Annotated in this window: 68 protein-coding genes (2 of these 68 only partly in view); 32 read left to right on the plus strand and 36 right to left on the minus strand. The window is 67.3% G+C overall.

The window, feature by feature from the left end; genetic code table 11:
• From ACXJJ3_RS02995 to ACXJJ3_RS03025, 7 genes are all read left to right on the plus strand, one after another.
• Window positions 1–878, plus strand: partial view of an ABC transporter ATP-binding protein gene (locus ACXJJ3_RS02995; RefSeq protein WP_458168329.1) — the 3' portion only. 106 nt of this gene lie to the left of the window's left edge; the window shows 878 of its 984 coding nt (coding positions 107–984); its start codon lies off the left edge, out of view; it ends in the stop codon at window positions 876–878.
• Window positions 875–1,876 (plus strand): ABC transporter ATP-binding protein, encoded by a 1,002-nt coding sequence (locus tag ACXJJ3_RS03000; protein ID WP_458168330.1) that lies wholly within the window; start codon window positions 875–877, stop codon window positions 1,874–1,876. Before ACXJJ3_RS02995 ends, ACXJJ3_RS03000 begins: the two co-directional genes overlap by 4 nt.
• An 88-nt stretch (window positions 1,877–1,964) precedes the next feature.
• Window positions 1,965–3,572: an ABC transporter substrate-binding protein gene (locus ACXJJ3_RS03005; protein WP_458168332.1), complete on the plus strand. Its 1,608-nt coding sequence runs from the start codon at window positions 1,965–1,967 to the stop codon at window positions 3,570–3,572.
• 26 nt (window positions 3,573–3,598) lie between these two features.
• Entirely contained in the window at window positions 3,599–3,793 is a 195-nt protein-coding gene (locus ACXJJ3_RS03010) for a hypothetical protein (protein WP_458168333.1), read from the plus strand.
• A 7-nt stretch (window positions 3,794–3,800) separates the two neighbouring features.
• Window positions 3,801–5,228 carry an amidase gene (locus ACXJJ3_RS03015; protein WP_458168334.1) on the plus strand — a complete coding sequence of 476 codons (1,428 nt, stop codon included), beginning with the start codon at window positions 3,801–3,803 and terminating at the stop codon, window positions 5,226–5,228.
• Window positions 5,225–6,652 carry an amidase gene (locus tag ACXJJ3_RS03020; protein ID WP_458168335.1) on the plus strand — a complete coding sequence of 476 codons (1,428 nt, stop codon included), beginning with the start codon at window positions 5,225–5,227 and terminating at the stop codon, window positions 6,650–6,652. The genes ACXJJ3_RS03015 and ACXJJ3_RS03020 overlap by 4 nt, the downstream gene beginning before the upstream one ends.
• Window positions 6,653–6,669: 17 nt before the next feature.
• A complete protein-coding gene (locus tag ACXJJ3_RS03025; protein ID WP_458168337.1) occupies window positions 6,670–7,263 on the plus strand; it encodes a cysteine hydrolase family protein in 594 nt (197 codons plus the stop codon).
• A 150-nt stretch (window positions 7,264–7,413) separates the two neighbouring features.
• On the opposite strand, the gene ACXJJ3_RS03030 is transcribed toward ACXJJ3_RS03025, so the two are convergent.
• From ACXJJ3_RS03030 to ACXJJ3_RS03050, 5 genes are read right to left on the minus strand one after another with little or no spacing between them, the layout of a single operon-like run.
• Complete coding sequence (locus ACXJJ3_RS03030) at window positions 7,414–11,214, minus strand: polysaccharide lyase family 8 super-sandwich domain-containing protein (RefSeq protein ID WP_458168338.1); 3,801 nt, start codon at window positions 11,212–11,214, stop codon at window positions 7,414–7,416.
• The gene (locus tag ACXJJ3_RS03035; RefSeq protein WP_458168339.1) at window positions 11,211–12,302 is read right to left on the minus strand and encodes a glycoside hydrolase family 130 protein; all 1,092 of its coding nucleotides are present in this window, start codon (window positions 12,300–12,302) and stop codon (window positions 11,211–11,213) included. The genes ACXJJ3_RS03030 and ACXJJ3_RS03035 overlap by 4 nt, the downstream gene beginning before the upstream one ends.
• Before the next feature lie 20 nt (window positions 12,303–12,322).
• Window positions 12,323–13,171, minus strand: coding sequence for a carbohydrate ABC transporter permease (locus tag ACXJJ3_RS03040; protein WP_458168340.1), 849 nt, complete (start codon window positions 13,169–13,171; stop codon window positions 12,323–12,325).
• A gap of 1 nt (window position 13,172) precedes the next feature.
• Entirely contained in the window at window positions 13,173–14,093 is a 921-nt protein-coding gene (locus ACXJJ3_RS03045; protein WP_458168342.1) for a carbohydrate ABC transporter permease, read from the minus strand.
• On the minus strand, window positions 14,083–15,375 hold the full coding sequence (locus tag ACXJJ3_RS03050) for an ABC transporter substrate-binding protein (RefSeq protein WP_458168343.1): 1,293 nt from the start codon (window positions 15,373–15,375) through the stop codon (window positions 14,083–14,085). Before ACXJJ3_RS03050 ends, ACXJJ3_RS03045 begins: the two co-directional genes overlap by 11 nt.
• A 143-nt stretch (window positions 15,376–15,518) precedes the next feature.
• Between ACXJJ3_RS03050 and ACXJJ3_RS03055 the strand changes: the two genes are divergently transcribed.
• A complete protein-coding gene (locus ACXJJ3_RS03055) occupies window positions 15,519–16,553 on the plus strand; it encodes a LacI family DNA-binding transcriptional regulator (RefSeq protein ID WP_458168344.1) in 1,035 nt (344 codons plus the stop codon).
• 207 nt (window positions 16,554–16,760) lie between these two features.
• Here the strand turns inward: ACXJJ3_RS03055 and ACXJJ3_RS03060 are convergent, their stop codons facing one another.
• The 5 genes from ACXJJ3_RS03060 to ACXJJ3_RS03080 form a co-directional block, all read right to left on the minus strand.
• The gene (locus ACXJJ3_RS03060; RefSeq protein ID WP_458168345.1) at window positions 16,761–17,060 is read right to left on the minus strand and encodes a hypothetical protein; all 300 of its coding nucleotides are present in this window, start codon (window positions 17,058–17,060) and stop codon (window positions 16,761–16,763) included.
• A complete protein-coding gene (locus ACXJJ3_RS03065) occupies window positions 17,047–17,442 on the minus strand; it encodes a J domain-containing protein (RefSeq protein ID WP_458168347.1) in 396 nt (131 codons plus the stop codon). The genes ACXJJ3_RS03060 and ACXJJ3_RS03065 overlap by 14 nt, the downstream gene beginning before the upstream one ends.
• Complete coding sequence (locus ACXJJ3_RS03070) at window positions 17,439–17,825, minus strand: hypothetical protein (protein ID WP_458168349.1); 387 nt, start codon at window positions 17,823–17,825, stop codon at window positions 17,439–17,441. The genes ACXJJ3_RS03065 and ACXJJ3_RS03070 overlap by 4 nt, the downstream gene beginning before the upstream one ends.
• A gap of 304 nt (window positions 17,826–18,129) precedes the next feature.
• Window positions 18,130–18,417 carry a hypothetical protein gene (locus tag ACXJJ3_RS03075; protein ID WP_458168351.1) on the minus strand — a complete coding sequence of 96 codons (288 nt, stop codon included), beginning with the start codon at window positions 18,415–18,417 and terminating at the stop codon, window positions 18,130–18,132.
• A 75-nt stretch (window positions 18,418–18,492) separates the two neighbouring features.
• Complete coding sequence (locus ACXJJ3_RS03080) at window positions 18,493–18,909, minus strand: Hsp20/alpha crystallin family protein (RefSeq protein WP_458168353.1); 417 nt, start codon at window positions 18,907–18,909, stop codon at window positions 18,493–18,495.
• A 168-nt stretch (window positions 18,910–19,077) separates the two neighbouring features.
• Between ACXJJ3_RS03080 and ACXJJ3_RS03085 the strand changes: the two genes are divergently transcribed.
• Window positions 19,078–19,749, plus strand: a complete 672-nt coding sequence (locus ACXJJ3_RS03085) for a hypothetical protein (RefSeq protein ID WP_458168354.1) — start codon at window positions 19,078–19,080, stop codon at window positions 19,747–19,749.
• 324 nt (window positions 19,750–20,073) lie between these two features.
• Here the strand turns inward: ACXJJ3_RS03085 and ACXJJ3_RS03090 are convergent, their stop codons facing one another.
• Complete coding sequence (locus tag ACXJJ3_RS03090) at window positions 20,074–20,253, minus strand: hypothetical protein (RefSeq protein ID WP_458168355.1); 180 nt, start codon at window positions 20,251–20,253, stop codon at window positions 20,074–20,076.
• A 193-nt stretch (window positions 20,254–20,446) separates the two neighbouring features.
• On the opposite strand from ACXJJ3_RS03090, the gene ACXJJ3_RS03095 reads away from it, so the two are divergent.
• Window positions 20,447–21,004 carry a GAF domain-containing protein gene (locus ACXJJ3_RS03095; protein ID WP_458168356.1) on the plus strand — a complete coding sequence of 186 codons (558 nt, stop codon included), beginning with the start codon at window positions 20,447–20,449 and terminating at the stop codon, window positions 21,002–21,004.
• Between the two features lie 65 nt (window positions 21,005–21,069).
• Here ACXJJ3_RS03095 and ACXJJ3_RS03100 read toward each other — a convergent pair whose 3' ends face one another.
• The 5 genes from ACXJJ3_RS03100 to ACXJJ3_RS03120 all read right to left on the minus strand — a co-directional run bounded on the left by ACXJJ3_RS03100 (window position 21,070) and on the right by ACXJJ3_RS03120 (window position 23,648).
• Window positions 21,070–21,675, minus strand: coding sequence for a GAF and ANTAR domain-containing protein (locus ACXJJ3_RS03100; protein WP_458168357.1), 606 nt, complete (start codon window positions 21,673–21,675; stop codon window positions 21,070–21,072).
• A 265-nt stretch (window positions 21,676–21,940) separates the two neighbouring features.
• On the minus strand, window positions 21,941–22,375 hold the full coding sequence (locus ACXJJ3_RS03105; protein ID WP_458168358.1) for an SRPBCC family protein: 435 nt from the start codon (window positions 22,373–22,375) through the stop codon (window positions 21,941–21,943).
• Between the two features lie 3 nt (window positions 22,376–22,378).
• Window positions 22,379–22,981, minus strand: a complete 603-nt coding sequence (locus ACXJJ3_RS03110) for a flavodoxin family protein (RefSeq protein WP_458168359.1) — start codon at window positions 22,979–22,981, stop codon at window positions 22,379–22,381.
• A gap of 81 nt (window positions 22,982–23,062) precedes the next feature.
• Window positions 23,063–23,464, minus strand: a complete 402-nt coding sequence (locus ACXJJ3_RS03115) for a maleylpyruvate isomerase N-terminal domain-containing protein (protein WP_458168360.1) — start codon at window positions 23,462–23,464, stop codon at window positions 23,063–23,065.
• On the minus strand, window positions 23,415–23,648 hold the full coding sequence (locus ACXJJ3_RS03120; protein ID WP_458168361.1) for a hypothetical protein: 234 nt from the start codon (window positions 23,646–23,648) through the stop codon (window positions 23,415–23,417). The genes ACXJJ3_RS03115 and ACXJJ3_RS03120 overlap by 50 nt, the downstream gene beginning before the upstream one ends.
• A gap of 111 nt (window positions 23,649–23,759) precedes the next feature.
• Between ACXJJ3_RS03120 and ACXJJ3_RS03125 the strand changes: the two genes are divergently transcribed.
• The 6 genes from ACXJJ3_RS03125 (at window position 23,760) to ACXJJ3_RS03150 (ending at window position 26,753) form a co-directional block, all read left to right on the plus strand.
• Complete coding sequence (locus tag ACXJJ3_RS03125) at window positions 23,760–23,999, plus strand: hypothetical protein (RefSeq protein WP_458168363.1); 240 nt, start codon at window positions 23,760–23,762, stop codon at window positions 23,997–23,999.
• A gap of 228 nt (window positions 24,000–24,227) precedes the next feature.
• Window positions 24,228–24,497 carry a sigma factor gene (locus ACXJJ3_RS03130; protein ID WP_458168364.1) on the plus strand — a complete coding sequence of 90 codons (270 nt, stop codon included), beginning with the start codon at window positions 24,228–24,230 and terminating at the stop codon, window positions 24,495–24,497.
• A gap of 20 nt (window positions 24,498–24,517) precedes the next feature.
• On the plus strand, window positions 24,518–25,198 hold the full coding sequence (locus ACXJJ3_RS03135; RefSeq protein ID WP_458168366.1) for an ANTAR domain-containing protein: 681 nt from the start codon (window positions 24,518–24,520) through the stop codon (window positions 25,196–25,198).
• Between the two features lie 86 nt (window positions 25,199–25,284).
• Window positions 25,285–26,028, plus strand: coding sequence for a GAF and ANTAR domain-containing protein (locus ACXJJ3_RS03140; RefSeq protein ID WP_458168367.1), 744 nt, complete (start codon window positions 25,285–25,287; stop codon window positions 26,026–26,028).
• Window positions 26,029–26,091: 63 nt separating this feature from the next.
• Window positions 26,092–26,340 (plus strand): hypothetical protein, encoded by a 249-nt coding sequence (locus tag ACXJJ3_RS03145; protein ID WP_458168368.1) that lies wholly within the window; start codon window positions 26,092–26,094, stop codon window positions 26,338–26,340.
• A gap of 236 nt (window positions 26,341–26,576) precedes the next feature.
• A complete protein-coding gene (locus tag ACXJJ3_RS03150) occupies window positions 26,577–26,753 on the plus strand; it encodes a hypothetical protein (RefSeq protein ID WP_458168369.1) in 177 nt (58 codons plus the stop codon).
• Window positions 26,754–26,769: 16 nt separating this feature from the next.
• On the opposite strand, the gene ACXJJ3_RS03155 is transcribed toward ACXJJ3_RS03150, so the two are convergent.
• The 11 genes from ACXJJ3_RS03155 to ACXJJ3_RS03205 form a co-directional block, all read right to left on the minus strand.
• The gene (locus ACXJJ3_RS03155) at window positions 26,770–27,321 is read right to left on the minus strand and encodes a type 1 glutamine amidotransferase domain-containing protein (protein WP_458168370.1); all 552 of its coding nucleotides are present in this window, start codon (window positions 27,319–27,321) and stop codon (window positions 26,770–26,772) included.
• Between the two features lie 106 nt (window positions 27,322–27,427).
• The gene (locus ACXJJ3_RS03160; protein WP_458168371.1) at window positions 27,428–27,844 is read right to left on the minus strand and encodes an endonuclease/exonuclease/phosphatase family protein; all 417 of its coding nucleotides are present in this window, start codon (window positions 27,842–27,844) and stop codon (window positions 27,428–27,430) included.
• On the minus strand, window positions 27,742–28,155 hold the full coding sequence (locus ACXJJ3_RS03165) for an endonuclease/exonuclease/phosphatase family protein (protein WP_458168372.1): 414 nt from the start codon (window positions 28,153–28,155) through the stop codon (window positions 27,742–27,744). Before ACXJJ3_RS03165 ends, ACXJJ3_RS03160 begins: the two co-directional genes overlap by 103 nt.
• A gap of 85 nt (window positions 28,156–28,240) precedes the next feature.
• The gene (locus ACXJJ3_RS03170; RefSeq protein WP_458168374.1) at window positions 28,241–29,986 is read right to left on the minus strand and encodes a complex I subunit 5 family protein; all 1,746 of its coding nucleotides are present in this window, start codon (window positions 29,984–29,986) and stop codon (window positions 28,241–28,243) included.
• The gene (locus ACXJJ3_RS03175; protein ID WP_458168375.1) at window positions 29,983–30,351 is read right to left on the minus strand and encodes an NADH-quinone oxidoreductase subunit K; all 369 of its coding nucleotides are present in this window, start codon (window positions 30,349–30,351) and stop codon (window positions 29,983–29,985) included. The genes ACXJJ3_RS03170 and ACXJJ3_RS03175 overlap by 4 nt, the downstream gene beginning before the upstream one ends.
• Window positions 30,348–31,244, minus strand: a complete 897-nt coding sequence (locus tag ACXJJ3_RS03180; protein WP_458168377.1) for an MnhB domain-containing protein — start codon at window positions 31,242–31,244, stop codon at window positions 30,348–30,350. Before ACXJJ3_RS03180 ends, ACXJJ3_RS03175 begins: the two co-directional genes overlap by 4 nt.
• Window positions 31,241–31,531, minus strand: coding sequence for a Na(+)/H(+) antiporter subunit B (locus ACXJJ3_RS03185; protein WP_458168378.1), 291 nt, complete (start codon window positions 31,529–31,531; stop codon window positions 31,241–31,243). Before ACXJJ3_RS03185 ends, ACXJJ3_RS03180 begins: the two co-directional genes overlap by 4 nt.
• Window positions 31,531–31,869: a monovalent cation/H(+) antiporter subunit G gene (gene mnhG, locus ACXJJ3_RS03190; RefSeq protein WP_458168379.1), complete on the minus strand. Its 339-nt coding sequence runs from the start codon at window positions 31,867–31,869 to the stop codon at window positions 31,531–31,533. Before mnhG ends, ACXJJ3_RS03185 begins: the two co-directional genes overlap by 1 nt.
• Complete coding sequence (locus tag ACXJJ3_RS03195) at window positions 31,866–32,126, minus strand: monovalent cation/H+ antiporter complex subunit F (protein WP_458168380.1); 261 nt, start codon at window positions 32,124–32,126, stop codon at window positions 31,866–31,868. The genes mnhG and ACXJJ3_RS03195 overlap by 4 nt, the downstream gene beginning before the upstream one ends.
• On the minus strand, window positions 32,119–32,634 hold the full coding sequence (locus ACXJJ3_RS03200) for a Na+/H+ antiporter subunit E (protein ID WP_458168381.1): 516 nt from the start codon (window positions 32,632–32,634) through the stop codon (window positions 32,119–32,121). Before ACXJJ3_RS03200 ends, ACXJJ3_RS03195 begins: the two co-directional genes overlap by 8 nt.
• Window positions 32,635–32,674: 40 nt before the next feature.
• Window positions 32,675–32,998, minus strand: coding sequence for a plasmid stabilization protein (locus tag ACXJJ3_RS03205; RefSeq protein WP_458168382.1), 324 nt, complete (start codon window positions 32,996–32,998; stop codon window positions 32,675–32,677).
• A gap of 93 nt (window positions 32,999–33,091) precedes the next feature.
• Here ACXJJ3_RS03205 and ACXJJ3_RS03210 point away from each other — a divergent pair, with 93 nt between their 5' ends.
• The 14 genes from ACXJJ3_RS03210 (at window position 33,092) to ACXJJ3_RS03275 (ending at window position 42,285) form a co-directional block, all read left to right on the plus strand.
• Complete coding sequence (locus ACXJJ3_RS03210; RefSeq protein WP_458168383.1) at window positions 33,092–34,402, plus strand: cytochrome P450; 1,311 nt, start codon at window positions 33,092–33,094, stop codon at window positions 34,400–34,402.
• 159 nt (window positions 34,403–34,561) lie between these two features.
• The gene (locus tag ACXJJ3_RS03215) at window positions 34,562–35,245 is read left to right on the plus strand and encodes a hypothetical protein (RefSeq protein ID WP_458168385.1); all 684 of its coding nucleotides are present in this window, start codon (window positions 34,562–34,564) and stop codon (window positions 35,243–35,245) included.
• A gap of 6 nt (window positions 35,246–35,251) precedes the next feature.
• The gene (locus tag ACXJJ3_RS03220; RefSeq protein WP_458168386.1) at window positions 35,252–36,349 is read left to right on the plus strand and encodes an SRPBCC family protein; all 1,098 of its coding nucleotides are present in this window, start codon (window positions 35,252–35,254) and stop codon (window positions 36,347–36,349) included.
• Window positions 36,350–36,385: 36 nt separating this feature from the next.
• Window positions 36,386–36,838 (plus strand): gas vesicle protein GvpJ, encoded by a 453-nt coding sequence (gvpJ, locus tag ACXJJ3_RS03225; protein ID WP_458168387.1) that lies wholly within the window; start codon window positions 36,386–36,388, stop codon window positions 36,836–36,838.
• Window positions 36,835–37,572: a GvpL/GvpF family gas vesicle protein gene (locus ACXJJ3_RS03230; RefSeq protein WP_458168388.1), complete on the plus strand. Its 738-nt coding sequence runs from the start codon at window positions 36,835–36,837 to the stop codon at window positions 37,570–37,572. Before gvpJ (ACXJJ3_RS03225) ends, ACXJJ3_RS03230 begins: the two co-directional genes overlap by 4 nt.
• A 2-nt stretch (window positions 37,573–37,574) precedes the next feature.
• Window positions 37,575–37,811, plus strand: a complete 237-nt coding sequence (locus tag ACXJJ3_RS03235) for a gas vesicle protein GvpG (protein WP_458168389.1) — start codon at window positions 37,575–37,577, stop codon at window positions 37,809–37,811.
• A gap of 6 nt (window positions 37,812–37,817) precedes the next feature.
• Entirely contained in the window at window positions 37,818–38,156 is a 339-nt protein-coding gene (gene gvpO / locus ACXJJ3_RS03240; protein WP_458168390.1) for a gas vesicle protein GvpO, read from the plus strand.
• A gap of 4 nt (window positions 38,157–38,160) precedes the next feature.
• On the plus strand, window positions 38,161–38,469 hold the full coding sequence (locus ACXJJ3_RS03245) for a gas vesicle protein (protein ID WP_458168391.1): 309 nt from the start codon (window positions 38,161–38,163) through the stop codon (window positions 38,467–38,469).
• Window positions 38,462–39,226, plus strand: a complete 765-nt coding sequence (locus ACXJJ3_RS03250) for a GvpL/GvpF family gas vesicle protein (protein ID WP_458168392.1) — start codon at window positions 38,462–38,464, stop codon at window positions 39,224–39,226. The genes ACXJJ3_RS03245 and ACXJJ3_RS03250 overlap by 8 nt, the downstream gene beginning before the upstream one ends.
• Window positions 39,223–39,378: a gas vesicle protein GvpJ gene (gene gvpJ, locus ACXJJ3_RS03255; protein ID WP_458168394.1), complete on the plus strand. Its 156-nt coding sequence runs from the start codon at window positions 39,223–39,225 to the stop codon at window positions 39,376–39,378. The genes ACXJJ3_RS03250 and gvpJ (ACXJJ3_RS03255) overlap by 4 nt, the downstream gene beginning before the upstream one ends.
• Complete coding sequence (locus ACXJJ3_RS03260) at window positions 39,375–39,647, plus strand: gas vesicle protein K (protein WP_458168395.1); 273 nt, start codon at window positions 39,375–39,377, stop codon at window positions 39,645–39,647. Before gvpJ (ACXJJ3_RS03255) ends, ACXJJ3_RS03260 begins: the two co-directional genes overlap by 4 nt.
• 57 nt (window positions 39,648–39,704) lie before the next feature.
• Entirely contained in the window at window positions 39,705–39,923 is a 219-nt protein-coding gene (locus ACXJJ3_RS03265) for a hypothetical protein (RefSeq protein WP_458168397.1), read from the plus strand.
• A gap of 1,019 nt (window positions 39,924–40,942) precedes the next feature.
• Entirely contained in the window at window positions 40,943–41,662 is a 720-nt protein-coding gene (locus ACXJJ3_RS03270; protein ID WP_458168399.1) for a hypothetical protein, read from the plus strand.
• A gap of 77 nt (window positions 41,663–41,739) precedes the next feature.
• The gene (locus ACXJJ3_RS03275) at window positions 41,740–42,285 is read left to right on the plus strand and encodes an MFS transporter (protein ID WP_458168400.1); all 546 of its coding nucleotides are present in this window, start codon (window positions 41,740–41,742) and stop codon (window positions 42,283–42,285) included.
• Here ACXJJ3_RS03275 and ACXJJ3_RS03280 read toward each other — a convergent pair.
• Complete coding sequence (locus ACXJJ3_RS03280; RefSeq protein WP_458168401.1) at window positions 42,261–43,730, minus strand: alpha-amylase family glycosyl hydrolase; 1,470 nt, start codon at window positions 43,728–43,730, stop codon at window positions 42,261–42,263. The genes ACXJJ3_RS03275 and ACXJJ3_RS03280 overlap by 25 nt on opposite strands.
• A gap of 96 nt (window positions 43,731–43,826) precedes the next feature.
• Here ACXJJ3_RS03280 and ACXJJ3_RS03285 point away from each other — a divergent pair, with 96 nt between their 5' ends.
• Both ACXJJ3_RS03285 and ACXJJ3_RS03290 read left to right on the plus strand, forming a co-directional pair.
• Window positions 43,827–44,804 carry a TIGR03557 family F420-dependent LLM class oxidoreductase gene (locus tag ACXJJ3_RS03285; RefSeq protein ID WP_458168402.1) on the plus strand — a complete coding sequence of 326 codons (978 nt, stop codon included), beginning with the start codon at window positions 43,827–43,829 and terminating at the stop codon, window positions 44,802–44,804.
• Entirely contained in the window at window positions 44,797–45,234 is a 438-nt protein-coding gene (locus tag ACXJJ3_RS03290; protein ID WP_458168403.1) for an SRPBCC family protein, read from the plus strand. Before ACXJJ3_RS03285 ends, ACXJJ3_RS03290 begins: the two co-directional genes overlap by 8 nt.
• Window positions 45,235–45,320: 86 nt before the next feature.
• On the opposite strand, the gene ACXJJ3_RS03295 is transcribed toward ACXJJ3_RS03290, so the two are convergent.
• From ACXJJ3_RS03295 to ACXJJ3_RS03330, 8 genes are all read right to left on the minus strand, one after another.
• Entirely contained in the window at window positions 45,321–45,563 is a 243-nt protein-coding gene (locus tag ACXJJ3_RS03295; protein ID WP_458168404.1) for a hypothetical protein, read from the minus strand.
• A gap of 381 nt (window positions 45,564–45,944) precedes the next feature.
• The gene (locus ACXJJ3_RS03300; protein WP_458172017.1) at window positions 45,945–46,034 is read right to left on the minus strand and encodes an acyl-CoA dehydrogenase family protein; all 90 of its coding nucleotides are present in this window, start codon (window positions 46,032–46,034) and stop codon (window positions 45,945–45,947) included.
• Window positions 46,035–46,340: 306 nt separating this feature from the next.
• Entirely contained in the window at window positions 46,341–47,417 is a 1,077-nt protein-coding gene (locus ACXJJ3_RS03305) for a caspase family protein (protein ID WP_458168405.1), read from the minus strand.
• A gap of 43 nt (window positions 47,418–47,460) precedes the next feature.
• Window positions 47,461–49,944: a GAP1-N1 domain-containing protein gene (locus ACXJJ3_RS03310; protein ID WP_458168407.1), complete on the minus strand. Its 2,484-nt coding sequence runs from the start codon at window positions 49,942–49,944 to the stop codon at window positions 47,461–47,463.
• Window positions 49,941–50,789, minus strand: coding sequence for a TRAFAC clade GTPase domain-containing protein (locus ACXJJ3_RS03315; RefSeq protein WP_458168408.1), 849 nt, complete (start codon window positions 50,787–50,789; stop codon window positions 49,941–49,943). Before ACXJJ3_RS03315 ends, ACXJJ3_RS03310 begins: the two co-directional genes overlap by 4 nt.
• Window positions 50,786–51,583 (minus strand): TRAFAC clade GTPase domain-containing protein, encoded by a 798-nt coding sequence (locus ACXJJ3_RS03320; RefSeq protein WP_458168409.1) that lies wholly within the window; start codon window positions 51,581–51,583, stop codon window positions 50,786–50,788. Before ACXJJ3_RS03320 ends, ACXJJ3_RS03315 begins: the two co-directional genes overlap by 4 nt.
• Before the next feature lie 166 nt (window positions 51,584–51,749).
• Complete coding sequence (locus tag ACXJJ3_RS03325) at window positions 51,750–53,066, minus strand: GTPase-associated system all-helical protein GASH (RefSeq protein ID WP_458168410.1); 1,317 nt, start codon at window positions 53,064–53,066, stop codon at window positions 51,750–51,752.
• A gap of 713 nt (window positions 53,067–53,779) precedes the next feature.
• Window positions 53,780–54,101, minus strand: the 3' portion of a protein-coding gene (locus ACXJJ3_RS03330) for an IS110 family transposase (protein ID WP_458168412.1). Its footprint extends 122 nt past the window's final position; the window shows 322 of its 444 coding nt (coding positions 123–444); its start codon lies beyond the right edge, outside the window; the stop codon is at window positions 53,780–53,782.

Raw genomic sequence — 54,101 nt, forward strand, 5'->3', positions numbered from 1 at the left:
CGTTCGTACTGCTGGGCGAGAGCGGCAGCGGCAAGTCCGTCACCGCTCGCTCGATCCTGCGCCTGTACGACGCCTCCGCCAGCATCGCGGGGAAGGTGCTGCTCGGCGACGACGAGCTGACCGCGATGCCGGAGCGGTCGATGCGCGCGGTCCGCGGAGCCCGCATCGGCATGGTCCCGCAGGATCCCACCGGTGCCCTCGACCCACTGCGCAGCGTCGGCTCGCAGATCGTCGAGGTGCTCCGGGCGCACGGACTCGTCGAGGACCGGCGTACCGGGAAGGCGCGAGCCATCGACCTGCTCGAGCGGGTCGGCATCGCCGATCCGGCCCGGGTGGCCGGCGCGCGCCCGCACCAGCTCTCCGGAGGTATGCGCCAGCGCGCGGTGATCGCGATCGCGATCGCGGGCCGGCCTGAGGTGCTGATCGCGGACGAGCCCACCACGGCGCTCGACGTCACCGTCCAGGCCGCGGTGATCGAGCTGTTCACCGAACTGCAGCGCGACCTGGGGATGTCCCTGCTGATGGTGACCCACGACGTCGGCGTGGCCGAGGAGCTCGGCGGCCGGGTCGGCGTGATGTACGCCGGAAGGCTGCTGGAGACCGGGCCGGTCCGCGACGTACTCACCGACCCGAAGCATCCCTACACGCGGGGCCTGCTCGCCTCTCTCCCCGTCCCAGGCGTGGAGCGCGGCAAGCTGCCGGCGATCCCCGGACGACCGCCGCTGACCGGCGAGGTCTCCGACGGCTGCGCCTTCGCGGCCCGGTGCCCGCTGGCGCGGGAATCCTGTGGATCCGCCGTCCCGGTCCTGGTCGACGTCGCCACCGGACGGCAGGCCGCCTGCCCGGTGGTGAACCCGAGCGAAAGGTTGAGCGCGTGAACGCCCTGGCGGTAGCCCCCGACTCCACCGACTCCACCGTCACCAGGCCGTTGATGGAGGTCGACGGGATCGGCAAAACCTTCAAGAACGGCGTCCGCGCCGTGTCCAACGTCAACCTGACCGTCACTGCGGGCGAGACCCTCGGCATCGTCGGGGAGTCGGGCTGCGGCAAGTCGACCACCGCGAAGATCATGCTGCACCTGCTCGCGCCCGACGAGGGCCGCGTCTTCTTCGACGGTGAGGACATCTCCCGGCTGCGCGGCGCGAAGCGCAAGTGGCTGCGCCGCCGGTTGCAGGTGGTGCCGCAGAACCCGCAGACCAGCCTCAACCCGCGGCTGTCGGTCGGCGACTCGATCGCCTTCAATATGCGGGTGCACGGGTACGGCGCCAAGCAGCGCACGGTGCGCATCCCCGAACTGCTCGACCGCGTCGGCCTCGACCCGTCGTACGCCGGCCGCTACCCGCACCAGCTGTCCGGCGGTCAGCTGCAGCGCGCCGCGATCGCCCGGGCGCTGGCCACCGAGCCGGAGGTCGTCGTCTGCGACGAGGCGGTCAGCGCGCTCGACAAGAGTGTCCAGGCGCAGGTACTCAATCTGCTCGCCGAGCTGCAGGCCAACCTCGGACTCGCCTACGTGTTCATCAGCCACGACCTTGCCGTCGTGGAACACATCTCCGACCGGGTGGCCGTGATGTACCTCGGCCGCGTCGTCGAGGAGGGCCCGGCCCGTGAACTGTGGGACGACCCGCGGCACCCGTACACCGCGACGCTGCTGTCCTCGGCGCCCGGTCTGGGGCAGGACCGGATCGTGCTCTCCGGCGAGCTGCCCAACCCCGCGAACCCGCCGAGCGGCTGCGGATTCCGGACCCGCTGCCCGGTCGCGGACGAGCGGTGCGCCACCGAATGGCCACTGCTCACCGTGCGTACGGCGAAGCATCACGCGTCCTGCGTACACGAAGATCCGGTGACGCTCCTGGAACACCCGGGCCTCACCCCATAGCCCGAATCCCGTAGCTCCCACACGGACCGACCGCGGCCGCCCGTTCGCGGTCGTGCGATCACCCCTGCCCGAAGGGACCCGACACCACATGAAGCTCCACCGCACCGCACCTCGAAGCGTGCGCCGAGGCCTGCTCGCCGCGCTCGTCCTTGCCCTGCTGGCTCCGCTCGCTGCCTGCACCAGCAGCGCCGGGGCGGCCGCAGGCGGCACTGCGGGAGTGCTGACCATCGGCATGACCGCCGGCGACATCCCGAACCTGGACACCGTCCTGGCCGGCGGCCAGGGCTACGAGGGGTACCGGTTCGTCGGCAACCAGCTGTACGACTCGCTGACCAAGTGGGACCTGAAGCAGGGCAACGAGACGCCGAAGATCGTCCCCGGCCTGGCCACCTCCTGGACCGTCGACGCGACCAGGACGAGATGGACCTTCACACTGCGCGAGGGCGTGAAGTTCTCGGACGGCACGCCGTTCGACGCGAACGCGGTGATCTTCAACCTCGACCGCTACAAGAATCCGAAGTCCCCCCAGTACGACGCCACGGTGGCCGCCCAGGCAGGACTGCTCGGCGCCGGCATCAAGTCGTACAAGAAGATCGACGCCGGCACCGTCGAGATCGACACCAACGGGGTCTGGTCGCACCTGCTGGAGGACATCGTGTTCCTCTACATGGCCAGCCCGACCGCGGTCACCAAGTACGGCAAGGACTACAACCAGCACCCGTCCGGGACCGGACCGTTCGCCTTCAAGTCGCTGACTCGCGGCCAGCAGGTCGTCTTCACCGCGAACAAGGACTACTGGGACGGCGCACCCAAGATCGACCAGCTGGTACTCAAGGCGATGCCGGACGTCTCCGCCCGCCTGGCCGCGCTCCGCTCCGGGGAGGTCAACTGGATCGAGGCGCCGAACCCCGACGACCTCAAGGGCCTGGAGTCGGCCGGATACCAGGTGCTGACGAACTCCTACGACCACATCTGGCCGTGGATCTTCGACCTCACCAAGAAGCCGCTGAACGACCCGCGCGTACGGCGGGCGCTGAACCTGGCGATCGACCGCCAGACGATGGCGAAGACGCTGCTGCAAGGAACCGCCGACCCGGCGTACCAGACGGCGCCGAAGGCCAGCGCGGCGTACGACGCGGCCAACGACACCTTCAGCGACAACCCGGCCGAGGCCAAGAAGCTGCTCGCCGCGGCAGGTATGCCGAACGGCTTCACGATGACGGTCTCGTATCCGACGTCAGGCTCCGGGAACATGCAGCCCGGGCCGATGAACCAGGAGCTGCAGAGCGACCTGGCCAAGATCGGGGTCAAGGTCGAGCTGAAGCCGATCGAATGGGCCGCGATGCTCACCGACTTCGGCGGCGGCAAGATCCCCGACGGCGCCGACGCGGTGAACATCTCACTGACGTTCATCCAGGAGTCGTTCTGGCGGCTCGCGTTCGGCACCGGCGGCGCCGTGAACGTCGGGCACTACTCGAACCCGAAGGTCGACGCGCTGCTGGCCCAGGCCCAGCAGGAGCTCGACCACACCAAGCGGTACGCGATCTACAGCCGGATCACCAAGCTCGTCGACGCCGACGCGCCCTGGCTCGACGTGGTCAACGACCGCAACCCGCGCGCGCTGGCGCCGGACGTGAAGGGCTTCGTGGAACCCAAGTCCTGGTTCGTCGACCTGACCACCGTGTCCGTCGGCTGACCTATCACCTCTTGAAAGGAAGACCCATGACCGAGAGCACCCCGACCGACGCAGAGATCGTCGAAGCCCTGCTCGCGATGAACGGGATCACGCCGACCGCCGAAGAGGTCGAGCAGCTGGTCACGGCCTACCCGGTCAGCCGGATGGGCGTCGAGTCCCTCTACACGATGCCCGGCGTCCGCTACGCCGAGCCCGCCGTCACCTTCGACCCCCGGATCTGAGGACACGATGACCACCACCCCCATCGAGAACGCTCTGACGATCACCGAGGCCGCTGCCGCGCTTCGGGCCGGTACCACCACCAGCGTCGAGCTGGTCGAGCAGTGCTACGCAACAGCGCACGCTTACGACGGCGAAGTCGGGATCTTCCTGGACCGCTACACCGAGTCCGCCCTGCAGGCGGCGGCTGCGGCCGACACCGACCTCGCGGCCGGCAAGGACGTCGGCCCACTGCACGGGATCCCGCTCGGGATCAAGGACATCATCACCACCCGGGAGGGCCCGACGACCGGACAGAGCCTGGTCCACGACCGGACCGCGATGAGCGGCGACGCCGTCGTGGTGGACCGGCTCCGGTCGGCCGGCGGCCTCGTGCTCGGCAAGCTGACCACGATGGAGTTCGCGATCGGCGCCCCCGACGACACCAAGCCGTTCCCGGTCCCGCGGAACCCGTGGAACCTGGAGCACTGGGCCGGCGGGTCGAGCTCGGGCTCGGGCAGCGCGGTGTCCTCAGGTGCGGTGCTCGGCGCGCTCGGCACCGACACCGGCGGCAGCATCCGGATCCCGGCCGCGTTCTGCGGGATCTCAGGCCTGATGCCGACGTTCGGCCGGGTGCCGAAGTCCGGCTGCATCCCGCTCGGCTACAGCCTCGACCACATCGGCCCGATGGCCCGCTCGGCCGCCGACTGCGCGCTGATGCTCGACGTCCTGGCCGGGTACGACGCCGGCGACCTGTGCGCGATCGACGTACCGGTCGACGAGTACAGCGGTGCCCTGACCGGTGACCTCACCGGCGTCCGGATCGGCGCCGACCGGCTCGCCCGGATCGGCGGCGAGAAGGAGGACCCGGCCGTCGCCGAGACCTTCGCCGCCGCACTGGCCGCGCTGGAGAGCCGGGGCGCGACGATCGTCGAGGTGGAACTGCCGTTCTACGCCGAGATGTCGACCGCGGACATGATCATCCTGGTCAGCGAGGCGTTCGCCTACCACCGGCCGGACCTGCAGGAGCGGTGGCTCGACTACGGCGCCGCGACCCGGCAGATCCTGGGGACGGCGATCTTCTACTCCGCGATGGACTTCGTGCAGGCCCAGCGAGCGCGGACGGTCGGGACACGGGCCTTGAGCGCCCTCTACACCGACGTCGACCTGATCGTCACGCCGACCTCAGGAGCGGGGGCGATCTCGTTCGAGGATCTGGCCGACGGTATCGCCAACATCATGACCCCGATCTACACGGGCTACTGGGACACCACCGGCAACCCGGTGCTGAGCGTCCCCATGGGCTTCACCGCTGCCGGTCTCCCGCTCGGCCTCCAGGTGGCCGGCCGGCCGTTCGAGGAGGGGCTGGTGCTGCGCGCGGGCGACGCCTTCCAGCGGGTCACCGACCATCACCTGCAAGTGCCGGCGGCCCCGGACACCGAGGAGGTGGCCGCATGAGCGTCGAGGCCCTCCCGAACCCCGACCTGCTCACCGTCACCGAGGCAGCGGCCGCGCTGCGGTCCGGTTCGGTCACCAGCCTGCAGCTGGCGCAGGAGTCGATCTCGCTCGCGGACCGGCTCGACCAGCAGGTCGGCATCTACATCAGCCGGTACGACGAATCCCTGCTCGCCGCCGCAACCGACGCCGACGCCGCGCTCGCGGCCGGCGACGAAGTCGGTCCGCTGCACGGCATCCCGCTGGGCATCAAGGACATCATCACCACCCGTGAGGGCCAGACCACGGCGCAGAGCCTGGTGCTCGACCGCGCCTGGGGGCAGGGTGACGCGGTCGTGGTGCAGCGGCTGCGCGACGCCGGAGGCCTGGTGACCGGCAAGCTCACCACGATGGAGTTCGCGATGGGCGCACCCGACCCGGACAAGCCGTTCCCGATTCCACGGAACCCGTGGAACCTCGACCACTGGGCGGGCGGATCCAGCTCGGGCACCGGGAGCGGTGTCTCGGCCGGCGTCTTCCGCGCCGGGCTGGGCACGGACACCGGTGGCAGCATCCGGATCCCCGCCGCCTTCTGCGGCGTCACCGGGTTGATGCCCACCTTCGGGCGGGTACCGAAGTCCGGCTGCGTCCCGCTCGGGTACAGCCTCGACCACATCGGCCCGCTGGCACGGTCGGCCGAAGACTGCGCGTTGCTGCTGGACGTATTGGCCGGGTACGACGCCGGCGACCGCTGCTCGATCGACGTACCCGTACCGGACCACACGGCCGCGCTGACCGGCGACCTGACCGGGCTGCGGATCGGCGTCGACCGGACCAGCGGCCGGACAACGGCGCCGTACGTCGACCCGCGGCTGGACCCACTGCTCGACGACGCGATCGCGGTCCTCGTCGCACGCGGCGCCGAGGTCGTCGACCTCACGCTGCCGTTCTTCGAGCAGACCATCGCCTGCCTGTGGCCCATCAACTCCGGCGAGAGCGGGGCCTACCACCTGCCCGACGCCCGGACCCGGCTCGCCGACTACGCGGCCTCCATCCGTACCGGCCTGCCCGGCGGAACCTTCTTCAGCGGTGCCGACTACGTCCAGGCCCAGCGGGTACGCCGGGTGGTCACCCAGGAGCTCGCGCGGACCTTCACCGGCCCGACGGCCGTCGACCTGGTGCTGACACCGTCGGCGTTCCAGGGTGCGCTGTCGTTCGAGGAGCTGCAGGGCGACACGAGCGCGTGGTTCCGGGCCGTGAACACGCCGTACTGGGACGTCACCGGAAACCCGGTGATCACCGTCCCGATCGGGTTCACCGACGCCGGCCTGCCGCTCGGCCTGCAGCTCGCCGGACGACCGTTCGACGAGGCGACGGTGCTCCGGGCGGCGCACGCGTACCAGCTCGACACCCCGTGGCACCGCGCCGTACCCGCACTGGCAGCCTGAGAGAAGGAGAACAGCACATGAGCACCGCAGTACTGGTCATCGACATGCAGAACGGGTTCGTCCACCCGGCCGGATCGCTGCCCACCAACGGGATGGGCTTGCCGCGCAGCGCCGAGGTCATCGCCGAGAACGCGGCCCTGATCGCGCAGGCCCGCTCGCTCGGCCTCCCGGTCGTCTATACCCGGCACGTGTACCGGCCCGACTTCGTCGAGCTGCCGCCGCGGATCGCCGCGGTGCTTCCGATGGACCCGCCGCCGCTGGTCCGCGGCACCTGGGACGCCGACGTGGTCGACGAGCTCACGCCCGAGGCAGGCGACAAAATCATCGACAAGAGCCGGTTCGACGCTTTCCTCTACACCGACCTGGAGACGGTGCTGCGCGCGATGGGGATCACCCGGCTGCTGGTGACCGGCGTCGTCACCAGCGTCTGCGTCGAGTCCACAGTCCGCTCCGGGCAGCAGCGCGACTTCGAGATCCTGGTCGCGTCCGACTGTTGCTCGGCACCCGCGGACCAGCACGAAGCGGCGTTGAACATCATGGCCGCCGTCTTCGCCGACGTCGCACCATGGCGTGAGCTGCTCGCCGACCACAGGTCGTCAGCTGCGGCATGAGCCATCCACCATGTCCACACCTGACGCGAACCCGGCTCCTCGGTCGCTCCGAAGTGGCCGCCGCCTGGCATCTGCGGGTGCCGATCGCGGCCACCCGCCAAGCGATTCGAGAGCCGGGCAGCCCCGGGGAAGGCTGCCCGGCCGCGTCTATCAGCGTTGTTTGATGAGGCCGGCCATCGCGCCGGTCAGGTTGGCTGCGGTGGTGTCGGCCTCTTTCTGTGTCGCATCGGTCGACCGAAGGACGGCCTTGGCAGCCTCCAACGCCGGCAGCAGTGGCTGCCAGCTGGAAGGCGTGTAAGACACGCTCTGCAGCGTGTTCGCGCGCTTGATCAGATGCTCCAGCTTCGACGTGTTCACTGTGAAGACCACTGGGCACAGGACGTACTCGTCTCCCTTGGAGTGGGTGACGAGCAGGGATGTTGATCCTGAACGACCCGTCGACAGGCTGACATCGAATCGGCCGTCTGCGCCGACACGCGGTGAGCCGACGACAGAGACCACGTTCTCGTCCAGCGAGGTGACGCTGATCCGGTCGTCAGGGTCACGCGGCGAGATGAGGCCTGTGGCAATCGCCTTGCGGTGCGGGTCGACCCTCAGGGGCGTCGAGTCGCAGCGCAGGGTGTACCCGCCGTACACCTCGAACTCGAAGACCGACAGCCCGTACTGCGTGGCCGGCAGACCGACGGCGCGTACGTAGCGGACTACCGACTGGCCGAGGTCGACGACGTTCCGCAACTCCGCCGACGTCTTCTGCACGTGCGCCAGCATCTTCCAGTCCTGACCGTTGACAGATCCCTCGATGCGATAGTCGTTCGAGGTCGCCGCTTCCCAGGTGACCACGACCTGGCTGACCGGTTGCTCCTTCTCGAGATCGACCTGGAGCCACCGCTCGGTGGTGTACGGCGCTGTCTGCCGTTGCGACGCCCAGCGCGTGGTCGGATTTCCGTCGTTCGCATTGGCCGCGCTCAGTGTGGCGTTGTAGGTCGAGTCGGCGCTGACCGGCCGGTGCAGCGCGAGGTTCTCCCGGCCGCCGGACGTGGGTGGTGCGTCGGTGATCCGGTCGTCGTCGAACACCTCCAGTTCCCACAGCGACACGCCGTACTGGCTGGTGCTGCGCTGACGCGACTGCATGCGGACGTACCGCGCGGTCTCGTCGACCTTGACGAGATCGGTCCCTCCGTCGGAGCCCGCACCGCTGGTGGCGAACGCGTCCCGCCAGGTCTGACCGTCGTCGGACACCTGGATCGCGTACTGCTTGGCGTACGACGCCTCCCACCACAGCCTGACGGTGCGGATCCGTTGCACCGAGCCGAGATCCACCTGTACCCATGCGGTGTCGGACGAGTTCGCACTCCACCGCGTGTCCATGCTTCCGTCGGCGACGCTTCCCGCGGTTCCGCCCGACGAACCAGACGCTTGGACGGGTCCGCCCAGTGCACGGTTGATGCTCGTCTCGGTCCCGAACTCCTTCACGGAGTACCCGCGGCCCCTCGTGCCGTCGATCATCAGCAACCGGACGTAGGTGGCCGGCGTCGGCGCCGTCGTCAGGTCGACTCGTCCCCCGCTGCCGTCGCGGACGAACCGGTGGTCGGTCCAGGTCTTGCCGTCCAGGGAGGTCTGGAGCAGGTAGCGCTTCGCGGCATCGTCACCCCACGAGATCGACACGCGGGTCAGGAACGACCCGGATGCGAGTTCCTTGCGCAGCCACGCCGACCCGTCTCCCGCCGAGTGCCAGGCCGTCGCTTCGTCCTGGTCGCCGGCCAGGGCGGCCTTGCCGTCGGCCGTCGACGTGCTCGCGGTGTAGTCGGAGTTGTCGCCCGGCACCAATGGTGCGGTGACGGTGCGGCCGAGATTCGCGCCGGAGCCGAGTGCGAAGCTGCCGTGCGCGTTCTGCTTCTTGTCGTGGAGAGTGACGTTGACGATGAGTCCTGGCCGGCTGGGATTCGCGACGCTGACCACCGGAGTGGCACCGGACTCGTCGAGGATCACGATGCTCGGCTGGCTCACCTCGAGGCTTCGCCCCGGCCCCAGGTCCAGCCGCCCTGGACGGTAGAACGTCGCCATGGTCCGCTGCAGCCCGGAATGCCGGACAGCCTGGACGTCGGTGTCGTTACGCAGCACCTTCACCGCCGGGTTGGCGGCGTACGCCTTCACCTGATCGGGCTTCTTCCCGGGCAGTACGACGTACTCGTAGCCGGCGCCCTGCGGTTTGACCCCGTGATCGACGTACAGCGTGAACGCGTCCCGGTTGACGGGGTCCTGGTCCAGCCAGCTGCCCGTTTGCGTCTTGTTCGCGACGTGCACACCCTGCTTGCCCGGGAACACGTACCCGACCTCGTCGTTGTAGGCCCAGGAAAGGTTCTCGACGGAGTCGGTCCCGGCCGGCACCGGCTTGCCGTCAGCCGAGGCGTTCCCCTTCGCGACGGCCTGGTTCACGGTCGTGTGGATCGGCGCGCCGGAGGTGGACGTGATGCCCGAGCCGAGTGCGACCATCTCGTCGTCGAAGTAGTAGTAGCTCTTGTTCCCCTTCGTGGCCGCGCGATCGAGGCTGTACACACTCGCGCCGTAGGTTCCGTCCGAGACTCCCCCGGTGAAGGATCCTCCGTTCCCCGTCGACCCCTGGGTCTGCTCCTTGACGTACGGCGCGGTCACGCCGGGATAGTGGAACCAGTCGAAGGCCGGTCCGAGGTCGGAGTACTCGTGGTTGTTGACCTGGATCGCGGTCGCGCCGGCGCTGTTCCAGACGATCTCGTTCCCGACCTCCGGACGGAACGCGGAGCGGTACTCGCTGCCGACGGTCCGGCTGGAGTTCAGCCGGGTGAAGATCCCGTAGCCGTCGCGCAGGTGGGACGAGAACTCCGAGCGCCAGAAGTACTTGTCGCCGACCAGCCCGTTCGACCGGGTCTTGCCGAGGATGCTGTCCAGCAGGCCGCGGTACGCGCTCGCGTACAACGGATCGGTGCGGACCATCTTGGTCAGCGGCTCGATGAACTCCGAGCTCTGGCTCGTCACGCCGCCGATGGTCTTCGGCGGCCGGTAGCCCAGGTACAGCATGCCGATCTCGCCGCGGATCATCCACCGCGTCCCGTTGACGATGTAGTTGGCGATCGTGTCCAGGTTGTCCCGGCTGAACGCGAACCCGGTGCCGCGAGCCGCGTCTGCCCAGAGCGCGACGTTGACGAACAGGATCATCCCGTAGCCCTCGCTGTACAGCTGGGCACCGTGGGCCCAGAAGCTGCCGTCGGGCTGCACCGCCTCGTGGACCGCGCCGGAGTTGTCGACGGTCACGGTCTGCACCATGGTGTCGAATCCGGCGCGGATGTTCGCGTCGTTGTGGGTGGCGAGTGCCTCGAAAAGGTAGTTGGTGGTCCGCCAGGCGCCGTTCGCGCCGACCGGATCCAGCTTGCCGGTGTTGTGCCGCAGCGTGACGTCCAGCGCCTCCGGGCTCAGCACGTCGCCGACGAAGATGGAGATCCGGCCCATCGCGATCGACTCGCCGATCTCGGTCTCCCACCAGTTCTTGTTCTTCGGGTCTGCGACGTCCCAGTACTTCAGCGCACGCTCCAGCGCGTCCAGGACCACGGGGCTCTGGTACCCGCTCGCCTTCGGGTCACGGTAGGCCTGGGCCATGGCGAGCATCCGGTACAGCGCGATGTACGCCGACCACACCGCGCCGTTCGCCGAGCTCGTCGTGTCGGTGTAGTCGACATCGGACCACGAGCCGTCCGCCGCCATGGACCCGGCGTACTGCAGGGCCTCGGACATCCGGCCGAGGTAGATCCCGTTGGCGATCCTGATCTCGTCGCCCTGGTCCAGGTAGTACTCCTGGAGGCGCGAGACGATCGTCGCGACATCGTTCTTGCCCGCCGCCGACGCCGGCACGGCCATCAGACCGCTACCCACGACCACGATGGTCAGTGTGATGGCAATCAGGAACCTCATGCGTCTCATGTCCAGCTCCCTTTCTGACAGTGTTCGAGCTCGGCGACGCCGATCCGGGAGTCGGCCATGCCGTAGAAGACGAAATGCCGATCCCCGATCTTCTCGACCGCTGTCGGGAAGACGACGTTGCCCAGCGTTCCCTGCAGTTCCTCGTCGGTCTCCGGTACCAGCAGCGGCTCCTGCGTCCGGGCCAGCACGCGCCGCGGGTCCGCGGGGTCCAGCAGCATCGCGCCTGCCGTGTACCGCGCGCCGTACGCGAGCTCGAAGCCCTTGACGTCCGCTCCGGTGACACCGTGGTGCAGAACGAGCCAGCCCTCGGGTACCCGCACGGGCGGCGGCCCGGCGCCGATCTTCGACGCCTCGAACGACATCTCGGGCGCGGCGAGCAGGTCCGACCCGTGCACCAGGGTCAGCATGGTCAGGTCGCGCGCCGCCCGGTCGAGGTCGACGTACCCGATCCAGATCGACGGTCTGGCGTCGTCGATCCCCGCCGGTGTCGGCGCGCCCGCGCCGGGACGCAGCCAGTCCAGGTCCCACATCGGCCGGTGCAGCAGGGCGAGCGCCGGCCGGCCGTCCGGTCCGGGGACCGCCTCGGGGAAGAACGTGATGTCCTTGTTCGCGAACAGGTTCAGGTCGGCGTCCAGTTCGGGCTGGTAGGCGAACCGGATCGGCCCGAGACGGTGCCAGTCGACGGTGTCCCGCGAGACGGCGAGCGCCGGGCGCGGCCCGAGCGGCCCGTAGGCGACGTACGTCATGACGTAGAACCCGAGCGGTGCGACGTAGGTGATCCGCGGGTCCTCGACGCCCGCGTTCAGCTGGCCGTGCTCCCAGCCCTGGTCCGGGGCCAGTACGACCCCGAGCCGCTCGACCCCCACAGGTACGCCGTCCGCGACGACGACCCGGGCCCGGCCGACGCGCGACACGTTGCCCTGCGCAACGAGGCGGGGATAGAGGTACAGCTCGCCGTCGCTCCCGCGCGCCGTTCCCGGGTTGAGGACACCCTCGGCCTCGAGCGGGTTCCCCGGCTCGGGGCGCATGATCGGGCCGATCCGGCGCAGCCGGTACGGCACCGTCGAGACATCGGAAATCTGGGTCATTACCTGGCTTTCGGTAGAGGTCAGCCTTTGACGGCCGAGCCGAGGTCGGCGGAGGTGAAGTGCCGCTGGAACAGCACGAACAGCACGACAGCCGGAATCGCGAGCACGCACGCCCCGGCGAGCACGGCGCCCATCGGATTGGCCTGGAACGTCGAGTTCGCCTGCGAGAAGTTCGCCAGGCTCACCGCGAGCGGCTGCATCGAGGCGTCCTTGGTGACCAGGAACGGCCACAGGAACTCGTTCCACGGGCCGATGAACGTCACCAGCATCGCGGTCAGAATCGCCGGCCGGACCAGCGGGACCGCGACCGAGATCAGGATCCGAACCTCGCCCGCCCCGTCGATGCGGGCCGCGTCGAACACGTCCGGCGGAATCTGGCGGAAGTACTGCCGGAAGATCAGCACCGCGACCGAGTTGACCGCGAACGGCAGGATCATGCCGAAGTAGCTGTCGGCGAGGCCGAAGTAGCGGACGACCATGACGTACAGCGGGATCATCAGCAGCTGGAAGGGAATCGCCTGGACCAGCAGGACCAGCGCGAAGACCAGACCCTGACCACGAAACGACAGCACGGCGAGCGCGTAGCCGGCGAGCAGACCGAACACGAGCGTGAGACCGACGACGCCGGCGGTCATGATCAGCGAGTTCAGCAACGACCGGACCAGGTTGATCGAGTCGTCGACACCGGCGAAGTTGTCCAGGGTCAGATTGCGCGGCAGCGGCAACAGTCCGAGGACGCCGGTGTCGCGCTTCTTCTGCAGCGCGCCGACGACCAGATAGTAGAACGGCACCAGCGCGAGCAACGCACCCAGCAGCAGGACAACGAAGCGCAGCACGGCCGACGGAACACTTCGGCGCCGGTTCAGCACGTCAGCGCCTCCCCTCGGTCACGCGCCGGGAGACCAGCGTCAGGATCATCACGCCGGTGACCAGCAGCATGCCGATCGCCGCCGCGATGTCGGGCTGCCCTTGCTGGATGCCCTTCTGATACATCAGCAGCGCCGGCGTCATCGACGCACCCTGCGGTCCGCCGCCGGTGAGCAGGTACGGCTCGGTGAAGATCTGCCCGGTGGTGATGATCGCGAGCAGAACGATCAACGACGTGACCGGCCGTACTCCGGGCAGCGTCACCGCGCGGAACCGCTGCCATCGGCCGGCGCCGTCCATCTCCGCTGCCTCGTGCAGCTCCGCCGGGACGTTCTGCAGCGCCGCAAGGTAGAGAAGCACGGCGAACCCGAGATTCTTCCAGGTCACATAAACCGCGATCAGCGGCATGATCAGGCCGCGGTTCGCAAGCCAGCTGGGATCCGGTGCGAGGTCGCCGAGCACCTTGTTCACCACGCCGTTGCTGTTGAACAGGAAGATCCACACAGCGAGCGTCGCGACCGACGCCGTGACGTACGGGACGTAGTACGAGACCCGGAAGAACGCCTTCCAGCGCGTGACGGCGTTGAGCCCGGTGGCCAGGAGCAACGCCAGTACGACGGTCAGGGGGACGTTGATCACCAGGAACAGCGACAGGTTGCCGAAGGCCTGCCGGACCGCGCGGTCGCCGAGCACCTGCCGGAAGTTGTCGAACCCCACGAAGGGATGCGGCACCTGGACTCCGGGCGCGGTGAAGAAGAAGTCGTGGAACGCCATCCAGACGCCGAACCCGAACGGGACCAGGAACACCGCGACGACGAACGCCGTGTACGGCGTGCTGAGGATCAGCCCGAGCGGATGTTCTCCGAGCAGGCGCTGCAGCCGGCGGCCGGGACTGCTTGCGGCGCGCAAGGTCCTAGAGCCCATCGATCGTGCCGGCCGTGTCCCCGAACGTCTTGGGCAGATCACCCTTGCCGGACTGGACGGCACTCGTCCACGTGTCCCGGAACGCCTGCATCCGCTCGGTGAGGGAGTCGACGTTCGGCACGTCGACCGAGCGCGGGACCGCGGCCGCGAACGGCTCGAAGAAGGCGTTCTTGGCGAGGAATCCGGCCGCGAGCTTCGGTACGTCGGTGCGAGTCGGGAATTGCCCGGTGGTCTCGAGGAGCGCTAGGTCGTTCTGATCGTTCGTCGCGAACTTCGTGAACTCCCACGCGGTCTTCTTGTTCTTACAGGCGGTGAACAGGCCGATGTTCTTCGAGTCCGCGAAGGTCGACGTCTCCGCAGCCGCCTTGCCGCCGGCGGTCGGGATCGGCACCACGCCGTACTTCACCTTGCCGTCGAACTGCGCCTTGCCCCACGGGCCGGCGATTCCCATGGCCGCGACGCCGTCAGCGAACGGTCCCGCCCACATGTCCCCGCTGTAGGCCTCCGCTGAGGCGTAGCCCTTCGCATACAGGGTCTGCCAGAACTTCAGCGTCTGCATGCCCTGCTCGCCGGTGAACGTGGCCTTCCCGTCCTTGATCAGCTGGGTCCCACCGGAGTTCGCCAGATAGAACGGGTAGAAGTCGAAGTTGACGTTCGTGTAGTCGGCCGTCGCGGGCGGGTAGATCGCGACCTGCGCCGCGCCCGAGTCCTTGACCGCCTTCGCCGCGGCGAGTACGTCGTCGTATGTCGCCAGCTTGGGGTGCTCCGGGTCCAGACCGGCCTTCCTGAAGACGTCCTTGTTGTAGTAGAGCATGAACGGGTTCGTCTTCCAGGGGACCTGGTACAGGCCGTGGTCCGGGCTGCGGAAGCCGTCGGCCGCGGCTCCGGAGCGGGTGGTGATGTACTTCTCGGCGTCGTCGAAGGTGCCCGAGAGATTCACCAGGCCGCCCTGCTTCTGGAACGCCGGGACGGCCGCGGGTGCGGTGTTGAAGACCAGGCACGGCGCGTTGCCTGCCGTGATCGACGCCCCGATGACGTCCTCGGACGACTTCCCGGCCGGGATCGCCTGCGCCTTGACCTTCTGGTCCGGATGCTGGTCGTTCCAGGCCTTCACGACATTCTTCGCCCAGGCGATCTCCTGCTCGTTGGTCGAGTACCAGATGTCGATCGGCCCACTGGTGAGCTCAGTAGGACCGGCCCCACCGGAACTCCCTGCCCCGCACGCCGACAGCGGCACCATCGCCATCGCCACTATCGCCGCCACTCGCGCCTTGTGCCTCATCGCAGCATCTCCTCGCCCTGGATCCTGACCTCAGCAACGGGGATTAAACCGGTTTGATTGGTGAGCGTCAAGAGCAGGCAAGACTGTCGAACAGGCGGCTGCGTTGTGCTATCAAACCAGTTCGCATGAGCTACCCTTGTGTGGTGAGCAAGCGGGTGACCATCGGTGATGTGGCAGCACGGGCCGGCGTCTCGAAGAGCACGGTGTCCTTCGTCTTCAACGGGCGGTCCGGTGTCAACGCGGCCACTCGGGAGCGAATCCTCCGAGCGGCCGAGGACCTCGGCTGGCAGCCGAACGCCCGCGCCCGGGCTCTGACGCGCAATCGAACCCAGGCAGTAGGTCTGGTCATTCGACGTGACCCCGAATTGCTCAGCACCGACCCGTTCTTCCCCCAGTTCATGGCCGGCATCGAGATCGGGCTCAGCGCGCAGGAGTACTCGCTGGTCCTGCAGGTGGTCGGCGACGAGCGGTCCGAGCGTGCCGCCTACCAACGGTTCGCGCGCGAGTCGCGGGCCGACGGCGTCTTCCTCACCGACCTGCGCGTTCAGGACCCCCGGCCGGACGAGGTCCGCGAACTCGGACTCAGCGCTGTAGTCGTCGCTCCGGCCGGCACCGATGTGGCGGGCGACATCACGATCGGGATGGACGACGACGCGGGCGTTCGGCGCGCCGTACATCACCTGCACTCGCTCGGGCACCAACACATCGCGCACGTCATGGGCACCGCAGGATACGTACACACCGAGGCGCGCCGCCGCGCCTGGCAGGATGCACTGGCAGAGCTCGGTCTACCCGCCGGAACCGTCGTCACCGCGGACTTCACCGGCGCGTCCGGCGCGCGAGCGACCCATGAGCTCCTCGACCTGCCCCAAGCACCGACAGCGATTGTCTACGGCAACGACCTGATGGCGATCGCCGGCATCTCGGCCGCAACCGACCGCGGCCTCCGGGTGCCGGACGACCTGTCCGTCGTCGGATTCGACGACATCCCGCTCGCACCGTACGCCGTGCCGCCGCTGACGACCGTCCGGCAGAACGTCGTCGCCTGGGGCACCGCGGCCGCGCAGACCCTGGTCAGCCTGGTCGAAGGAAAGCAACCGCAGGCCGTCGACCTCCCTGCCGTGGAGTTCATCGTCCGGGACAGCACCGCCCCCATGATCAAGCGCCCAATCGACTGAACATTGATCAACCTCAGCCGGAATTCAGCGGATTCGGCACGCACCATTTACACACCACTTTGACGATTCTCGTTCTCACGCTGATGCACGCGAACTCCACCGAGGCGGCCTCGGTTCGCATCCCTGCAGGAGGTGCTGACCGACCGGAAGGAGCGGATCGTCAAGCGGCGGGTTGTCCATGACTGGTCCGGGGTCGGCCGGACTGCCCTATCCGGCCGCCAGAGCAGCAGTGCGGGTGCGTGTGGAGTTGTCTGGTGACGTCGGAGCGACCTCCAGGAAGCCGTTGCCGTGGGCCTCCTTGCGAGGGCGGTACGAGTTGTGTTCGTCGGTGCTGCCGTCGGGGTTGGTGATGATGTGGTCGACGCCGTACCACTGTGCGACGGTGGCACCCCGGGAGACTTGGCGGTCCCGGCTGCCGCCGGCGGCGAAGGGTTGCCGGCTGTTGCGCCAGCGGGACTTCCAGACGCCGTCGTCGAAGTAGGTTTCGATGTCGTCAACGGGGGCCATCGTGCTTTCCTCCTGATCGTGGCGGTTCCCAGTGCACGGGGCCGACCCGGATCGCCGGATCGGCCCGGATCGGTGCAAGGGCGGACGCAACAGACTCTGAGCGCCGCGGCCGCGGCGAAGATGCGCCGCCTGAGGATCCACTGGGCGCGGTTGCCTGGGCCTGGTCGTAGGCCGCGCGGCGGATCGGGTCGCGCAGGGTGGCGTAGGCGTTGAGGAGTTCCTGCAGGCGTCGGTCGGCGTCATCCGCGTTGTCGGAATCTGGTGTCCGGGTGTCGGGGTGGAGGCCGCGGACGAGTCCGCGGAAGGCGTGGTCGAGGTCGTCGTCGGAGGCCTCGATGGTGACGCCGAGGATCGAGTACGGGTCGAGCGGCGGCGCGGTCATGCGGGGTACCCATCGATCGTGCCGGCGTCGAGGATGTAGGCGGCGGGGCACGGGCGGGCCTTAGCGGCGTGGATGGCGAGTACGCCGTTGACCAGGGTCCCTGTGATCTTGTTGCCCAGCACCGGCCCGGCACGCCGACCGCACCGACGCGGCGTCCCGGCGTGAACCCGCGTGGGGATCCGGCCGTGCACGACGAACTGCTGGCCGTTCCACACCACGGTCAATTCGCGCGCGACGGCGCCGCCGATTGAGGATGCGCAGGTGAGGCGGCGCAGGCCGCGGCTGGTCCGGTGATGGATGTCGTCGAGGTGGGCGAATGGTTCGTCCGGCAGCCACCGCACGGCTGACGACTGCCGGACGGCGCCGACGGTCATATCGCTCAACCTTCTCCTTCTGCGTCGTTGTCCAGTGGGATCTTTCTGTTGTCGTTGCCCAGTGGGAACGGTGGACCCGATGGGTGGTGCGGCGGCCCGTAGTGGCGCCGTCCCAGGAAGGACAAGGCGGGTCGAGTGCCGCCACGACGTGAGGGGTGTCTGCGCGGGCGGCCGCACCACCGGGTCGGGTCAAGGAGCAGGATTGAATCGGGTTACCACCCCCCTGGTTGTCGTTGCTACGGCTTCGTCGGGGATCGTCAAGACAGCGGCCGGATGACCCTCGAACAGGAGATCGGCCAGCACGTCGTTGACGTCATCGCGTCGGCTGCGGCGGAGGGCCACGCTGGCGACTCTGGGGCCTGCGCACTGGGATGCGGCCGGTGAGGGCGGACCGCTGCCGTCGCGGCCACCAGTGCGGTGGCCGCCCGGCCCACCCGCCGATGGGTGGCGACGGCTTGCGGCGCGAAGGCTCGGACGGCGACTCCCAGCAGGCAGCGATCAGCGCGTCGAACTCGGCACGCATCAGATCGTCATCGTCCAAGACGACGTCGACGAAGACCTCGGCCTCGGCGATGGTTTGCTGCTTGATAGTCGCTGTCATCGATCCCACCTCATCGACACAACTCGCCTCACGTCACCGGAGCGGTTCAGGCTCGGTGGCGTGGTTCGCCCAGGGTCAGGCGTCGATCTGTTTGCGATCTCCGCTGTCCGCTGCGCTGATGGTGATCTTCCGCGGCTTGGCCTTCTCGGCGATCGGGATCTTCAGCGTCAGCACGCCGGCCTCGTAGCTGGCCTCGATCCGGTCGGCATCCAGGGTGTCACCCAGGAACAGTTGTCGCGAGAACACCCCGAGCGGTCGCTCTGAGACCTGCATCTCGGCACCCTCGGCAAGGTCTACCGGTCGGCGCTCGGCCTTGACCGTCAGCACATTGCGCTCGACGTCCAACTCAATCGCGTCCGGTGAGATCCCAGGCAGATCGAAGGAAACGACGTACCGGTCGCCGTCGCGGTAGGCGTCCATCGGCATCGGGGTCGGCCGCGACCAAGTGCCCGGCGTCTGGCTGCCGAAGAACTGCTGGGCGAACCGATCCAACTCCCGGAACGGATCTGTGCGCATCAACATTTGTCCTACACCTCCTGAAAGCTCTGCTGTCCAACTGTGGTGTTAATACGCACTTCTCTTATAGCATCGTCAACGGAACGATGACAAGCAGGAGATGTCAGCGAATCGCTGACATCGATCGAAGGCAAGGAGGTGACTGTGACAGCCACCAACACACCCAACGAGACGCAAGCTTCGGAGGCCTCCCACGTCTCGGCGGCTGCCGCGCTGGCGGCCGTCGAGGAAACCGTCCAGCACGTCGCCCATCAACCAGACACCCCGGGTCCCGGGCCAGACGCCGCCACTGCCAGTTCGGACGACGTACTGGCCGCGCTGGCCGGCCTGCGGGCCGTTCAAGATCGGCTCGCCGCGTGGGAGCCGCTGCTCATCGGCGCCGCCCGCGCCCGCGGGGCGAGCTGGGCCGCGATCGCGCCGGCCCTCGGCGTCGCCAGCCGCCAGGCCGCAGAGCGCCGCTACCTGCGACTCAACCCGCACGCCACCGACCCCGCCGGCATGACCGGCGAAGAGCGCGTCCAGGCCGCCCGTGACCGCCGCGCCGGCGACCGTGCCGCCAACCAATGGGCCCGCGACAACGCACCCCGGCTACGCCGGCTCGCCGCGCAGATCACCGCGCTCGACGACCTCGACCCGGCCACCCAGAAAGTCGTCGACCGCGTCCTCATCGCGCTCGGCGAGAACGACACCGCAACCCTGCTGACACCCCTCGCCAACGCCGGCGACAGACTCCAGCACAGCCACCCCACGCTGGCCGAACAAGCCGCTGACATCACCACGACCACCAACCGGCTACGCGTCCCCACCTGCACCTGAAAGCGACAGACCAAGGACAGGCAACCCCGACATACCGCCGCAGCCGGAAGCTCGCCAAGTAACTCCACTGCCGGGTCGACCGCCGGGGAATCGCGAGCAGATCCATGATCCCGAACACCACACTCGCCGCCCAGGCTCCGATGCGAACCGTGACCTCTGGTTCACCGTGCCCAGCACGACTCGGCGGTGGAAATCGTTCGTGCTCACCTGGGTCGTCCTGCCATGGGTCAACCGGCACGCGCGGCCATGGCTGTTCCGCCTGGCCCGGGTCGATCGATCAGCGCAAGGTGGTCGTAACCAGCGCCGGCGAACGGTGCCGCCAGCTCACGGTGACCTCCGATCGTGCTCGCCGACGAGCGCCACACCGGCCTCTGCCGCCTTGCCGCGGACGGCGTCGACGCACCGGCCGAGTTTCAGAGCGATCACGACGGTCGGCAGACCTGCCGTGGCGCATCGCTGCAGCACGGTCAGATCACCGGCACTCCACGGCTCCGTAACAGTCACGACAAGCTCCCCTCGGATCCTTCGATCGGCCTCAATCGGTGCCCGGTCGGGGTCTCGGCAAACCGATCATCCGGATGCCGGACTGACAACGAAACCCAGGTTGACCGCTGACGGGTCCGGCTGTCTCATGGAGGCGGATCCTCCAGAAGTGCGGGGATCCGCCGCTCGAGTCCGTGAGGACGAGGCGAATATCATGCACGGTCAACTGGCACGAGAATTCACACAACTGGCGGAGCATCTGCGGGATCGGACAGGCCCGCAAGAGCTACTCGACACGATCATCAGGCTCGCCGTCCCGGCCGTCGGTTGTCGTCATGTCGGCCTGTTGCTGTGCGTCCGCGGCCGGACGCTCCGCCTCGGACAGGCCACGGACGCGGAAGCGGCCGAGGCCGGTCAGGTGCAGATCGCCGTACGGCAAGGTCCGTGCTGGTCCGGTCTCGCCTGCCCGGACGGACCGGGCGAGATCCTCGTCGACGACACCACCGACGACGCCAGATGGCCCGCCTGGAACTGGCCGGTGACCGAACTCGGCGTACGGAGCGTCCTCAGCGCCCGCCTCACCACGGACGACGGCCCTGTCGGGTTCCTCAGCTGGTACGACACCGCACCACACGGCTTCACTCCCGACGTCGTCACCGTCGCCCATGTCGTCGCGCTACACGCCGCTGAGCCTCTGTCTCGAGTCCTTGAACAACTCCCTCGCACCGTCGCGAGAAGGCCCCTCCAGGGGCACCGTTCCGTAGTCGGGTGACCCGAACGGACGTCGACGGTCGATGTGTGGCACGACGCGCCAGTACGCCATCGAGCATCCGCAGCTCACTGCCCGAGGGAGTCGATCACCTCAGCCGCGACATCGTGCAGCTTGGTCTTCGACTCCTCGGTGTAGCGGCGCAGGACCGCGTACGCCTGGTCGCCGGTCAGGCCGAAGCGCTCCATCAGGATTCCCATCGCCTGGCCGACCACTTTGCGAGCGTCCATCTCCTCCGCGAGCGCGGTCTCGTGCCGTGCGGTTGCTACCGCGATCGCGGCGTGTCGCGCGAGGATCGACGCGATCGCCTCGTCGTCGGCGCCGAATCCGTGCGGCTTCTCGTGATACAGCGACAGCACGCCGAGTGGTTCGGCCGTCCTCAGCGGAACGTGCAGGACGCTGCCAATCGGTACATCGGTGACGAACCCGCTCCACAGCGGCCAGCGATTGTCCGTTGCAGGGTCGTCGACGTGAACCGTCACGCCGGCCTCCAGTGCATGCAGCATCGGACCGTCACCGACACTCAGCTGCCAGCGCAGAATCCGCTCCACGAGTGGATCGGTCGCCGCCGCGATCTCCGGTACTCCGCCCGGCACCGCCAGCTCGATACCGACGTACCGGCAGCCGATCGCCTGCAGCGCGAACTCGGCCACCGCCTCAACAGTCTCGTCCACTCCGGAGACGGTGTGCAGTTCACCAACAAGGCGGGCGAACGCGGACGCCACCTCCGAACCCGGCTCGGACAATCACGCACCTCCCCGATCGCGTCCATTGTCCACCATGCCTTCCGCCCGGTCGAGCAGATCCGACGCGCGTGCACCGGTTCCGCGCGGCCACCGGCAGCACAGGAAGATCGCCGCCCTCGTCCCCCACGGTTCCGCAAGCCGGTCGATCTGTCTCATCGCAGCTCGGTGCTCGCGGCGTAGCCCGGCAAACGGCTCAGTTCCGCTTCTCGGCGAGCAGTTTCAGACGCCACAGCACTTCCGCGTTCCGTGGCTGCAGGACCAGGTCGGCCACGGGCGCGGGCAGCAGCGCGACCGGCCCGCTCACCGCTTGTTCGGTCATCACCACGCGACACCCGGTCGGCGTCGCAGCGACCAGGAATTCGACCTCACCGTGCCCGGCAGGCCAGACCCGGAGCCGCAGGCACAACCGGCTCCCGTGCTCGTACTCCAGCGACGTGGTCGTGTCGTCGAGCAGCAACGGCCAGGCGCCGACCGAATGGTGAATCCGCCCGCCCGGCTCGGGCCACGGCGGGTCGACGTCCCGGATCCGGGACGCGCCGACCACCCAGGCGGCGTACGACCATCCGTCGGTGAGGATCGCGAACACGTCCTCGGCACTCGCCTCGATCAGGCACTCGTTCTCGCTCACGCGTCAACCGTTCACGGGGATCGGGTGTTCCTGGAGAGCCTTGGCCACGGCAACCAGGTTCGACGCCATCGCGCGACCGGTCTTCGCCGACCAGTCATGACCTTCGGCGGTGCCGGAGTAGCTCGGGCCGGGGCCGGGGCCTTTGTTCCAGTACGTCCAGGACTGGCCGGGGATCGTGTACCCGATGTCACCGAGCGCGCCACTGATCTCCGAGATCACGTGGTGCGCACCGTCTTCGTTGCCGGTGACAACGACTCCGGCGACCCGGTCGTACGCGACCGGCCGACCGCCGTCGTCGGTCTCGGACAGCATCGCGTCCATCCGCTCCAGCATCCGTTGCGCAACCGAGGACGGCCGTGCGAGCCAGGTCGGCGTGGCCACCACCAGGATCTGGCTCTCCAGGAGTTTCTCGTGCACCGAGGGCCAGTCGTCACCGGCCCCCTCGTCGCTCGTGACGCCGGGTCTGATCGTGAGATCGACCAGCCGGATCCGCTCGACCTCGACCTTCGCGCGCCGCAGCCCGTCCACGACGACCTCGGCCAGCTGGTCGGTGTTCGACTGCTCCGGCGACCCTTTCAACGTGCAGTTCAGGACCAACGCCCGCATGACTACCTCCTCGGTCGGCATCCCCGGTGCCCGATGCACCGCGCTGCATTCAGGGCAGGTGCGTCCCTCTCGCTCGCGCTGTCAGCGACGCAGGAGGCCGGGGTCGCGGCCGGAGCGGGCGACGGCGCGGTCCAGCGGGGATTCAGCACTTGCCGGGACGGCAGCGGCGTACCAGGTGCCGGACGTCGTGTCCTCGCCACTGTCCAGCCAATGGAGCACCGTCTCCGACACCTCATCCGGAAACTCGGGTGTCTGACCGGTCGCCACCGCCAGGTCCCAGCTGTGCAGCACGATCTCCTGCATCAAGTGTGTGAGCAGACCGCGTACGTCGTAGTCCGGGCACGGAGTCGCGGCATCGAGCTGATCCAGATCCACCGCGGCCGCCAGACGTCCGCTTCTCGAGCAGCCGCCACGAGCTGGTCCGAGATGTCCATCACCCACACCGCCGTTCGACGCTTCCGGTCCATCGCGAGAGCAGCTCACCGGCGAACAGACCGTCGACCGTCAGCGCCCAGTGCGCGCCGAACAGGACCTGGTCTTCCGAGGCGCCCAGCCGGATTGCGCCGGCCGCATACTGCCGATTCGGGAGCGTCGACGTCATCTCCAGCGCCGCGAGATGACCCGCCAACGCGCCGGCCCAGCGGCGGTGCCGATCCGCAGATCCCACTCGACGTCACCTTCACGATCGCGTCCGTCATCACGCTACCGAACACCGGTGCCCATCCGTTGCCGCGAGAACCGTTCGGTTGACACACTGCTACTCGGGCACCGGACAGGCATGACTGTGAAGCTGAACGAGAAGGCGTTCGAGCACGCGAAGGCGCTGGCCCGGAAGGGCCAGACGGTCAAGGACGAGCGGGACGACTGGAGCGAACACGCCCCGACCGCCGCGGAGCAGAACACATACCTGGACAAGCACGGCTGGCGGGACTACGGGCTGTGGTTCCTCGGTCTCGACAGCGAGATGGACGAGGAGACCAAGGGACACTACGAGTTCCCGTACGGCGACCAGGCATAGGGCGCGCCCGGAACGTTGTCAGCGTGAGCCGACTGCCAGCCGATCGGCGGCCGCTGAGCCCAGCCGATGTCCAGGGGCGGACTTCCCGTCGAGAACGGACGATTCACCTGCCGTGCGACGGGTACTCGGAGAACGTTTCGGTTGCGGTACAAGCCGTGGCCGCGCTTGACCGGGACGGCACAGTCAGGCATCCCACGATGGCAACGAGTAGTCCGGTCCCCGCATCTCATGCCGAACAAGCCTCCCGGACGGAAGGCTCGCCGCAAGTACCGCGGCCGCGGGGTCGACGAGGAGGACCTCGAGCAGATCGCCGTCGAACACCTGATCCGTGCCCTGCACAACTATCACCCGGCACCAGGCACCGGTTTCCGGTCGTACGCCGTACCGATGATCCGGGGCGGGATCCGGCACCACTTCCGCGACCACGCCTGGGCCATCAGGCTCCCGCGGCGGCTCCGCTCGATCATCGGGCACCTGCAAGTCGCGCTTTCGACCTGACCGGCCAGGAGAGGACGACCGTGGATCGAGCAGCGGTGCTCTGGCGGCTCGCGAAGCTCATTGCCGCCGCCGATCCAGACCGGCAACTGGCCGTCCGGCTCTGCGAAGCCGGCACCGTGCTGCTCGGCGGAGTCGGGAGCTCGATCAGTATCAACACCAATGACGTCGGTAGACGAATGACCCTGGCCGCGACCGACGACATCGCCGAGCAGCTGGAGAGTCTGCAGGACGTACTGGGCGAAGGGCCGTGCCGGGACGCGTATCGCCGCAACGAGCCGATCGTCACCGATCTGCAAGGTGCCGCCGACCGGATGTGGCCGGAGTTCACCCGATCCGCTCTCGAGACCACCGGTGACGTCACTCTGCACTGTTTCCCGATGCGGCCCGCCGGCCGTCCGTTCGGCGTTTACAGCGTCTACAGCCAGGACGGCCTCCACGAGCCGGACGACGTCGCGCAGTTCCTCGCCGACGCGGTCGGCGCCGCCGTACTCCATGACGCGTCGACCGGTGAGCCCGACGGGGCGTGGGCTGCACGAGCGGTCGTCCATCAGGCGACGGGTATGGTCGCCGTACAGCTGCGGGTGTCGCCGGAGGACGCGCTGGCCATCCTGCGGGCGCACGCCTTCGCCCACGACGCGACGGTACTCGGCATCGCCGAACAGATCGTCAACCGCAGCCTCGATTTCCGGGAGAACACCTGACGCAGCACGTGATCACCCTGGCCCGAACTCGCCGGTGTCTTTTCCGGGTCTTGGGCTCGCCGCCGTCGGCGATGCAAGATGGACAGGTGGCAGACACCGGTGGATACCTGCGCGGCGCGGACCCGGCCAGAGATCCGGCCGGGCAGGCGGACCGCGCACAGGTGGCAGCAGAGTTCTCGCGGCTCGCGCTGGAGATGCACGAGGCGGACACCCTGGACGAGACGGTCCAGGCGGTCGTCGACTTCGCGCTTCATGCCCTGAACTGTGACTACGCCGGTGTTGCGCTGCGCGCCGTCGGCGGGAGCCCGGAGGTGCCGGCCGTCACCGATCCGACCGTTGCCGAGATCTACCACTTCCAGATGTCCGGCGAGGACGGGCCGCTGGTCCAGTGCCTCGACGAGCGCACCGTTGTCCGAGTGCCTGATCTCGTGCAGGAGACCCGCTGGCCGGAGTGGACCAAGAAGGTTCTCGAACTCGGGGTCCGCAGCGTTCTCGACGTACCGCTCTGGACCGCCGCCGGTACGGTCGGTGTGCTCGGCCTCTACAGCACGGAGCCGGAGTCCTTCGGGACCGACGAAGAGGCCATTGCGCACATCCTGGCCCGGCACGCCGCGGTCGCAGTCGCCGCCGCTCGGCACGAGGAGCACCTGAAGGTCGCGATCGACGCACGCAAGGTGGTCGGGCAGGCGATGGGGATGCTGATGGAGCGCTACCACCTGACCGGCGACCAAGCGTTCCAGGTTCTCAAGCGGTACTCCCAGGACACCAACACGAAACTGCGCGAGGTCGCTCAGCAGCTCATCGACAGCCGCGATCTTCCACCGATGTGAGATCGCCGGTTTCCAGCGCAGCCACCCGGGCACCGCACAGGCTCCGAACGATTGGAGCGTCCGATGTCCCTGTGGGAGCGGTTCAAGCGCTGGCGCCTGACGCACAAGGTCAACGAGGCTGATGCACCGGCCGACAACACCACGGCGATGACACGGGCCATGGGCGGCAATCCGGACCGCGGAACGCCGACCACGACCGGTACCGGCACCAGCGAGGAGTTCGTCGGCCGCGTGGCCGGCGACGATACGAACAGCGGGGAGACCGGCGCGGAGCAGCGTGCTCGTCATCTGAAGGATTCTGCTGGCGACTGATCTGACAACGATGCCAGGTTTGCGCCAAGGCGGCGGCCCACGTCCTGCGCGCCGCCGGTGGTAGCGGTCGACCACCGGCAGCAGTTCGGCCGAGCCGGGACACGTCGAGTGCGGTTGGCGCGAGAACTGGGTCTCCCGCGTCCCGGCCCGGTCGAGCTACTGATTGTCAACGATTGCAACCGCTACCGACGGGCACCGAAGAACTCAGACGAACTTCGGCTGCGAAGGAGGTCGCGATGAGTACGATTCCGACACCCCCAGGCCCGGTCCCACCGCTCACGGAGCCGACCGATCCCGACGGTACGCCGGGCCGCACCAGGCCGGCTGACGATCCGGACGTGACGCCGTACCCAGACCCCGAACCCGACCCGGACGAGGACCCCGACGAGCAACTCCCCCGCCGCGAAGACTGACCTCGAGCCACTGCCGTCAGGCCTTCGCGAACTGCTCGACCAAGGTCGAGCAGAACGCCGGCAGGTCACCCGGGTTGCGGCTGGTGATCAGGTTGCCGTCGACAACGACCTCTTCGTCGACCACCTCGGCCCCCGCATTACGCAGATCGGTGCGGATGCTCGGGTACGACGTCACCCGGCGACCCCGCAGTACGCCGGCCTCGGCCAGCGTCCACGGCCCGTGGCAGATCGCCGCCACCGGCTTGCCCGACGCGACGAACGACCGGACGAACTCGACCGCATCCGGATCGGCGCGGAGCCGATCCGGGTTGATCGTCCCGCCCGGCATGATCAACGCGTCGAAGTCGTCGGTCTGTACCTTCGACACCGGGCGGTCCACATCGAACGTGTCGCCCTTGTCGATGTCGCCGTGCATCGCCTGGACCTTGCCGTCCTCGATCGACACCAGCTGCACGTCACCACCGGCCGCGACGACCGCGGCGCGCGGCTGTTCGTACTCGACCTGTTCCAGACCGTTGGCCGCCAGGATCGCCACCCGCCGGCCCTTGAGCTGCTCGGACACAACCATCACCCCAATCCTGTCAAAGTCGGCCGGTGCCCGCCTGACCTCGCACGAAACAGCCGCGTTGGCAAGGGCAACGACTTCTGCGTCATCACGGCGCCCCGATCAGCGCTCAGCCGACCGGTACGTCCGCGACGACGGCGTAGTGGTCCGACGGAGGACGGCCCTGGTCCTCGTTCAGTCCGGTCAGCCGGGCTTCACGGGACGTCAGGCCCTCGTTCGCCAGGATGTAGTCGATTCGATGGTCCTCGAGCCATTCGCCCCTCCCCAGATAGGGGTTGCGGGAACTGTAGGTTACGCCATCGAATGCGTCCGGCTGCCAGCAGTCGCCGAGTACTGCCAGCAGCGGCTCCAGCTCAGGCCGGCCGGGAGGAGCGTTCAGGTCGCCGGCCACCACGACGTCGTCGCCGGAGTCCTGGATCTCCTTCACCAGCGCGGCCAGTGAGTCGGCTTGGACGATTCGCTCGCGCTCGTGGTCTTCCTCCCAGTCCAGGCAGCTGGTGATGAAGTGCAGGCTGTCCGTTCCCAACCGGATCTCAGCCCGGAGTGCGACCGTCCCGCTCGACAGCGCGTGCCGCTCGACAGCGCGTGCCGCTCGACCCGCAGCAGCGGGAAGCGGCTCAGGATCCCGAGCCCGAGGTGCACTTCAGGGTCCTGCGGCATCCGTGACGGAGCGAACACCGACGTCATCCCCAGCTCAAACCCCAGCACCTCCGTCTGCGCCGGCCAGGTCTCCTGCAGCGCCACGAAATCAGGCCGCTGCGAACCGACCGTTGTGGCGATCGCCCGCTGCCGCCGCAGCCACCGGTCGCCGAACCGTCCCCAGACGTTCCACGTCATGAACCTCACGACTACGTCACCTTCCTCGCATCACGCCTTACCGGTACCCGCCGCAACACGAGAACACGCCGTACGCCGGCAAACCTCACCTGGACAGGAGTACTGCGGTGCACACGATCAAGCCGGTGATCACGTACGCGGCGTAGTCGTTCACGGAGCCGGTGTGGATGCGCCGGAGCACGGTGATCGGCCCCGGCTCGGAGGAGCGGCGGACGTACCAGATGGACAGCAGGACGCCCAGTGCGATCGACACGAGCGCGATCAGCAGCTCGTCGGGCGCGAAGTACGTGAACGACGGCATCGGCGCTCGGAGGTCGTACTGTCCGCCGAGGGCGACGGTCGCGTACGCGTTCGGATCGAGCAGTACGGCGGCCGCCGGGGACGCGATGTGCCTGATGACGAAGCGCGGCAGTACGCCGAACGTCACGCAACCGGCGGCCAACGTGCCAAAGGCGATCAGCATGCCCGGGCGCATCCGCTCGAGCGGGTCGTAGTCGTCGTCCCTGCGCCGGAAGAAGGCGAGGTACGCCGCCCGGCCGAGAGCGGCGACCGTCAACACCTGAGCTACCAGGACCGCGCCGAACGCAGCCGGGTGCTCCGAACGCAGCGCGTCGTGGATCAGCCCCAGCGACGCGTACCCGTTCAGTGGCGGCACGCCCGCGATCGACGCCGTGCCGAGCAGGAAGGCCCCGGTCACCACCGGCCGATGCCGCGCCAGCCCGCCCATCTGCGACAGCCTGGTCAGACCGGTGGCATGGACGATCGCGCCGGCGCACAGGAACAGCAGCGTCTTGAAGAGCGCGTGATCGATCAGGTGATAGACGAACCCGGACACCGCCGTGAGCGAGCCGGCACCGACCGCTGTCAGCAGGACGCCCATCTGGGAGACCGTGTCGTAGGCGAGCAGCCGCTTCAGGTCGTCCTGGCCGAGAGCAAGCGCCGCGCCGGCGATCGCCGAGACCGGGCCCAGCACCAGCAGGATGCCGGGGAGCAGCGTGCGGTGGACGGCGTACACGTCGAGCGCGATGCGGGCGATCGCGACCACACCGAGGTTCACCATCAGCCCGGAGAACATCGCCGACACCGGCCCGGGAGCGGCGGAGTGCGCGTCGGCCAGCCACCCGTGGAACGGCATCAGCCCGGCCTTGGTCCCGAAGCCCGCGAGCAGTAGCGCGAGCGCGACCAGGTCCGCCGTACGGAGCGTCCCGCTCAGTGCGCGCTGGAGCTGGCCGAGGTTCAGCGCGCCGTGCCCGGCGTACAGCAGCGCCGTGCCGACGAAGACGAAGAACCCGGCCAGGTTGGTCAGGATCATCATCTTGAACGTCGCCTCGAGCGCCCACGGCCGTTCCAGGAAGAACCCCGTCAGCCCGTAGCTCGCCAGCGCGGCCACCTCGAACCACACGAACAGGTTCAGCAGATCAGCGGTCAGCGCCGTACCGATCATTGCGGCCAGCAACAGTTGCGCGAGGCACGCGTACCACCCCGCTTCGTGGGCGCCGAGACCGCCGAGTTCGGACAGGCTGGAGAGCAGCAACACGGTGCCGACCAGGGCGGTCAGCAGCGCGTAGGTCAGGCCGAACGGCTCCGCGGTGACCGTGATTCCGAGCTGCCTGCCGTCGATCGGTCCGACGTTGCCGAGCGCATGCCCGACCAGGTGCCCGCCGTACACCTGTGGGGCGAAGAGCAGCAGTACGCCGCTCGCGCCGCCGAGTGCGAGCAGCGAGACGACGAGCGGTGCGCGGGCGGACAACCGACTGAGGAGCGGCGCCAGGACTGCACCACCGATCGGCAGCACGATCGGCACCGGGAGCAGCGCGGGGTTCACCGTCACCCGCGCAGATCGCGGACCCGATCGGCGTCCAGGGTCCGGTAGTGCTGGGCGATCCGTACGACGGTCACGAGCAGCACCGCCGTGACGGCGACGCCGATCACGATCGCGGTCAGGCAGATGTTCTGCAGGACCGGGTCCGCGACGTTGCCGTGGGCAAGGTCGTGCTCCGTCCGGCCGCTCGGCGGGCTGAGCAGGACCGGTACGGTCGAGCCGCGCCGGTAGGCCGTCGAGAGCAGCAGCAGGTAGCTCGACGACTCGATCAGCGACAGGCCCATCACGATCTTGATCACGTTCCGCCGGGTCAGGATCGTGGCGACGCCGAGCCCGAAGAGCACCGCGGCGACCAGGTAGTTGGCGACGATCATTCGTCCTCCTCCGGGTTGTCCGGGGTCCAGTCGTGCCGGATCGCGAGGATCGAGAAGATCACGATCGTCAGGCCGGTGCCGACCTCGATCAGTTCGGCCAGCGAGAACGCCTGCATCGTGCCGCCGCTGCGGAGGGTCCGTTCCGGGGCCAGCGGCAACCAGTTCGCACCGACGGAGCCTTCGAGGACGAGTCCGAGGGCGAGCACCACGATCACCAGCAGGGCGCCGATCAGTTCGAGTACCTCCAGCGGTCCGGGGCGGACCAGGCGGGCGATCCGCCGGTAGCCGAAGCCGGCGTACACGAGCAGCACGAGTCCGACCAGCACCACCCCGGCCGGGAACCCGCCGCCCGGCGAATAGCCCTCCAGCACCAGGTAGAGGCCCGCGACCGCGAGCAACGGCAGTACGGTGCGAACCGCCACCCGAACGACCACCGTCATCGCCTGCGCCGGCTCGGGCGCCGCCGCACTCACCGGCTCCGCATCCGGACTTGCCGGACCCGGCGTCTTCTCCTCCCGGGCGTCGGCAGCTCGCGCGGCCCGTTCCCCCGGACTCAACGGCTCGTGCTGGGCGCTCTCGTACTGCTGTTCCTCCCGGCCGGCCTCCTCCTCGCCGAAGTACTCCCGGCGACGCTCGCGATGCCTGGACAGCAGCAACACGCTGACGACCGCGGCCAGCAGCAGGAACGTCTCTCCGAAGGTGTCGAACGCCCTCGTGCCGTAGACGACCTCACTCACCGGTTCCGTCGTACGCCACTGCGGCAACGCCACCTCCAGCGCCTGCCGCGCGATCCCGGGCAGCGTGGCGGTCTCCCGCGGCAGATCGACCGCCCCCACGCCGAGCACGACCGCGGTCACGCCCGCGAGAACCCAACCCGTCACGGTCCGGTTCATGGCCGCTCGTCCGGATCATCGGCCGGCTCGCCCAACTCGGCACGGTCCTCGACGTCGGTACGGGTCTTGCCGATCGCGATCAGGTACAGCGTCGGCAGCGCGATCGCACCCACCACGATCTGCGCGTGCGCATCGTCCGGGGCGCCGAGGACGACGAACAGCAGACCGAGCACCGTACCGACCAAGGACAGCGCCATCGAGGCGCCGGCAAGGTTGCGCAGCCGAACCACCAGCACTCCGCCGACGAGCACCACCGCGAGACACAGGTAGTCGAGCACCCAGAACATCAGTCCGCTCCCCGATCCCGCTGTCGGGGTTCGTCCGCCACCGCACCGCTCCACTGGCGAATGCCGGTCTTGTACGCCGCCCTGCTCAGCGCATGCGACGACGCCGGGTTCAGGACCAGCAGCAAGAAGGCGACCATCAGCGCGTGCACGCCGTACTGCGAGAACAACCCCTTGCCGACAGCAACCGCCAGCAGTGCAGGCAACGCGCCCATGGTGATCACCTTCGAGGTGCACTGGATCCGTGAATAGACGTCCGGCATCCGCAGCACGCCGACCGCGCCGGACACCGAGAAGACCAGGCCGATCGTCGCGAGTACCACGACGAGAATCGTCCTCACAACAGGCCCCTTTCCAGGAAGCGGGCCCACACGAGCGCACCGAGGTACCCGAATGACGCCATCCAGAGCGCGACGTCCAGATAGACGACGCGATCGGCGTACGCCGCGAAGAACAGCAGGGACAGGGTCGCCTGGGTGGAGACGGCGTTCAGGGCCACCACCCGGTCCGTCACCGACGGCCCGAGGCCGAGTCGGACGACGAGCAGAACGGCCGCCGCGAGCTCCGCGATCGCGAACAGCGCGAAGACGTCAGCCATCACGATCACCGGTCAGCGCGGCGATCCGCCGTTCCAGCGGCCCGTTGATCCGGTCGTAGCGCTGACCCTCCCGCGGTACGGCGATGCAGTGGTACACCAGCTCGCGCCGCGACAGGTCCACGTCAACAATCTGATTGTCGACAATCAACGAACTGACGATCCCCACCGCGCCGACCCGGCCGGCATCGCTGAAGCGAGTCCGCACGATCACCATGCCGGTTGCCAGCGGCAACGACGGGGACCAGATCCGGCGCGCCAGCGAGAGGTTCGCGAGCAGTACGCGTACCGCCACGAAGACCGCCAGCCTGATCGCCGCCCACAGCGTGCGCGGTACGAGGATCCGCCAGGGCCGCACCACCGGGCCGAGCCCAGCCATCGCCCACGTGACCAGGACACTCAGGACGACACCGACGATGACGAACTCGACGGTCACGGTCCAGGTCAGCGCGGTCCAGACGAGGAGGCCCCAGACGATCAGGGCGCCCGCCGTACCAGCGCGCCGAGCCATCCTGCGCTCCTTCCAGCCATCGCACCGCCGGCAGGGTGGTTCAGCGACCGACGGCCTTGGCCAACTCGGACTTCGTCATCTTCGAGCGGCCCTTGACGTTCTTCTGCTTGGCCTCGTTGTAGAGCTGCTCCTTGGTCCGGCCCTGCGAACCACTGTGGGAGCGCAGACCACCGCGACGGCTCGACGACATGTCATGGGTCGACGTCCGGCTCTGCTGCTTCGACTCCCCCGCGCGGGCCCGTTCCTTGTTCACGGTCCGGGACGCGATCTCCTCGGCGACGCCCTCGCTCCGCCCCCGCTCCTTCAGCCCGGCCTTGATGTGCTCGTACTGCCGTTCACGCTTCCGATTCGAACCTGCCGGCATAGCCTTGCTCCTTTCACGCTCTTTCCGTCCGGTACCCGTCCGCGCACCAAACACTCAGGGTTTCGGCGCCCGACCTTCGGACACCTGGTTCTCATGTCACCGTTGCTGCCGTTCGCCTCCATGCTTGACCGCGGCCGGATCCTCGGGGAGATCCTCGGCCCTGTCGTCGCCCAGGGCCCGATCCTTCGCAGACCCCGGATCGGCACCCTGGCCGAACAGCTGAACGTCGACCAGCACGCGCTCCGATGCGTCCGGCGGCTACGGAACCGGTACGGCGACGGTCCCGTGCTGCTGCGGATCGCGGGTCGGACGATCGCGCTAGTACTGGCCGCCGATGACGTTCACCGGCTGCTGGCGGAGACGCCGGAGCCGTTCGCGGCGGCGACCGGCGAGAAGATCGGCGCGCTGACGCACTTCCAGCCGCATGCGGTTCTCGTGACCAACCCACCGCTTCGCTCCGGCCGCCGGGAGCTGAACGAGCGGGCGCTCGACAGCAGACACCCCGTCCACCGGCGCGGCCACCGATTCGTCCAGGTGGTGCACGAGGAGCTCGACGTACTGCACGCCACTCTCGGCTGGAACGAGTTCCGCGAGATCTGGTCCCGGATCGTCCGGCGCGTCGTCCTCGGCGATGCGGCCCGTGACGACGTCGAGCTCACCGCGCAGCTGGACCGGTTGCGCGCCGACGCCAACTGGGCCCAGCTCGGCCCGAACCACGACGCGCTCCGCACCCGGTTCCTCACGAACGTCGAGCGGTACGTCGAAACGGCCGAACCCGGCAGCCTAGTCGAGGCACTCGACCGTGGACGCGAGGAGCTCGATCCGGCCGGGCAGGTGCCGCACTGGCTGTTCGCGTTCGACGCCGCCGGCATCGCGCTGTGGCGACTCTTCGCCGTCCTCGGCAGCCGCCCATCTTTCACGGACCCGATTGTCACCGAGGCGCGTCATCCGGAGGCTTCCCCCTTGCTCGCCCAGGCGGGCGCCGCCGTCCAGGAGTCGTTGCGCCTCTGGCCGACGACTCTCGTCGTACTCCGGCAGGCGGGCGAGCCGACCCTCTGGCGCGAGCGCGTCGCACCGGCGGGTACCGAGTTCGCGATCGTCAGCTCGGTGTTCCACCGCGACGACGAGGCGCTCGAGTACGCCGACGACTTCGAGCCTGCCGCCTGGCTGGACGGACGGACCGACGGGCCGTGGCCGATCATCCCGTTCAGCGACGGTCCGGCCGGCTGCCCGGGGCGGAACGTCGTACTCCTGACCGCGAGCGCGGCCGTCGGCCACGTCGTCACGCAGTACGACCTCGACCCGGATCCGGCCACACGCGCACGGCTGGCCGGCCCGATGCCGGCGACGTTCAACCACGCGACCGTCCGTATCGGTTTCTGGCGAAACGGACGTATGAATTGAACAATTCACAGAAACGCATTCCGTAACCCTACGAACGAGTATTCGATTTCTATTCTTCGATCGCATTCTCCGGCGTTTTGTGCAAAGTCCCCCGGGTACCGCCGTTGGGCGGGGAAACGAATCTGCGGGCCTTGGGCAACGACTTGTGAGGAGAATGCGATGAACACGACCGCGAAGATCGCCGCGGCGGTCGCGAGCGGGTACCTGCTCGGCCGGACCAAGAAGCTTCGGATGGCTGTGATCGTGGGCGGACTGCTGGCAGGCAAGCGGATCGCGATGGATCCGCAGGCCATCGCGGGTCAGCTCACCGACCTCGTCGAACGGAATCCGGAGCTGTCGCGGCTGTCCGATGAGGTCCGCGGCAAACTGCTGCACGCGGGCCGCGAGGCCGCCGTCGCCGCCGCGGGTCACGGGTTGAACCGGGTCAGCGACTCGATCCACGATCGCACCGACCGGCTGCTGTCGGGTGGATCGCGGGCGGAATCCGACGACGAGTACGACGCCGAGGAACCGGACGAGGACGAGTACGAGGACGACTACGAAGACGAGGACGACGGCGAGGACGTCGATACGGACGAGGCGGACGACGAGGCGGACGACACCCGCGAGCGCCGGCGTTCGGGCCGGAAGAGCACCGCGGCGTCGACGTCGAAGCGGTCCGGCAGCACCAGCCATTCGCGCAGTACTGGCCGCTCGACCGGCCGCTCGGACACCAGGAAGCGACCGGCGGCCAAGAAGGCGACCTCGAGCCGGCGGCCTACGCAGAAGACGACGGCCCGCAAGACCGCGGCGAAGAAGTCGACCGCCAAGAAGTCCAGCGGTTCGTCGCGGAAGCGTGGGTGACCGGACATGGCTGGCTCACGAACCGGCAGCCGTAGCGAGCGCCGCTCCGGCGGCGCGGAGACCCAGAGAGCTGACGAGCAGCAATCAAACGGCTTGGGTGGCGCGATGGGGTCGCTGCTCGAGGAGCTGCCGGTCGGCCGGCTGAAGGACGAGGCAGAGGACGCGCTGGCCGCGGTCGTCGAGCGGGCCGTGCACACGGTCGCCGGGAAGGTCGACGACCTGGCCGGGCGACTGACCGACGTCGCGGACGGCGGCGGCCTCGCAGCCCTCACGGGCGGGTCGGGCGGCGGGCTCAAGGGTTCGATGATCGCCGGAGCGGTCAAAGGTGGGGTCTCGAATGTCAAGGACAAGCTGACCGGTGGCTCCGGGAAGAGTTCTGGCAAGGCCACCAAAGCCACGAACATCATCGAGCAGATCGACGTCGGTGTGCCGATCGACGTCGCCTACGACCAGTGGACGCAGTTCCAGGACTTCCCGGACTTCATGAAGAAGGTCGAGAGCGTCGAGCAGGAGTCGGACGAGAAACTCACCTGGCGGGCGAAGATCGTCTGGTCGCACCGCAACTGGAAGGCGACGATCCTCGACCAGGTGCCGGAGGAGCGGATCGTCTGGCGGTCGGAGGGCGAGAAGGGGCACGTCGACGGCTGTGTCACCTTCCACGACGTTGCGCCGAACCTGACGCGGATCCTGCTGGTGCTGGAGTACTACCCGCGGGGCCTGTTCGAGCGGACCGGCAACATCTGGCGGGCGCAGGGCCGGCGCGCGCGGCTGGAGCTGAAGCACTTCCGCCGGCATGTCATGACCCGGACGATCCTCGCGCCGGACGAGCTCGAGGGCTGGCGCGGCGAGATCCACGACTCCCAGGTCGTCCGCGCGGACGGCGAAGAACCCGACGAGGACCTTGACGAGGACCTTGACGAGGACTCCGGCGAGGACTCCGGCGAGGACTCCGGCGAGGACGAGTCGAGCGACGACGACTGGTACGACGACGAGGACGTGGACGAGGACGATCTCGACACGGAGGACGAGGCCGATGAGGCCGACCTGGACGAGGACGACGAGGAGTACGAGGAAGGCGACCGGCCGGCGCGCCGGGCGATCTGACGACAACGGACCGACGACTGGAAGGGATAGGAACTCATGACCGTTTCGGCGGTTGGGCAGCGCCGCTCCGGCGGCTATCTCGAACGGCCGGCACCGAGCAGTCTGGCCGACGTGATCGACACGATCCTCGACAAGGGACTGGTGATCGACGCCTATGTCCGGGTGTCGCTGGTCGGCATCGAACTCGTCACAATCGACGCCCGGATCGTCGTGGCCAGCGTCGACACGTACCTGCGGTTCGCCGAGGCCACGAACCGGCTCGACCTGTACCAGCACGGCGGCGAAAGCCTGCCCGAGGCGGTCGAGGACATGCAGCACGGTGGCGCCGAGAGCAAGACCCGCGGTGTCCTGAGTGGTGCGAAGGACGCGGCGAAGGACGCGCTGTTCGGCGAGGACGAGGACGACGACGAGGAGCAGGAACCCGAGCCGCGGCGGCCACGACGCCGTCCGCGCGAGTCGGTATCCCGCCGGAGGAGGTCCGACGAATGACCGGCGAACTGTTCTACGTATACGGCGTGGCGTTCCATGACGTCAGGCTGCCGTTCGGCCTGCGCGGGCTCGACGACCGCCCGATCGACACGGTACGCAGCGGTCGGCTGGCCGCGGTCGTGAGCGAAGTACCTGGCGACCAGCGGCTGGGGCGCCGGCGGCAGCTGATGGCGCACAGCCGGGTGCTGGACGCGATCGCGCAGCATGCCGCGATCGTGCCGCTCCGGTTCGGAACGGTGGTCGAGACGCGTTCGGCCGCCGTGCAACTGGTCGACGCCGGCAAGGACCGGCTCGTGCCACTGCTGGACAGCCTCGCCGGCCGGTCGCAGTACACGCTGCACGCCCGGTACGACGAGCAGCAGGTGCTGGCCGAGATCGTCGCCGACGACCCGCTGATCGCGGACCTGCACCGGCAGACCCGCGGTACGTCGGACGACGTGACCCTGCAGGCCCGGATGCGGCTCGGTGAACTCGTGGCGGCCGCACTCGACCACAAGCGCGCGGCCGACGCGCCCGTGGTCCTTGAACCGATCGCGAAACACGCCGTCGCGCACGCCGTGCGGGCTCCGGCGACGGACATCGAGCGACTGGTCGACGCAGCGTTCCTCGTCGACGACCAGCAGGCGGAGCGGTTCGACCAGGCCGCGGAAGGTGTCGCGCGGGCGCTTCACGGCCGGGTCCGGCTCAAGCTCGTCGGGCCGACCGCGCCGTACGACTTCGTCACGGAGCTCTGATCATGGGACTGCTGACCGGCGTACTGCTGTTGCCCCTGGCACCGATCCGGATGACGGTCGCGGTCGCCGAGCAGCTGCGAGAGCAGGCGCTGCAGGAGTACTACGACCCCGACCGGATCCGGCGGCAGCTCGACGAGATCGAACGGTTGCGCGCCTCCGGTGAACTCGACGACGCGGGGGCCGAGGCGCTCGAGGAAGAGCTGATCGACCGGCTGGTCGACGGCGAAGGGTTCAGGTGATCGGCCATGACGGCGCCGCGGAAGAGCACGAGGAGGACCACAGGGGCGGCGAAGGCGCGTCCCGCGGCCTCGGCACCCACGAGGGACGGTGCCGGGCTGCGGGACGTCGTACTGCGTTCGAGCGGCGAGCTGGCAGAGCTGATCGGGCAGCAGCCCGAGGGGGTGGTAGCCGTCGAGCCTGACGGGGACGGCGCGTGGAAGGTGCAGGTCGAGGTGGTCGAGTCGCGCCGCATCCCGGAAACCACCGACATCCTCGCGGTCTACGAACTGGTTGCCGGACACAACGGTGAGCTGTTGTCGTACCGGCGGACGAACCGGTACGTCCGCGGGCATACCGAGGAGTAGCAGCATGAGCACGGTTCAGCGACAGCCACTGAGCGGATACGGCATGACCCGGCCGGAGCCGGAGAGCCTGGCAGATCTGCTGGAACGCGTCCTGGACAAGGGTGTGGTGATCGCGGGTGACATTCGCGTCGACCTGCTCGAGATCGAACTGCTGACGATCCGGATCCGGCTGCTGCTCGTGTCGGTCGACAAGGCAGCCGAGATGGGCATCGACTGGTGGACCCGGGATCCGATGCTGTCCGGTTCGGCGGACACCGACGAGCTCGAACGACTCCGCCGCCGGGTCGACGAACTGGAGGCGGAACATGAGTGAGACGGGTTCGTACATCTACGCCGCCGGGCGCGGGGTCGGCGTTCTCGCCGGGCTGCGCGGGTTGCGCGACGAGCCGTTGCGGGTGGTCGGCAGCCGTGGGCTGGACGCGATCGTGAGCACCGTCGATCTGAGCGAGTTCGGTGAGACGCCGTTGCGGCAGCACCTCGAGGACCTCGGCTGGCTCGAGGAGGTGGCGCGCGTCCACGACCAGGTGGTCCGGGCGGTGTGGACCGCAAGCGGTGCTGTGGCGCCGTTCCGGCTCGCCACCATCTGTACGACCGACGACGCGGTCCGGGCGCGGCTCACCTCGCTGTACGACGGCCTTTCGGCGGCGCTCGATCGAGTGGCCGGCCGCAGCGAGTGGACCGTGAAGGCGTTCATGACCGACACGCCCGAGGCATCAGGCACTGCTCCGGGTGGAAGCGGTCAGGCGGTTGGCAGGACGGGTACGGCGTACCTGAGGCGACGGCGGGAAGGGCTCGAACGGCGGCGGCAGGCGGCCGCTGACGCGCAGGGCGTCGCCGACGGTCTGCACCGGCGGATCGCCGGCGCCGCCGACGCGTGCCGGAGGCTGCCGCCGCAGGACCGCCGGCTGACCGGATACGCCGAGCCGATGATCCTGAACGGCGCTTACCTGGTCGACGACCGCGACGTCGCGGCGTTCCACCAGGCCGTCGAGTCAGGGCACGGTGTGGTGCGATTGGCTGTGGACGGTCCTTGGCCGCCGTACTCGTTCACCTCGCTGGAGTCGGCGTGAACGAGATCGCGCTCGTCGACCTGCTCGACCGCCTGCTCGGCGCGGGCGTCGTACTGGCCGGCGACGTCGTGATCTCGCTGGCCGACGTCGACCTCGTGGAGATCCGGCTGGCCGCCCTGCTCCGCACGATCACCGAGGAGCCCGCCCGATGAAGCAGCGTCTCGAAACCGACGCCGAGAACGTCGAACGCGAACTCTTCCGCCTGGTCCTGACCATCGTCGAACTCGTCCGCCAACTGATGGAACGCCAAGCCCTACGCCGGATCGACGACGGCGGCCTATCCCCCGACCAGGTCGAACAGCTCGGCCTCGGACTGATGCACCTCGAAGAGGCCGTCACGTCGCTCCGCGAGCGCTTCGATCTCACACCCGAGGACCTCGACCTCGACCTCGGCCCGCTCGGCTCGCTGATCGGTGACTGAGTTCAGAGAGCTCCTCCGTTGGACCGACCCTGAGGTAGATCGCAGCAAACGCGTTTGGTGAAGGCTCCAGTGCTCAGCGGAAGAGAAAGCGGATCGATCGAGGAGGCGCCTTCAGCATGGCGCCGCAACCTGTTCGGCTACGACACCGCCAACATCGGCGCGGTCGTCAACTTCCTGCCCTGGAACCTGGGCTCGCTCGCGCTCGGCTACCTGGTCGCCGGCGACTGGCAACGAGCGCATATTCGAAGTGTGCGCTATGCGCCGGCACCGCCTTGAGCCAAGGCTGCGGAGCCAGCTCTCACTGACATGACCGACCGCGGTCCTACCCGACCGCCACCCGAGGACAACCGCAGCGGCCGGTGCCGAAGGACTCCAGTCGCCACTCCTGGAAATGGGCGCGGAGGACGTCGCGGACCTCGTCCAGTTGGGCGCGGGTAAAGCGGCTTCGGACTACGCAGAGCTGATTCGGGAGGCTCTGGGACAGCCTGCGGGTGACCGCGTCGACGTCAGTGGCGGCGCGGATGTCCAGGTCCAGATCCGAGACTCCGCTATGTGGCCAGCCTTCGAACCAGACGACGTTCTGTGGCCGGCCCCCGGCAGGTGGCGGGCACGGTGGGTGGGTCCTGTCCGTACGTTGGGGGGTGAGGAGGTCCTTCCGGGTCTGTGTCTCGACCTCGATGCTTCACCCTCCGGGCCGGAGACGAACCGGCCGGACGTGCGGACTCTGTCGCCCGGCTGGAAAACCAAGTCTCTGGCCACCATGCATCCATCATGACCAGAAACAGCGAGAAGTTGATCATGTGCCTGAGTCACGCCTCGGATGCCTAGCTGGGACCCGTGAAATCGGATGTCGTTTGTCGTCAGTTCAGGAGCAGCCGTTGGACCGACGAGGATGGCGGAGCGTCGGACATCCTGTCGCGTGCGCTCGTCTCCTGGGTTGCGGTCGCAGGCTGCCGGGTACGGCGCCGGCCCTACTCACCTACACAACAGCCACAACCTTCGCGCACCCGTATCACCTACCTCACCTGAGGAATCTCGCCGCTTGAGGGGCCGAGAAGGGAAGCGGATACTAGGCCGCGTGGTGGGAGAGGTATGGTCGGCTGTGGCGCTGATGCTCGCTCTCGGAGGGTGTGGGTCCGAGGCAGCGCAGGGCTCTGCGCCTGGTAGTACCTCGGTCCCTCGGCCGGCGTGGAAGACACCGGGCGGTGATCTGGTGCCGCAAGCTCAGCCCACACAGGCGTTTGTGGAGCGCGCGGGAGTGGTGGCGCGTGCGGGCGGCGGGGATTCCGGCGCCGGTGACCGGGGTCTTCATGTACTCGACTCGGACGCCGGGGCTCGGGTTCGACACCGGGCAGCAGAAGATCTCGTGGTTGTCCGGGCGGGTTGCCTTCGCGGACGAGGTCCAGTTGGCGAAAGGTGGTACGACGCGGGTCGATTTCGCGGATGGGTCGAACGAGACGATGCAGGTGCTCGAAGCTCAGCAAGCTCTGACCGAGGCGATCGGGCAGCCGAACGACATGTGCCAGAGGATGCGGAGCTGCGAAACGCTGACAATCACCGCGGGCTCGTTGACGACGACCGACGTGGAGACCAGCCGTGGCCGGGCGACCGTGCCGGCTTGGTCCTTCACGGTGCGCGGCCTGTCGAGACCGGTTGTCGCCGTCGCAGTCCCCACGGGGGTGCTCAAGTCGCTGCAGTGGCCCGGCCCGCTACCCGGTCTCGCCCGGCTTGAGCAGGGTCTGCTCCGCGTCGGCGTTCTCGACTGGGTCGACGGCAAGACCCTCAGTTTCGAGTTGAGCCACGGACTCTATGAGACCGACCTCCGGGCCCACGTCGTCGAGTACGACGATCTGGTGGTCATCGGCGGCAGTCACGGTCCATTGCTCCCGGGCGGTGCGGACGTCGGGAAGACATCGACCGCGGTCGTCACCCTCGGCAAGCCGCTCGGCGACCGGGCCGTCATCGCCGCGGACACCGGCGTACGTCTCACGCCGTACCCGTACCTCAGAAACTGATGGAGGTGAAGGCTCGGGTTGGTCGGTGAGGGCTCGCACGAGGGGACCGTTCCAGGGACGAGGCGCCTTCATCCCGATTGCCTCTATCGGCGCTGCCGTCGGCGTTCGCCTGGGACGCATGGGTGCTGCTGTTCGCGCGCACCCTGATCGGTCTCGCCATCGGTGCCGACTCCGCGATCGCGACCGCCTACCTCGCCGATTACGCTCCTAAGGCGCGGCGTGGGGCGCTCGGCATCCTGCAGCAGTGGATGATCACGGTCGGCATCCTGATCTCGTACCTGGTCGCGCTCGCCGTCCTCGTCCCGCTCCCCCGGCACGTACAGTCCTTCGACTGGCGCCTGCTGCTCGGGCTCGGCGCCGTACCCGCACTGTTCGCGCTGGTACTGCGGACCCGGATGCCTGAGTCCCCGCGCTGGCTGATGCGACAGCACCCGGAACTGGACGCGCGGCGTGCAGCGGGCCCTGATCGTGGAACGTGGTCGCGACGTACTTCGCGTTCAAGTTCGTCGACCGGGTACCGAGATCTTCGAGCGTCAGGCCGCACGCTGCGGAGGCGCACCTGCGAGGGGCTGGACCGGCGGAGCGCCACGTCTGGCGGTTACTTCACTCGCAACCACCTATAGCCGTACCCGTCGAGTACGACCTCCTTCTCAGACGTCTCGTACGGCTGATCGGCGAGCAGGTCGGCCTCGTGGTCGAGTCGCAGACGAACCTCCTGGTCCGCGAGATTCGCGAGCATCAGTACGCCGTCCTCGCCCCGGCGATGCAGTACGCCGAAGACCGACGGCTGCTCGAACTCCACCGGCTCCGCGCGGCGCGGCGGCAGTTCGCCCAGCTCCTTCCGGGTCCGGACCAGTTGCGCGATCCGGCTGAGCAGTGAGCCGGGCTCGAGTTCCTGCTGCTCGGCGGCCGCCCAGTCCATCGGTGTCCGGACCGGGTCCCGCTCGGGCAACGAGAGGTCGTCGTCCATTCCGATCTCCTCGCCGTACCGGACGATCGGCACCCCCGGGAGCGAGATCATCGTCGCGTGCGCCATCGCGATCCGGCGGCCGTCGAAGCCCAGCATCGGCGCAAGCCGGCGCCGGATCCCGCGGCCGTACACGCGCATGTCCTTGTCCGGCGCGAATGCCGACATCACCTCGGCGCGCTCGTCGTCGGCCAGCAGCGCCAGGTTGAGCTCATCCTGGTTGCGCAGCCAGTTCAGGTACGTACAGCCGTCCGGCGGCTCGGGCTGCCGGCCCATCGCCCGGCGCAGCGGCTCCGCGTCGCGACGCGCGAGCGCGAGGAACAGCAGGTTGTTCGTCCAGAAGTCCAGGATGCCCTTCAGCCGGTCGCCGTTGCCGAAGTAGTGCCGGTACGACGACGGCGGCGAGTCGACCTCACCCATCAACGGCGCACCGTCCGCGAAGCCCGCGAGCTCGTCCAGGAACCAGAACCCGTCGTCGCGCGGATCGCCGACCGCAGCCTGCCGGACCATGTGCGGTACGGCGTCGACCCGGAAGCCGTCGACCCGGTGATCGAGCCAGTGCCGCACCGTCTTCGCGATGTCGGCGCGGACCTCGGGATGCCCGACGTCGAGGTCGGGCTGATGCCGGTAGAACGCGTGCCGGTAGTACATCCCCGCGTGCTCGTCGTACGCCCAGATCGAGTCCTCGACGCCCGCGAACACCGGCTGCTTCACGACCTCGTCCTCGTGCGGCTCGTGCGCCCAGACGTAGAAGTCGCGGTACGGCGAAGTCGGCGACTCACGCGCCGACCGGAACCACGGGTGCGCGCTCGAGGTGTGCTGCATCACCAGCCCGACGACGACTCGCAGCCCGAGCTGATGACACCGCTCGACCAGCTCGTCGAAGTCCGCCATCGTCCCGAATCGCTGTGACACGCCGCGGTGGTCGACCACATCGAAGCCGGCGTCCCGGTACGGCGACACGTAGAACGGCTGGATCCACACCGTGTCCGCGCCGAGCGCGCGGATGTGGTCGAGCCGTCGCCGGACCCCGCTCAGACTTCCGGCCCCGAAGTTGGCCGGATCGAGTTGATAGATCACCCGCCCGTCCAGAGTCATCATCCCTGTCGGGTACCCGCCGCGCCCGCGGGCAATCCGGGCGATTGCAGGTCGTGACAGCGGGCACCCGAAAAGAGACCGACCGATAGGAGGGTGCACGTGAAGATCGGATACTTCCTGTCCAGCGAGGAGTACTCCCCCGCCGAGCTGATCGAACAGGCCAGGCTCGCCGAGGAGGCCGGGTTCGACGGTCTGTGGATCAGCGATCACTTCCATCCGTGGAACGACGAACAGGGACAGAGCGCGTTCGTCTGGTCGACGATCGGTGCGCTCTCACAGGTGTGTGAGCTGCCGGTCACGACCGCGGTCACCTGCCCGACGGTTCGGATCCACCCGGCCGTCATCGCGCAGGCTGCCGCGACCAGCGCGGTCCTGCTGAACGGACGGTTCCGGCTCGGCGTCGGTACCGGCGAGGCGCTGAACGAGCACATCCTCGGATCCGTCTGGCCGAGCGTCGACGTACGGCTGGAGATGCTCGAAGAGGCCGTCGAGATCATGCGCCGGCTCTGGACCGAGGACGGGTTCGTCAACCACCACGGCAAGCACTACACGGTCGACACCGCCCGGATCTACACCCGGCCGACCGAGCCGCTGCCGATCTACCTGTCCGGATTCGGGCCGGAGGCAACCGATGTTGCGGCGCGGATCGCGGACGGCTACCTGACCACGACGCCGGATCCGGACCTGCTCCGGCGGTTCCGCGACCACGGCGGCGGCGACAAGCCCGCGCAGGCCGGCTTCAAGGTCAGCTACGCGCCGACCGCGGACGAGGGCGCCGAGCAGGCGCACCGGATCTGGGCCAACTCCGGGCTTCCCGGCGAACTGGCGCAGGTGCTCCCCTCCCCGCGGCACTTCGAGCAGGCAAGCCGGCTCGTCACCAAGGAGTCCAGCGCCCGCTCGGTTGCCTGCGGCCCCGACGCGGAGGCCCACCTCGAGGCGTTCACGCCGTACCTGCAGGCCGGCTTCGACGAGGTGTACGTCGCGAACATGGGCCCGTATTCGGTCGACATGATGAATCTGTACCGCACCGAGATCCTCCCCGAACTGCGTCTCCGGAAGGAGCCTGCCCATGTCTGACCACGTAGCCTCGATCACGATCGACGTCGCCCCGAACATCCTCTTCGAGCGGTTGTCCGACGTCGACCACCTGCCCGCGCATCTTCCGTGGCTGACCTCGCTGCACCGCACCGCCGAGTCCCCCGTCACCTCGCAAGGCCCTGAGGCGCGGCGCCCGCACCAGGCGATCCACGAAGACGTCGACGTCACGGTCGGCGGCGGGCACCGCGCGGGCTGGATCGACATACTCGAGGAGGACCGGACGCTGCGCTGGGGCGCGGACGGCGCCCACGAGTACGGCGGCCGACTCACCGTCGACTTCATCGCCGACGGCACCTCCAAGCTCACGGTCAGCGTCCACACAACGGCTGCCGCAGCGGTTGACGACGAACTCGAACACACCCTGACCGCCATCAAAACCGCCGTCGAAGAGCACCAGCCCACCGAATGAAGCGCTGATTACTGGTGAGTCGGACCTATCTGCCAGGCGTCGCGCGGCCGATCGATGTCCGCCTCGCTCCAGTACCGCTGTCCGGGCTAGTGCCACTTGGTGCAGGACCAGCCCTGGTAGCGGTTCTTGTAGTAGATGTACGTGCAGGCCTGGACCTTGTAGCCCTTCCCGCGCCAGACTCCGCCGCTCCATGCATCATCGCTCGTCTTCGCGGTCCAGCTTTTGCTGCCGTACGTGTTCTTGACGAATCCCTTGCACGACCAGTTGCGCTTGAACGGGAAGACGTTGACGTAGGCCCATTTCGTGTGGCTGTTGTAGTAGAGCGTCACGGCGCAGTTGGTGGACAGGTTCTCCCCGATCTCGTGTCCGTACGAAATGGTCGAGGTCGGGCCGGCCGAGGCCGTTGCCGTTGAGAGGCCATGACCGCCGTGGCTGCTGTCGCGACGGCCGCTGCTTTGAAGGGGATGCTCATTCTTCCTCCTGGTGTCGTCCAACTGACCGGATCTAGACGATCCAGCAGTCGTTTGCGTGACACCCGCAGCTGCCACCTCTCAGGGGTTGTTCGCGTTGCCGAAGCTCGCACATGCTGCCGTCGTCGCATGAGCGGACACGGAAGCCGGTCGACTCCAGTCTGCCCCGGCTCTTCTCCCTGAAATCTCACGGAACAGGCCGTGACCAGCCGCAAATCAGCCTCTGACCTGCGGGAACACCTACCGGATGCGCATGCCGGAGATGGCGCGGGCGATTACCAGGCGCTGGATCTCTGAGGTGCCTTCGAAGATGGTGTAGATCTGTTCCAGTCACGCGGACTTCACCTGGCGGAGGACCGAAAGCGAGCTGTGACCTGCGGCTTTACGACTCATCCATGTTCGGCAATGCTCGTTGTCTATCAGCGACTCACGGAGCTGTGACGGAGCCAGAACTTGCCTGCAGCAACTTTTCTTGGACGTGCTAATGTGCCCGACCGGGCAGGCCGACGTGCAGCATCGCAGCCCGCGCCTGCCGTGTAAGCGCCGCTCGAGGCCTCGAGACCGGACCTCGATTACCACAGCTCGGCACAGGCAGCTCTCGGCGCGCGCAAGACCTGGCCGCACTCGCGATGCAGATCAGCCGGCCCCCGCGTCCTCACCCCTCGTCTTCAAGGCTGCGAGTTCGGGGTGATAGGGGAAGTCTCCCAAAGCAGTTTCGATAATCGTCTGCTCACTAATGTCCCGGCCACCACCTCCCAGGCGCACTGTGCGGATTGCACCGAACCAGTTCGCCCGGCCGGTTCCATTCATTTTGAGGCGCGAGTCGTCCCCGCCGGCTCGTGCCCAAAACTGCTCATCGGTAGGACCACCCGGATAGAGGTCCGCCATGATGTCCTCGATCCGACGCTGGTGCGGTGCCGCTCCCAGCGTCTTCGCTCCACCACGATCGAGTGCGATGGGAAAGTTGTCCTCGAGATCTGTCGCTTTGAAGACTGGATGCTGCTGATCCGGAACAGCGCGACGGACATGTTCGGCAACGTAGGTGAATACGTCGAACACGCGGATGAGCCCGTCACCCGCGGTTGACGCCTGCCCCTTCAGAGCCTCGAGCAACTGCTCGGTGAATACACTGTTGCGTGCACCCCGCATCACGAGCGACGTCTCGCTCGCGCGCGACGACGCGATGATTACCCGACCAGCACCTTGCGCGAGGCGCTGGAGCGATTTTTCCGAAAATCCCAGCCGCGGCTCATGATCCCCGATGCCTTTCAACGCACCAGCGCCACCTGAGTGGCATGCGTCAATCAGTACCACCAGTCGCTGCGCTTTGATGCTCTCAAGTGCAGCCGACAACTCTGCTTCGACTAGAGCAGTTTGCCCAGGATCGCCGAGGTCGCAGTCGACTGGGATCAGCGCGCTCGTCTCGGTAGGCCCAACTCCCAGTCGCGCACCATGTCCCGAGAAGAAGACGACCACAGTGTCTCCGGGGTCTGCTGATGACGCCAGGTCCGCTAGCCCAACACGTATCGAACTCAGCGTTGCTCGGTCGTCCAGCAGCACTCGGACATTCGCCGACGGGAAGCCGCAATAGTCAGCAGATCGGAGAAGCGAGGCAGTATCTCGAGCATCATTCAGAACTGACTCTGGAAGCCTGCTTACTCGATCATAATTGGCGATACCGACGACGAGCGCCCGGCCCTTGTCGAAGATCACAGCTGGCAACTCCATCTTTGAACGTTCATCGGGTCCGTTCCGGTCACCGCCAGCCTCCGAATTCCTTGTCCTCGGCCAGAAATCGCAAATGATCATTCGCCGAATATTCACTCTGCATCTCGCGTAAGAGGTCGACGACTCGCGGACCGCCGCTTCCATTCCGGATGCGGACCAGAGCATCCCGCCACTGTGTACGACCGCTCGCTCCCCAGTTCAGATCGGCATCAGATCCGCCGGCGCGTTCCCACAGGCCATTCTGAGTTGGGCCGTTTGGGTACAGCTTTGCCGCCACTTCCTCAAGCGAGTCCCACTTATTCGACGTGCTCACTGGGGTGATCCCATGCCACCAGCGGTCCAGCCAACTGATCATCGATAGACATTCACGCAGAGCGAGTCGCACGTCCTCCCGTCCGCTCCTCAACATATGCATCAGCTCGTCCACAACAAGCCGCCACTGCCGATTCTGCACTAGGCGACCGATTTCCATCGCATCGGACGAAGGGATCGGGATCGTGCGCCGCACTGCTGTACGGAACCAGTCATTGAAGCGGCGCTCGTCGAGCAACGGCAGCGTGGCCACAATTTGGATGGCCAGTCCAATTCGATCGTTCGCCAATTGATCGAGTAATTCGTCCAGCTTGGGGTCGTTCAGAACAGCTATCTGTAACTGCTGCTCCACCTCCGAGGTCGGAATCGCCACGCACGCGCGGTCAATCCACCCCTTAGCAGTGGCACTAAGTAGCAATTCGCGAGTCGTGCCTGTCAAGATTGGCCAAAGCTCCGCACGGCGCGAAAAGTTCGTAAGATCTGCCAGCGGCGTTCGTGATAACCGATCGACGATTGGCGGTACCGCCAATTGATGGTCGATGACATCGACTAGAATCTCATCAAAGACCGCTCGAGGCTCCGTCGGCCCCGCCCACGCGTCCTCGTTACGCTCCAATGCCAGCCTCCACACAGACCGAGCGGCCGTCGAAGACAAGTCCACACCTGATAGCAACGCCGGAGTCTTTGCAACTTGATCAGCGGCAAATTCGAGGACGCGCGGCTCCCCGCTAGTGATTGCACAATCGAGAAGCTCTCTTGGTGTGGCATTTCTGAGCGCAAGCCGAATACCAACAGGCTCAGAGGACGAGTCAACGGCCAGCTGTGCATGTACGGCATCCAGTGGATCATAGAGCGCCGAGACGGTTACGCCGTGCAGCGGATAAAGGCCGTGATCGCGCGCTAATTCGAGAACTGCGTCTCCGGCCCCGCGCGAGAGACGCTTGGGGGCAGCAGTTACGAGCGCACGTTCGAAGGCCTGGTCAACCGTCACCATATCCCACAGTGGGCGGACCAGTGAGTCGTCTTGCTGAATCCATCGCCAGAACGCAGCCGCGAGCGCCATGCTTCCTGCTCGCGCTGCGCCCGAGAGACCAGCCTGTATCGCACGTCTCCAATCTGCGGTGAACTCCGCTGCACTCGCTGCGTCCACGAGCACCGACCGAAACGACTGGTCCTCCTCAGGCGGGAATGTGTTGGTCACGGCCCAACGCTCGAGAGCTGCCCACAACCGTGAGCTTTGCTCGAACCCATCTGTAGTCAGGTTTCGAAGCGACATCACCTCGATAGCCGTCGCATTCTCGATGCCGCGAACGACCCGATCTAACAGATCAACTTTGAGCGCAGTACCCCTACCTGCAATCGGCGACAGGCGCTCAACCAGGCGCACCCCCGCGACGGCGACATCCATCGTTGGCGTCTCGAGCGACATGAATCGATAAGCTTGCTCCAGCAGTGGAAGTTCACTGAGCTCGGTGATCTCGGAGCCAATTGCCTCTGCGAAAGTCAGGAGCGTCTTCCCCTCGCGATCTCCGCAGAGCAACTTGGCTGCCAGAGAGACGGGCGAACCAATCGACGCGTCGACCAACCGGTGATCTCGCCACCGCGGCCTGAAAACTGAAGGCGTGCAAATCAACGCAGGTGATGGTGTCTCGACAAGGTCGGCCGGACCAAAGCTTAGCCGGAAGGCAAACGTCCGACGGACCGCCGGCCATAGATTCGCCCACAAGGAGATGACGAGGTCATCGAAGCCCTCGGTGCCGAGTCGAACGACCGGTCCGCTGCCGCGCGTCGACAATGCTGCTGCCGCTGCGGCGAGGTCGCCAGCAACTGGAGGAACGCCATTCTGGACATCGAGGTCCAAGGTGACGAGATCTCGGGGCGGTATGGCTTGGTGGATGAATTGATTGAACAGAGGGCGAAGATCGCTGACCAAAACCACATCAGCCAGCGGGGCGATCAGCGCATGAGACAGAACCATTCCGGATCTCGGCGCACTCGGATCTTTGTAACTACGGGCGAACACGAAATGACCATGGTGTGGAAAGCCCACAACGAAGGGCGACCAGTCGACGCCGGGAGGAGCTGTGTCGGGTAGGTCCAGACGAGACTCAAGCCCTGCTGCTATCGCAGAGTTGCCGCTAATGCCTCTCAGACCGTGGCCACCCCTCGCGAGACCGAAGATCGCCTGCTCGACGATCAAGTCCGGCTCCCGGCAGTTGACGGACCGTTGATGACTAAGGAGATCGGAAGCGTGAGATCCGAGGAGCGAGAACCATCTGGTCCGATGACGTAGCCGAAATGCTCCGGGCCGCGACTAACGTAATCGTCATCGCGCTCTGTTGAGCTAAGTGGCCGCCCGAGTGCCGACAACGCCATGACGCATGGCTCAGACCAGTTCGATCGAATGTAGTCCCACAGCATCGGCAGATGGGCCCCTAGTGCGCTCACTGGCGTACCGGTGAGACCGAGTTCGTCCCAGCACGTCAGCAAGACCGCGAACCGTGGCCGCTCGGCTATCGGCGTCGCTGATATACCGCCTGCATAGCTAAGCATTTGTAACAATTCGATCAAGCGGGCCTGGTCAGACATCTGCACCTGTTTGTTCTCGATCGACGCCCCACGAAGATCTGCCAGCGGCCGGGAGAAGATGTCATCGCCGGATCGCGTCTGCTGGAGTCTGATGAGCAGCAACCACGCGTCGGCGCTAGCCACACGCACTTGCCATGCAGCCGGCACACATCGCGAGTCGATCAAGGCCTTGATCTGTTCGCCACCGTAGTCTGGCCACACGAGTTCCGCAGCATGTCCCTGCGAATCTGTCACAGGCCAGACGCTGTCCAGATAAGTCGCCGTCGCCGTGTGCCCGGCGGCTCTTCCTTCACTCAGACTATCGAGAGCAGCCTCGAACGGTTCGAGATTCGTTGCCTGTCCATGCATACGCAGGTGGCCATCGCTCAGCATCAGCCGCTTCAGCAACTGTGCACCGTAGTGGGTCTTTCCAACCCCGCTCTCGCCAAGCAGCAGAATAGACGCGGCTTCGGTCATGATGCCTCCGCGCCGTACCGGAACAACGGATCTCCGTTTCGGGGAACGGACGACGGCGGGAGTTCGACGCGTGCGCGCCGCGCAGTCAGTGACCACTGCAGCAACTCAGCAAATCCCAAACCGGCGTTCGTTTCGCCGGATCCCTCAGAGACGACGCTGATCGAGAACTCTTTGGCATCAGGCATGACATCCAGCACCGCCTGCCGGACCGAATGCTCGATTGCGGGTTCCACCTCGAGATCGGCTTTCGTCCAAACAAGTGCAACAGGACGTGTCCCACGTTCGACAGATACACGCCGGGCCAGCAACTGTAGGTCGCTGCGCGCGGACCCCTTGTTCTCGCTGGATAATGCCGCCCGGTCGGCTATCAGAAGGAATACACCGGCATGCTCCGCGATCCACCGGGCTCCGTCACCATCTTGGGTGTCACGATTGATAGCCCACCTCTGAAACCATTCGCCGGGCGCGTCAGTGAGTAGATAATCCGCCAACTGCATCGACTGTGTGAGTGAGAGGTGAAGCAATCCAGGCGCGCGACCGCTGCGACTCGTCGTGTGGGGTGGGAAGCTCGGCGAATATCCCGGATTCCAGCGCAGCGCGCCAGCGATCGCCTCCCAGCCATCAAGTGAGTACGAACCCGCGAACTCCCGACCACCTAACTCCGCCGCGCCTCGGCTCAACAGCAGGTACCAAGCCGCAAGTAGGGTTGTTTTACCGGCATTTTGGGGACCGATAATCCCAATCACCAGTGGTCGACCACGCCCTGCGACGAAGCCGAGGTCGCCCAGTCCCATCGCACTTCCTGACCATGGCAACAGAACGCCCTCGGCTGACCCAGCGGCTGGCCTGTCCCTCTCAGCACCGACAGTCAGATCCGGGCACTTCGTCCAGGTCACATGCCCTAGGGCACATCCGGTATCAGGAACGAAACACGTCTCTCGCGAGCACTGATCCACGCGCCTACGCCCTCCGCACTCGGCGCTTGGCCTTCGCGGCTTCGGTTACGGCCCTCGCTGCTTGAAGTTCGCGGAACACCCACGTTGCCCATGCAGGGAGTGTGAGTTCCGACTCTGGAGTCACGCCGGTCAACTGATGAAATAACCTCTCATCTCGTGAGCCTGGCACCTCCGGGCGAGCGACCAACGCCATGACTGGTCGACGTCCATCTGGGGCCGCAAACAGGTCAGCTCCCGTGCTTCGGAAACCTGACAACTCGGTCTGCGCCTGTGCTTCTGCGACCAACTCGCAAATCGAGTAGGTCTTCTCTGCGTCAATCGCAGGGAGAGTGAGCACTGTCTCCCTTAAGAAGGCTGACACGCTTGCCGGAGAGAACGTCGGCACCGCTAGATGAAGGTCGTAGGCCATCAGCGTCGCGGCGGCGCTCGGCGGCAAGTCGCGGTAGCTCACGAGGCTCGCCTGAGAGAACAATGTCTCCTTCCACCAGAGCAGTCTCGTCCGGCGCTCGAGACCCGCGGTAGCGGCGGTTACATTGCCGACCGCTTCTTCTAGGAGGTTGGACACGGCAGTCACGAGTGCCTGCAGGGCCTCCGATAGTTGCGTCTGCTCCTGCTCACTCTCGCTAATCGCATTCTCAATGGTTTGGCCAACCGCGTCCGCCATGCGGGTACCGAACTCCGCCACCCAAGCCTGCGGCGCTTGGTGAGCCCAATGCGGATTCCCGTTCGTGGCCACGGTGTCTGCTTGTGGCCCTGCCGCGGCCTGCAACTTCTTTGTGAGCCTCGCACGATCGACGCTCACCGTCGGCGCCTCTGACTCTGGTAGGTCGAAGTTCATTGCAGGAACTGCGATCGAAGTTGGAGTGGTCCACTCCGCCTCTGCGCGCTTGTCCACTCGGCGCTCAACCTCGATGACCACGTCGGCCCAGATTGGTTGCTCGCCGTCCGCTTCGATGAGCGGCAGAACGTTGCGTGCAAGGTTGACAAAGGCCACGGCGATGTCGTCGTTCTCCGCGGCTGTCCGTAGTAGAGCGGACACCAGCATCGCTCGAACCACTGCCACCGGTGGACCGGCAAACGTGTTCGCGTACGTCTCCCACCGCTTCTGCAGGGCGGCTAGCGCTTCGACAACAACCGGATCATCGGCGGGAACCAGCGGATCGAAAGCTACCAGCGCGTAGGCAATAGCCTTCGTGGGCTCCTTCTTCAGAGCGCCAGCAAGGTCGCCTGCGGTCAACCGAAGCTTCTCGAGCTTCGTATCGTCTCCGCCGACATCTATCAATCCACTGCTGAGAAAACGAAGGAGAGCATCCTCGCTCACATGGCCCCCAAAGAACCGAAATAGTCGCCCACACCCCGAGGCTTCGGGACCTAGCTTAGCGAAGCGGGTGTTCGTGCAGGGCTCGCCACGCCTGGCCCCATCGACCGGCAGCGCTTAACGACCCCGGAGCTTTGGCGGCTCAACCTTTGGCACCACGCCTGCTCATCAACGCGGGCAGGCATGGATCGGCTGTACGGCGACGTCTCGGCAGACGATCTCGGGCGCTGATGGCCACCCACCCCGAGCTAGTCGGCCACGGCGGAAGCGGCCTCGATGCTCTCGGGCGAGATTCTTCCTAGCAGCTGGAGGCTGGGTGTTAGTCCAGCACTTACGATTACGCCTGTCCCGCCGACCGATCTGATGCGTCCACGGCCGGCAGTCGGTCCGGATCGCCTCGTCGCCGTCGGTTAGGGCGTGCTCGACCAACTCGAGTCGATCCAGGATCGCGCCGGCCATCAGGGAATGGTGGTTGTCGAAGTGGCCCTCGAGTGCTTGGGCGAGGTCCCGGATTTCGAACGCATCCTGCCTTGGCCAGTTCCACCAGTACCCGCGCATTGCGTTCACCGTCGACCATCGCGCGCAACATCACCCGCGCCGAGACCGTGGTCACCGACGACGCGACCGCCGACAACTTGATCGAGGCGTCCTCCAACATCAACTCCAACCGCACCGCCTCGCGGGTCCGGTCGTCCATGAGCTGCACCGATACCGGGTCAGCATCCGCAACCGGCGGATCGGCGGATCGGCGGATCGGCGGATCGGCGGATCGGCGGATCGGCGGATCGGCGGATCGGAACGAACGACGGCGACAGCAAACTGTACTCGAGCAGCTGGGCGATCCACTCGGCATCGCGCACGTCGGTCTTGCGGCCGGGCACGGCCTTCATGTGGGCGGCGTTCAGCAACCAGACCTCCATCACCTCCTCGAGGCAATGGAACGGCGGCTTCCAATACGTCGACGTCGGCTCCATCGCCGCGACCGTCACCCCGCACTCGACCAACCAGTCCCGCATCACTCGCAGCGACCCGATCGTG

The organism is Kribbella sp. WER1, assembly GCF_054189145.1.

What these genes read in the sequence shown, in the direction of transcription:
- ACXJJ3_RS03005 (WP_458168332.1), top strand. Translation starts at nt 1,965, where the DNA reads ATGAAGCTCCACCGCACCGCACCTCGAAGCGTGCGCCGAGGCCTGCTC.
- ACXJJ3_RS03010 (WP_458168333.1), top strand. Translation starts at nt 3,599, where the DNA reads ATGACCGAGAGCACCCCGACCGACGCAGAGATCGTCGAAGCCCTGCTC.
- ACXJJ3_RS03015 (WP_458168334.1), top strand. Translation starts at nt 3,801, where the DNA reads ATGACCACCACCCCCATCGAGAACGCTCTGACGATCACCGAGGCCGCT.
- ACXJJ3_RS03020 (WP_458168335.1), top strand. Translation starts at nt 5,225, where the DNA reads ATGAGCGTCGAGGCCCTCCCGAACCCCGACCTGCTCACCGTCACCGAG.
- ACXJJ3_RS03025 (WP_458168337.1), top strand. Translation starts at nt 6,670, where the DNA reads ATGAGCACCGCAGTACTGGTCATCGACATGCAGAACGGGTTCGTCCAC.
- ACXJJ3_RS03030 (WP_458168338.1), bottom strand. Translation starts at nt 11,214, where the DNA reads ATGAGACGCATGAGGTTCCTGATTGCCATCACACTGACCATCGTGGTC.
- ACXJJ3_RS03035 (WP_458168339.1), bottom strand. Translation starts at nt 12,302, where the DNA reads ATGACCCAGATTTCCGATGTCTCGACGGTGCCGTACCGGCTGCGCCGG.
- ACXJJ3_RS03045 (WP_458168342.1), bottom strand. Translation starts at nt 14,093, where the DNA reads ATGGGCTCTAGGACCTTGCGCGCCGCAAGCAGTCCCGGCCGCCGGCTG.
- ACXJJ3_RS03050 (WP_458168343.1), bottom strand. Translation starts at nt 15,375, where the DNA reads ATGAGGCACAAGGCGCGAGTGGCGGCGATAGTGGCGATGGCGATGGTG.
- ACXJJ3_RS03060 (WP_458168345.1), bottom strand. Translation starts at nt 17,060, where the DNA reads ATGGCCCCCGTTGACGACATCGAAACCTACTTCGACGACGGCGTCTGG.
- ACXJJ3_RS03065 (WP_458168347.1), bottom strand. Translation starts at nt 17,442, where the DNA reads ATGACCGCGCCGCCGCTCGACCCGTACTCGATCCTCGGCGTCACCATC.
- ACXJJ3_RS03075 (WP_458168351.1), bottom strand. Translation starts at nt 18,417, where the DNA reads ATGACAGCGACTATCAAGCAGCAAACCATCGCCGAGGCCGAGGTCTTC.
- ACXJJ3_RS03095 (WP_458168356.1), top strand. Translation starts at nt 20,447, where the DNA reads ATGCACGGTCAACTGGCACGAGAATTCACACAACTGGCGGAGCATCTG.
- ACXJJ3_RS03110 (WP_458168359.1), bottom strand. Translation starts at nt 22,981, where the DNA reads ATGCGGGCGTTGGTCCTGAACTGCACGTTGAAAGGGTCGCCGGAGCAG.
- ACXJJ3_RS03125 (WP_458168363.1), top strand. Translation starts at nt 23,760, where the DNA reads ATGACTGTGAAGCTGAACGAGAAGGCGTTCGAGCACGCGAAGGCGCTG.
- ACXJJ3_RS03130 (WP_458168364.1), top strand. Translation starts at nt 24,228, where the DNA reads ATGCCGAACAAGCCTCCCGGACGGAAGGCTCGCCGCAAGTACCGCGGC.
- ACXJJ3_RS03145 (WP_458168368.1), top strand. Translation starts at nt 26,092, where the DNA reads ATGTCCCTGTGGGAGCGGTTCAAGCGCTGGCGCCTGACGCACAAGGTC.
- ACXJJ3_RS03150 (WP_458168369.1), top strand. Translation starts at nt 26,577, where the DNA reads ATGAGTACGATTCCGACACCCCCAGGCCCGGTCCCACCGCTCACGGAG.
- ACXJJ3_RS03155 (WP_458168370.1), bottom strand. Translation starts at nt 27,321, where the DNA reads ATGGTTGTGTCCGAGCAGCTCAAGGGCCGGCGGGTGGCGATCCTGGCG.
- ACXJJ3_RS03165 (WP_458168372.1), bottom strand. Translation starts at nt 28,155, where the DNA reads ATGACGTGGAACGTCTGGGGACGGTTCGGCGACCGGTGGCTGCGGCGG.
- ACXJJ3_RS03175 (WP_458168375.1), bottom strand. Translation starts at nt 30,351, where the DNA reads ATGATCGTCGCCAACTACCTGGTCGCCGCGGTGCTCTTCGGGCTCGGC.
- ACXJJ3_RS03180 (WP_458168377.1), bottom strand. Translation starts at nt 31,244, where the DNA reads ATGAACCGGACCGTGACGGGTTGGGTTCTCGCGGGCGTGACCGCGGTC.
- ACXJJ3_RS03185 (WP_458168378.1), bottom strand. Translation starts at nt 31,531, where the DNA reads ATGTTCTGGGTGCTCGACTACCTGTGTCTCGCGGTGGTGCTCGTCGGC.
- ACXJJ3_RS03195 (WP_458168380.1), bottom strand. Translation starts at nt 32,126, where the DNA reads ATGGCTGACGTCTTCGCGCTGTTCGCGATCGCGGAGCTCGCGGCGGCC.
- ACXJJ3_RS03200 (WP_458168381.1), bottom strand. Translation starts at nt 32,634, where the DNA reads ATGGCTCGGCGCGCTGGTACGGCGGGCGCCCTGATCGTCTGGGGCCTC.
- ACXJJ3_RS03205 (WP_458168382.1), bottom strand. Translation starts at nt 32,998, where the DNA reads ATGCCGGCAGGTTCGAATCGGAAGCGTGAACGGCAGTACGAGCACATC.
- ACXJJ3_RS03210 (WP_458168383.1), top strand. Translation starts at nt 33,092, where the DNA reads ATGTCACCGTTGCTGCCGTTCGCCTCCATGCTTGACCGCGGCCGGATC.
- ACXJJ3_RS03215 (WP_458168385.1), top strand. Translation starts at nt 34,562, where the DNA reads ATGAACACGACCGCGAAGATCGCCGCGGCGGTCGCGAGCGGGTACCTG.
- ACXJJ3_RS03220 (WP_458168386.1), top strand. Translation starts at nt 35,252, where the DNA reads ATGGCTGGCTCACGAACCGGCAGCCGTAGCGAGCGCCGCTCCGGCGGC.
- gvpJ (WP_458168387.1), top strand. Translation starts at nt 36,386, where the DNA reads ATGACCGTTTCGGCGGTTGGGCAGCGCCGCTCCGGCGGCTATCTCGAA.
- ACXJJ3_RS03230 (WP_458168388.1), top strand. Translation starts at nt 36,835, where the DNA reads ATGACCGGCGAACTGTTCTACGTATACGGCGTGGCGTTCCATGACGTC.
- ACXJJ3_RS03235 (WP_458168389.1), top strand. Translation starts at nt 37,575, where the DNA reads ATGGGACTGCTGACCGGCGTACTGCTGTTGCCCCTGGCACCGATCCGG.
- gvpO (WP_458168390.1), top strand. Translation starts at nt 37,818, where the DNA reads ATGACGGCGCCGCGGAAGAGCACGAGGAGGACCACAGGGGCGGCGAAG.
- ACXJJ3_RS03245 (WP_458168391.1), top strand. Translation starts at nt 38,161, where the DNA reads ATGAGCACGGTTCAGCGACAGCCACTGAGCGGATACGGCATGACCCGG.
- ACXJJ3_RS03250 (WP_458168392.1), top strand. Translation starts at nt 38,462, where the DNA reads ATGAGTGAGACGGGTTCGTACATCTACGCCGCCGGGCGCGGGGTCGGC.
- ACXJJ3_RS03260 (WP_458168395.1), top strand. Translation starts at nt 39,375, where the DNA reads ATGAAGCAGCGTCTCGAAACCGACGCCGAGAACGTCGAACGCGAACTC.
- ACXJJ3_RS03280 (WP_458168401.1), bottom strand. Translation starts at nt 43,730, where the DNA reads ATGATGACTCTGGACGGGCGGGTGATCTATCAACTCGATCCGGCCAAC.
- ACXJJ3_RS03290 (WP_458168403.1), top strand. Translation starts at nt 44,797, where the DNA reads ATGTCTGACCACGTAGCCTCGATCACGATCGACGTCGCCCCGAACATC.
- ACXJJ3_RS03315 (WP_458168408.1), bottom strand. Translation starts at nt 50,789, where the DNA reads ATGACCGAAGCCGCGTCTATTCTGCTGCTTGGCGAGAGCGGGGTTGGA.
- ACXJJ3_RS03320 (WP_458168409.1), bottom strand. Translation starts at nt 51,583, where the DNA reads ATGGGACTGGGCGACCTCGGCTTCGTCGCAGGGCGTGGTCGACCACTG.